Below are 57,671 nucleotides of genomic sequence, written 5' to 3' on the forward strand. Positions count from 1 at the left end.
GCGTCCGCACGTCCGATCGCCGACACAGCGATCTCGATCTCGCGACGAAGCTCGGCGATGTCAGCCGGGGTGCGCCGTTCGGCGGCGCGCGCGGCGCTTCCGGGCTCCAGCAGCAGCCGGAGCTCGAACAGGTCGATCAGCTCCTGCTCGTTGAGGAGATTCGTTGTGCGGTACCCCTTGAGCGGCAGCTTCTCCACGAGACCGTCGGACTCGAGGCGAGCGAGGGCCTCGCGCACCGGGGTCGGGGACACCTCGAACCTTCGGGCGAGCTCGCCGGCATTGAGTCGCTCGTCGGGTGGGATCGTGCCGTCCATGATCGCCAGCTGGAGGACCGCGTAGACCTCGTCGCCCAGCATGACTCGCACGCCGGTCCCCAGAGCGGGCAGCTGACCCATGCTCGTCATCGATTCCTCCGACTTGACACCAACCCCATGACGCCACATCATAGCAACCGAAGATCCAATACGATCTACGATATCCGATCTTGAGAGGCTCAATGATGAGAAGCATCACCCGACCTGGTGCGGGAATCGCGGCGGCCGCCGCTGCCGCGGCCCTCCTCCTCGTCCTGACCGGCTGCACCTCGGCGGCTCAGAACAGCGGCTCGACCGGCGGAGGCAAGGCGGAGTCCGCGTCTTCCGTGAAGCTCGCGCTCGTGCCCGGCGGTGCGCATCCCTACTTCCAGCCGTGGAAGGAGTGGGGCACCAAGGCGAAGACCGACTTCGGCTTCGGCGATTTCACCTTCAACGAGACTGCCGGCTGGGACCAGTCCAAGCAGAACGACGTGCTGAACTCGCTCGTCTCCAACGGGTACAACGCGATCGGCATCTTCGGCGTTTCGCCCACGGACATCAACTCGGAGTTCAAGAAGCTCAAGAGCGCGGGGATCTCGGTCGGTTCGCTGGCGTCCTGCCCCGCGGGCGACACCAACGATGCCGACTTCTGCCTCTCGACCGACACGCAGCAGGCTGCCTACCTCGCCGCCAAGGCGGCCATCGCGGCGATGGGTGGCAAGGGCAACCTCGTGCATCTGACCGGCAACGCGGTCGACTCGAACACGCAGCGCCGCGAGGCGGGCGTCAAGAAGGCCGTCGACGAGACGAACGGCGCTGTCACACTGCTGACGACCGTCACCGACATCGACAAGGACCTCGCCACCGCGCAGAAGGCGGTCTCGGACCTCCTCGCCGCGCATGGTTCGGAGATCAACGGCATCGTCACCACGGCGTACAACCCGGCGGTCGCGAGCGCTGCGGGGATCAAGGCCGCCGGCCTTCCGATCAAGCTCATCGCGATCGACGACGACCCCACCATCATCGCCGGCATCAAGGAGGGCTCCATCGCAGGCACCGTCGTACAGAACCCGGGCGCGCAGGCATACGTAGGCGGATGGGTCCTCGGCCAGCTCGCCACCAAAGCCTGCACGATGAAGCAGCCCGGCGTCGTCGTCGACTCGGGCTCGTTCGTGGTCACGAAGGACAACGCCGACACCTACGACCAGCAGCGCCAGGACTTCGGCAAGACGCTGAAGAGCAAGTTCCAGAACGAACTGCTCAGCTGCAAGTGATCCGGCGCTAAGGAGACGACCATGGCCGGTACGATCACCGACGCCCGTGCCTATCTGATAGATGTCGCCGTCGAGACGCAGCGCACGGATGCCGTGCAGAGCTTCGTCAAGCAGGAGACGATCTTCGTCGAGATCACCACGAGCGACGGTCTTCGTGGCCGCGGCTACTCGTACACGATCGGAACAGGGGGTCGCGCAGTCCTGTCGATGCTGCGCGACCACCTGCTCGACCTGCTGATCGGCCGCGAAGCCGATCGCATCGAGGCGATCTGGCACTGCCTGTTCGCCTCGACTCGCGCGACGACGACGGGCGCGATCACATCGCTCGCGCTCGCCGCGGTCGACACTGCGCTGTGGGACATCGCTGCACATCGCGCCGGTCTGCCACTGTGGCGGCTCGCCGGTGGCTTCCGCCGCGATGTCCCGCTCTACGACACGGAAGGGGGATGGCTCCACCTCTCGCAGGATGAGCTCGTCGAAGGTGCACTCGACTCGCGGCGCAAGGGCCTCAGCGGCGTCAAGGTGAAGATCGGCAAGCCGAGCGGCCACGAGGACCGTGAGCGCCTCGCTGCAGTCCGCGCGGCCGTCGGATCGGACTTCGACCTCATGGTCGACGCCAACCAGTCGATGACCTCGACGGAGGCCATCCGCCGTGCCCGCATGTTCGAAGACCTCGGTCTCGCATGGATCGAGGAACCTCTGCCGGCCGACGACATCGAGGGGCACGTGCGCCTCGCGCGCTCGACCTCGACACCGATCGCGGTCGGCGAGTCCCTGTACTCCGCGGGCCAGTTCCGCGAATACCTCGATCGAGGGGCGGCGGGGATCGTGCAGGTCGACGTCGCGCGCGTCGGCGGAATAACCCCATGGCTGAAAGTCGCTCACCTCGCGGAGACCTTCAACATCGACGTGTGCCCCCACTTCCTCATGGAGCTCCACGTGAGCCTCGTGGCCGCGGTGCCCAATGGTCGGTATGTCGAGCACATCCCTCAGCTGCGAGCGATCACCGACTCCGAGATGACGGTGCAGAACGGGCGGGCTCTGGCACCGGAGACCGTCGGGCTCGGCATCGACTGGAATCGCGACGCCATCGAGAACAGGATCGTCGCATGACCGAGTCGAGACTGGGTCGCTGGGGCCGCGCGGAACTCCGCTCGCCGCGCTCGCTGCTCGTCATCCTCATCGTCGTCCTCTTCGGGACCTTCGCGGCACTCAAGCCGATGTTCCTCAACGGCCCTTTCTCCATCGCGCCGCTGATGACCACGATCTCGATCTTCACGGTGGTCGGGCTGTCTCAGATGATGGTCCTCTCCGTCGGCCACATGAATCTCGCCGTCGGTCAGCTGGCGGGAGTCTCCTCACTCGTCATGGGCGCCTGCTTCCAGAACCTGAAGCTGCCGCTGCTGCCCGGCCTCGCCATCGGTCTCGTCGTGGGGGCGGCCCTCGGCGGTCTGGCGGGCTGGATCATCGCCCAGACCGGTGTCAACTCGTTCATCGTGACCCTCGCGATGAACTTCACCCTGCTCGGACTCATCCCCACGCTGTACTCGAGCTGGAGCACGGGTCAGGCCTTCACGGTCCAACCGCCGGGATTCGCCGAGCTCGGCACCGGCACGTTCGCCGACATCTGCTGGCGCGACACGTGCGGTTCGACCGCTGTGCCTCTGCTCGTCATCCCGGCGCTCGTCTGCATGGCGCTGGTCGGCTACTTCTATTCGAGTACCCGCATCGGTCGCGAGACCCTCATGACGGGCAGCAACATCCACGCTGCGGAGCTCTCCGGCGTCCCGACCAAGCGCCGCCTCATCCTGGTACATGCTGCGTCCGGGCTCCTCGCCGCGGTCGCCGGGTTCATGCTCGCCGCCAGCACGGGATCGTTCACCCCGGCGATCGGGAGCGAATTCATGCTGCCGTCCTTCCTCGGACCGATCCTCGGCGGAACGCTTCTCGCCGGCGGCGCCGTCTCGGTGATCGGCACCTTCCTCGGCATCACGCTGACCTCGGTGATCCGCAACGGGCTGCTGCTGTTCCAAGTCGGGATCGAGGCGCTCAACGTGCTGCTCGGCGCCATCCTGCTCGCCGCTCTCGCCACCGACCGTGTCCGGCTGCTGCTCGCGAAACGACGGCCTCCGAAGGCGGAGGAATCCATCGCCACACTCGCCGTCGAGCTCCAGGATGCGGAGGGCAACCGATGAAACGCCTCATCAGCGCGAACAACCTGCTGTTGGTCGGCGTCGTCGTCGTGGGTGCGGCGCTGCTCGGAGTCGCCACCTCGGGCAGGTTCTTCGGTCCGGTGTCGATGACAGCCTTCTTCACCTACCTCAGCGTCCCAATCCTGATCGGCCTCGCGCAGATGATCACGCTGTGCGTGGGTCAGCTGAATCTGGCGGTCGGTGCGATCGGCGGCGTCGCCGCGTGCGCGGCCGGGGTCATGATCACGTCATGGGGTGTGCCCCCGTGGATCGGCGCACTGTCCACAGTCCTGGTGGGAGCCCTGCTCGGCCTTGCGAACGGACTGCTCGTCGTGGGAACCCGCATCAACGGGTTCATCGTGACACTCGCCATGACGCAGATCCTCATCGGCGTCCAGTACGGACTCGTCGGGACGCGCACCTTCGGCAGCAGCGCATGGAGCCCCGTCACCGACTTCGGGGATGCGGAGGTCCTCGGCATCCCGAATGTCTTCGTCCTGACCCTGCTCGTCGCCGGTGTCGTGGCGCTGTTCTTCTCACAATCGGTATCGGGCAGGCGTCTGCTCGCCAGCGGCGGCAACGCCCACGCCGCGGAACTGGCCGGCATCTCGATCGACCGCACCCTCGTCGTGGCCCACACGCTCTCCGGTCTGCTCTGCGGCGCCGCGGCATTCGTGACCCTCGCGATCCTGCCGGGCGTCAACTCCTCCATCGGCGGTGACTGGCTCATGCCGAGCTTCGCGGCGCCCATCATCGGCGGGGTCGGCCTGGCGGGAGGCACGGTGGCCGTGCTGGGCACGGTCCTGGCGGCCATGGTCGTACGCCTTGTCGACGCCGCCAGCGCGATCTTCAAGTTCGATACCAGCGCCGTGAACTTCGTCGTCGGTGCCGTGGTCCTGGGAACGGTCGCCCTCGGCCGGCTGCGTGAAGTCCAGGCGGCGCGTCGCGCCAGCATTCTTCGATCCAGGCGCGCGGAAGCGGCGCTTGCGGAGGTGGCCGGATGACTGTCGCACTTCAGGTGAAGAATCTGCGCAAGACATTCCCGGGTGTCGTGGCGCTCGCCGATGCCAACATCACGGTCGAGGCGGGGTCGATCCACGCACTCATGGGCGAGAACGGCGCAGGCAAGTCGACGCTGATCAAGATCGTCACGGGTGTGCAGCCGGCAGACCAGGGCGCCATGCTCCTGCACGGCACGTCGGTCTCGTTCTCGAACCCGCTCGAGTCGATGGATGCCGGCATCGGCGTCGTGCATCAGGAGCGCAACGTCGTGCGCGATTTCACCGTCGGGGAGAACATCGCCCTGTCCGCGATGCCGCGCCGCGCGGGCCGCATCGACTGGCCTGCGGTGTGGCGCGAGGCCAGGAGGTGCTTGGAGATGCTCGATCTCGATCTCGACCCCCGCACGCCGATGCGCGATCTCTCGGCGGCGCAGACACAGCTCGTCGAGATCGCTCGCGGCCTCTACCGTCGCGCGACGGTGCTGCTGCTCGACGAGCCCACGGCGTCGCTGAGCAACGACGAAGCCGACCGTCTCTACACGGTGGTCCACCAACTGGCCGAGCAGGGCACTGCGATCGTGCTCGTGAGCCACAAGCTCGACGAGGTCTTCGCTCATTGCGATGCGATCACCGTGCTGCGCGATGGCAGCACCGTCATGGAGTCGAGGCCCATCGCAGACACGAGTCGCGAGGAGGTCGTGAGCACGATGGTCGGCCGCACACTGGGTGCGATGGAAGTGGAGGTGCGCACCGTCGATCGCACGGGTACACCCGCACTCGAATTGCGGGATGTCAGCACGTCGGCCGGCCACCGCGCGATATCCCTCTCGGTCCATCCGGGCGAGATCGTCGGCATGTACGGACTCGTCGGCGCCGGTCGCACCGAGCTCGCCCGTTCGATCCTCGGTCTCGAGCGCGTCACCGCCGGAGAGACGCTCGTCGACGGCACTGCCGTGCGCATCCGATCGGTCCGAGACGCACTTCAGCGCTTCCGCATGGGCTATGTGACCGAGAACCGCAAGGAGGAGGGCGTGTTCCTCCTGCAATCGATCACCCGCAACATCGCGGTGACCGTCTGGACGGAGCTCAGCCGCTTCCTCGGACGCGTGCCGTACAAGCGCGAGCGCGACACCGTGACCGAGTTCGTCGAGGCGCTGGAGATCAAGATCTCGACGCAGGATCAGCTCGCCGGGCAGCTCTCCGGCGGAAACCAGCAGAAGGTGTCGCTGGCGAAATGGCTGGCGGCGAAGACCCGGATCCTCATCATCGACGAGCCGACCGTCGGCATCGACGTCAAGACCAAGCGCGCGTTCTACGAACTCATCTGGAAGCTCGCGGACGAGGGGCTCGCGATCCTCCTCATCTCGAGCGACCTCGCCGAGATGGTCACGCTCGCCGATCGGATCATCGTGATGGACCGGTTCACCGTGCGCGGTGAGGTGGACAACACCCACGACTACGACACGATGAGCACAGCCGTCATCCACCGCATCCACCGTTCGGAGACAGCCGCGTGACCATCTCCATCCGTTCGCATCCGGGACGACTCACCACCCTGACCCCCGGCGAACTCAGGTGGGTCGCCGACGCCGGACACACCGATACGAGGCCATGCTCTTGAGCACCATCACCGCCGTGGAGATCCACGACCTTCGCTTTCCGACATCCCTGACCGCCGACGGCTCCGACGCGATGAATCAGGACGGCGACTATTCGGCCGCCTACGTCATCCTGCTGACCGATGAGAGCGTGAACGGCGAGCCCCTTCGCGGCCACGGCTTCACGTTCACGATCGGTCGCGGCAACGAACTCTGCGCAGCCGCAGCCGCCCAGTACGCCCGCCATCTGGTGGGCCGCGAGCTCGACGACCTGGTCGGCGACCTCGGGGGCGCCTACCGCATGCTCGCCTCGGACTCGCAGCTGCGCTGGCTCGGCCCCGAGAAGGGCGTCGTGCACCTTGCGATGGCAGCCGTGATGAATGCCCTGTGGGACCTTGCGGCCCGCCGAGCCGGGAAGCCGGTGTGGCGATATCTCGTCGAGCTGCCCACGGAGACGCTCGTCGACGCACTCGACCTCCGCTACCTCTCGGATGAGATCACGCGCGACGAGGCGATCGAGATGCTCCGGGCGACGGAGCCGCTGAGAGCCGGTCGTCTCGCAGACCTCCGGGTCGCCGGCGGCTACCCGTGCTACACGACGAGCGCCGGGTGGCTCGGTTACGACGACGAGAAGATGGTGCGGCTCCTGAACCGTGCGGTCGCGGACGGCTACAGGCACGTCAAGCTCAAGGTAGGTCGCGACCTCGACGAGGACAGGCGCCGTGTCGCCCTCGCGCGTGAGACGGTCGGTCCCGATGTCAAGCTCATGATCGACGCGAACCAGATGTGGGACGTGCCGCAGGCGATCGACTGGGTGAATGCCCTCGCCGAATTCGACCTGTACTGGGTGGAGGAGCCGACGAGTCCCGACGATGTGCTCGGGCATGCCGCCATCCGTGCCGAAGTAGCGCCGATCGGCATCGCCACGGGGGAGCACGGCATGAATCGTGTGCTCTTCAAGCAGCTCCTGCAGGCCGAGGCGATCGACTACTGCCAGATCGACTCCGCCAGGATGGCGAGCATCAACGAGATCCTCGCCGTCTACCTGATGGCTGCGAAGCGTGGGATCCCGGTGTGTCCGCACGCGGGCGGCGTGGGACTGTGCGAGCTCGTCCAGCACCTCTCGATCTTCGACTACATCGCCTTGACGGGGACGACCGAGAGCCGCGTCACCGAGTACGTCGACCACCTGCATGAGCACTTCGCAGACCCGTGCGTCGTCGAGGGTGCTCGATATGTCGTTCCGTCCCGTCCCGGGTACAGCGCCGAGATCCTCCCTGCGACGATCGAGGAGTTCCGATTCCCCGATGGGACGTACTGGCGGGCCGCGCTCTCCTGATCAGGCTCGCCCAGCGGAACACGCCGAAGAGAACGCGGCTCGGCCGCCGATACGGCATCCGGAGCGATCCGTCGAGAGTTCTCGGCGGCGGATTCCTCGCCGCGCTCCCCCTCGCCAATGTCTCGGAATGGAGCCGCTGATGCCGTCCGACCTCCGCCCCATCCGGCTGCCGATGAACAGACCTGTGCCGCGTCCGTACCGCGGCGGCGCGGCGATCGAACGATTCCGCCGGGTCAGCCCGTCGGGCGAGGATCGAGCGCCGGAGGACCGCCTCGCCTCGGTGGTCACGACCTTCGGCCACGCCGAAGAAGGACTGACACTGGTAGACAGTGTGTACCTGCGCGAGCTCATCGAGGCCGATCCTGTCGGATTCCTCGGACGGGAGCATGTCGCGCGATTCGGCGCGAACCCGCAGATCCTCTGCAAGCTGCTCCACACCGGTGAACTCCAGGAACCCGTCGATCTCTCGGTGATCCTGGAGTACGCGCCGTTCGAGCGGCTTGCCCGGGAGGACGGGCTGCTCGGTCTGGATGTCACGACCGCGCTCAGCTGCATCGATCGGAGCCGTTTCGGTTCGGATCGTCTCGCCGAGACGGTCGGCGCCGTCCCCGCCCAGAGCGGTTCGGTGTTGTTCCCCGCTGCCGCGCGGCGATTCTTCCGCGCGGAGTCGGTCGTCTTGCAGCGCGGACCAGGTCTGCGGCTGCCGGCACAGTTCACTGTGCTCGTCGTGACCGAGGGAGTGGGCACTCTTGGATGGGCGGATGATCACCTGCCGCTCCTGGCCGGGGACGTCGTGCTCGTGCCCCAGGGAGTCGGCGACGTGACCCTCGATGGAGACATGCGCGCCATTCGGTGCATGCCGCCGGAGGGCGCCGCCTGAGCCGCGATCAGCACCACGAGTGCCGGGATGATGGGTCCGTCCGTCGCGGTGGGTCCGAGCCGGGACGACGGGATGCCGCGCACGAGTCCGGGGGTCGGACGCTGTGTGCGTCAGCGGCGAACCCCGCGATGGCCTGCACGCACGCCGCGGGAACACCCGCATCCGGGTTGGCCGCCCGAAGGCCCCGGATGCGCGGCCCGGGAGCGCCGAACACCCAGATCCGTGCGGTGTGTGCGATCGCGAAGCCATCGGTGATGTGCTGGGACGCGATCGCGAGGTACTCGGCTGATCGCGCGTCTTCGGAGACGTGCATGAGGGTCACTGAGCATCTGCGTCCTCAGTCGTGACGCCGAGGGCGACAAGTCCTGGTTCGGCGCGCGATAGGAGGCCCTGGCCAGCACTCCGACCGGTCGCTCAGCGGGCAAGGGTCGGGCTGGTAAGGCGCGCCTGTGGATCCCGTCCCCGGCCTTTGGTCGGTGTCGGCGACAACTGGCGCGTCAACGTTCGTGGACCCCTCGTGTACGTTTCTCGAAATGTGGTTGATATTCTGAGCCGTCGCGTACAGAAGGAGACCGATGGCCAGCCCCTACCCGCGCGGACGGACCCTGCTCGTGGCTTGCTTGATCGTCCCGATGGCACTCGCGTTCGCCGGCTGTGCGGCCAATAGCGGGACGAGCGCGCGGGCAACCGCATTCACTCCCGCGACCACCAGGCCGACATCAACTCCGGCGATCACGATGCCCCCGCCCACACCGCTGGCGGGGCATACCTCCGCGGGCGACCCGTCCGTGGGCGCGACGATGCCGATCCCGGCGGGTGCGCGCTCGGTCGTCGTCGACTTCCAGTGCACCGGCGGCACGTTCTTCGAAGTCGGGTTCGGCGACCGGACGACTCGTGGCAACGCGATGATGCTCGACGATGCGCCCTACCACGGAAGGTGCGGCGGCACGAAGGAGTTCGCGTGGCCGGTTGTGGCCGGCATGGACGGAACCCTTCACGTGTTGATCCCCGCGAATGCTGACTGGACCGCAGTGCCGCACTTCTCGACAGACGAGTTCACGCGCGATGCGGCCGTCACGATGGACTGCAAGAAGTTCTCCTGGGTCGCCGGCGAGCTGTCGGACGCCGACAACGGGTACTTGACGAAGGCATTCGGTGCGGACGAGTGGAGGACGAGAGTCGATCAGGCAGCGACGGATCTCGCCGCACAGGCGGCGTCGTCGCAGTCGCCGCTGAAGGGATTGCTCACCCAGCTCGTACCGCGGCTCAGGGACCCTGCCCTGAAGCCGGGCTCATCGCAGTCCGTCACACAGCCGATCGGGACCCAGGTGGGCGACGCCTGCACGGCGAACCAGACAGAGTTCGTCATCCAAGCCCACTTCGGTGGCTGAGCGCCCGCCCAGCGCCATGCCGTTGCCATCTCGGTCAGGAACGCCGGGAAGCCAGCGGCGCGGATGGGCAGTTCGTTGATCATTCGCGAGATAGCCAAGCCTGCAGATCGGCGGCCGGCGCGTCCGCCCCACAACGGATCGCGTGAAGAGGGATAGAACCGGTTGCCGAGCGAGGTGATGTGGCCGGCTCGCTCAGCGAACCACGCTTCCGCGACTCGCAAGCCGGTCCGTCAGCGAGCGTGCGCGACGATGATGATCGTTGTCGACGTGTCGTTGAGGGGATGTCGTTCCCAATCACCGTAGACCTCGCTGACGTCGAACCCCACGTCAAGGCCGTGCAGCGGATGCTCGGCCACGCCTCCGCGGCGATGACCCTCGATGTCTATGCCGACCTCTTCGACGACGACCTCGACGCCGTCTCCACCTCGCTCAACGCCGCCAGGAACGCCGCCGTCACGTCGCGTTGACCATTATTCCGACGGCGGTGGGCTTGACTCGCCTGAGTTCGGCGCGCCTCGATGTCCGAAAAGTGTGGGCAAAATGTGGTCAAAGGGGTTCAGTGCGGAAGAAACACGGCCCGAAATCCCTTGAAAACCTGGGATCTGAGGGTCGCCGACGTGGACGCGACGGCGGGAGTCGAACCCGCAGCACAACCGGTTATGAGCCGGTGCCCGGGACCGCCCGGATCGCCGCGATGAACTCACGCTAGCCGGGGGGACCCGCATCCATCGTCAGGGAGACATGAGGTTTCGCTGTGTGTCTCTCGGTGTCCGCGACATCCGGCAGCGGGGCGCTACGGGCCACGAAAGCGACCCGAGCGGCCGTGGGTTGAGCGATCTGCTCAATCTGAAAATATCCTGTTGACTCCCCATGAACTGGCGCATAGCGTTCGATCTCGAGTGCACCCCCAGTGCACGAGGAAGAGGTGATCCCTTGCATCGACGCATACTGGCGATCGCGGGCGCCATCGCGCTCTCGATTCCGGCCACGGCAGCCATGGCCGCCCCACCATCCCCTGACAACGGACCAGCGGCACGGTTCGAGACGACCCCCCGGGGTGCGACCGGCGCGAACTTCGTGCCGGCATCCGTCGCCGCCGACGGCACCGTGGACGTCATCGTGCAGATGAGCGGCGACCCCACGTCGGTCGTCCAGGCCAAGCAGGGCCGGAAGCTGACGGCCGCGGAGCGCGACTCGGTGAAGGGCACGCTCAAGAAGCAGCAGGATGCGATCATCGGCGCCATCGCGAGCAAGGGCGGCAAGGTCGTCGCCCAGATGCAGTCCGCCTACAACGGCATCCAGGTGTCCGTCCCGCGCAAGGCGGTCGACGCGATCGCGGCGCTGCCGAACGTCGTCGCCGTCTACCCGGCGCGCACCTACACGCTCGACAACGCGGTCTCGGTGCCCTTCCTCGGCGTTCCGGACGTGTGGCAGAACACCGGCTTCACGGGCAGGAACGTCAAGGTCGGCATCATCGACACCGGTATCGACTACACCCACGCGAACTTCGGCGGCCCGGGCACCGTGGCGGCGTACACCGCTGCTCACGCGAACGAGACCCAGCCGGCGGACCCCGCGCTGTTCGGCCCGACTGCGCCGCGCGTCAAGGGGGGCACCGACCTCGTCGGCGACTCCTACAACGCCGACCCTGCGTCGGCCACGTACCAGCCGACCCCTCACCCCGACGCGAACCCGCTCGACTGCCAGGGCCACGGCAGCCACGTCGCGGGCACGGCCGCCGGTGACGGCGTGAACCCCGACGGCAGCACCTACACAGGACCGTACGACTCGTCGACACCCGCGAAGAGCTTCAAGATCGGCCCCGGCGTCGCGCCGCAGTCGGACCTGTACGCGATCCGCGTCTTCGGCTGCGAAGGCTCGACGGATGTCGTCGTGCCGGCGATCGACTGGGCCGTCGACCACGGCATGGACGTGATCAACATGTCTCTCGGCTCGTCGTTCGGCGGACCCGGTGACGCGGACGCGGTCGCCGCCTCCAACGCCGTGGGCGCGGGAGTCGTCGTCGTCGCCTCCGCGGGCAACTCGGGGCCGAACCCCTACATCGTCGGCTCGCCGTCGACGGGTGACGGCGTCATCTCGGTCGCCGCGGTCGACAGCACCGCGACCTTCCCCGGCGCGAACGTCGCCACGGGCGGCAAGAACGTGTCGGCGATCAACGCCAACGGCGCGAGCCTGGCGGGTCTGCCGCAGATGACCGTCGTGCGCCTGACGGACGACCCGAACACGGCGGAGAACGAGGCGCTCGGCTGCTCGACCGAGGCGTACACGAAGGCGGGCGTCGTCCCCGGGGGCAACCAGCTGGCCGTGTCGCTCCGCGGCACCTGCGCGCGTGTCGCGAAGGCGATCTTCGCTCAGAAGGCCGGGGCTGCGGCGGCGCTCATGATCAACACCTCGACGGACTACCCGCCGTTCGAGGGCGCGATCCTGAGCAACCCCGACACGGGTGAGGCGTACACGGTCACCATCCCGTTCCTCGGTGTCCGCTCGACGGATGCGAGCGCCTTCGTGAGCGGCAACCCCGCCACGGTGACGGCGGCAGACCTGGCCAACCCGGGCTTCCGCGGCTATGCATCGTTCAGCTCGGGCGGCCCCCGCAACGGCGACTCCGGACTCGGCGTCGACGTGGCAGCGCCCGGCGTCTCGATCCGCTCCACCGCAGTGGGGACCGGCAGCGACAGCGAAGTGCTCTCGGGCACATCGATGGCGGCTCCGCACGTGACCGGTGTCGCGGCTCTCGCCGTGCAGGCCCATCCCACGTGGTCGGGCAACGATGTCGCGCAGGCCGTCGTGTCGACGGCCGATCCGTCGAAGGTCGCTCACCAGAAGCTCACCCTCGGCGGTGTGGGACTGGTCAACGCCGCTGGCGTGGTGGCGACCCAGGTGACCGCATCCGGCGACACCTACACGACCACGGACGGCAAGCTGAGTCAGACCGCTCTGAACTTCGGGTTCCAGGAGTCCGCCCAGGGCTTCAAGGGCACGAAGACGGTGCAGCTGACCAACCACGGCGACAGCCCGGTGACGTACACGCCGACCGCCGAGGCATCCACGCAGTCGCGTGCCTCTACTGTGACGTTCAGCGTGCCGTCGATCACGGTTCCCGCGCACGGCACCGCGAAGTTCTCGGTCTCGCTGTCGGCGGCGCCGAGTGCGGTTCCGACGTCGACGGCCGGCACCTTCGGGTTCTACGAGATCTCGGGCGACGTGCTGCTGACCTCCGGCTCGTCGGCGCTGCGCGTGCCGTACCTGCTGGTGCCCCGTTCGCTCAGCCGCGTGTCGGCACAGGTGTCGGGGCAGTGGATGACGAACGCCGACAGCTCGAAGGCGATCACGCTGCGCAACCCGGGCGCGGCTCTCCCGGGTCAGACCGATGCCTACACGTGGGGTCTCAGCGACGCGCGGGACGTGTCCTCGTCGGACACCGGCTACGACGTCCGCGCCGTCGGCGTGCAGTCGTGGGACGTCGGTGGGGGAGACCAGCTGCTGGTCTTCGCCGTCAACACGTGGAAGAAGTGGAACAACGCCGCCGAGAACGAGTTCGACATCGATCTCGACACCAACGGCGACGGCGCCGCGGACCACATCGTGTTCTCGGCCGACTACGGTCAGGTCACGTCGGGCACACCCGACGGCCGGACGGGCGTGTTCGTCTACGACATCGCGACCCGGGCGCTCGGCTCCACCGGGTTCCTCGCTTCGGCGCCGACGGACAGCAGCACCGCGCTGCTTCCGGTCTTCGCGAGCGACCTCGGTCTCTCGTCGACGAACGGGACGTTCAGCTACGCCGCAGCGGGATTCTCCTCCGTCAACGGCGGCTCCGACGGGGTCGCGGGTGTGGCCACCTACAACCCGTGGACGCCGGCGCTGAGCTTCGGTGACGGCGGGCCGGCTGTCGCGCCGGGCGCGACGCAGCAGCTGAATGTCGCCCTGAGCGCCTCGGCGTTCGCGGCGCAGAAGCCGCTGGGTGTCATGACGGTGGTGCCGGACAACGCCGCGGGCGAGAGCGAAGCGCTCCTCACCCCGGTGAAGTGACGCACCGGTACTGAAACGCAGGGCGGGGCTCGTCATCGACGGGCCCCGCCTTCGCGTGCGGACTCCGTCGCGGCGGCGCCGGCGATCGCCCGACCGGTGTCGCTGTCGGCGCCGCCGCCTAGACTCGAAGGGCCATGATCGACGCATCCACCCCTGGGCCCACGCGCTCCGAGGCTCCACGCAGCGCACCGGCGATGCCCGCAGGGAGTGTGGGGATCATCGTCGGAGGCGACCACGGTCCGCACGCCGGCGAGACCCGACCCGACGACGACCTCCTCGTCGGCCTCAACTCGCAGCAGCGGGAGGCGGTCGTCTACCGCGGACAGGCGCTGCTCATCGTCGCGGGCGCGGGCTCGGGCAAGACCAGCGTGCTGACGCGCCGCATCGCGAGCCTCCTGCGCTCGCGCGAGGCGTGGCCGAGCGAGATCCTCGCGATCACGTTCACGAACAAGGCCGCGGGAGAGATGCGCGAGCGGGTCGAGCAGCTCGTCGGCAACAGTGCGAAGGGCATGTGGATCTCGACGTTCCACTCGGCGTGCGTGCGCATCCTCCGACGCGAGGCCGAGCAGTTCGGCTTCACGAAGTCGTTCACGATCTACGACTCCGGTGACTCGCGCGCGCTCATCAAGCGGCTGGTGAAGGAGCGTGAGGCGGATGCCTTCGGCCTGACTCCCGCGGCCGTTCAGGGCAGGATCTCCAAGCTCAAGAACGAACTGGCGGATGCCGAGTCCTACGCCCGCCAGGCCAACATGAACGACCCCGCCGAGCGGGTGTTCGTCGAGCTGTTCGGCGACTACCAGCGCGAGCTGCAGCGCGCGAACGCCTTCGACTTCGACGACCTCATCGGCCAGACGGTGTTCCTGTTCCGCGCGTTCCCGCGAGTCGCGGATGTCTACCGGCGTCGGTTCCGCCACGTCCTCGTCGACGAGTACCAGGACACGAACGCGGCCCAGTACGCGCTCATCCACGAGCTGACGCGCCCGATCTCCGACTCCGTCGCTGAGCCGTTCGAGTCGAACGGCATGATGATCTTCGAGCCGGACCGGCCGTCGGGTCGGGACGCCGGCGGGGAAGGCGCATCCCTCACCGTCGTGGGCGACTCGGATCAGTCGATCTACGCGTTCCGCGGCGCCGACATCCGCAACATCACGGAGTTCGAACGAGATTTCCCCGGTGCGAAGGTCGTCCTGCTGGAGCAGAACTACCGGTCGACGCAGAACATCCTGAGTGCGGCGAACGCGGTCATCAGCAACAACTTCGACCGCAAGGACAAGCGCCTGTGGAGCGCGGACGGGCCCGGTGAGAAGATCGTCGGCTACACGGGCTACTCGCAGCACGACGAGGCCCAGTTCGTCGCCGAGGAAGTGGATGCGCTCCGCCGCACGGGCGTCGACTACTCCCAGATGGCGGTGTTCTACCGGACGAATTCGCAGTCCCGTGCACTGGAGGAGATCTTCATCCGCGCGGCCGTGCCCTACAAGATCATGGGCGGCACGCGGTTCTACGAGCGCGCCGAGATCAAGGACGCCCTCGCCTACCTCGTCGCGGTCGCGAACCCAGCGGATGAGATGGCCCTCCGCCGCATCATCAACCGACCGCGTCGCGGCATCGGCGACGTGACGGTCGAGGCGATCGCGCGGTACGCCCAGAACGAGGGCATCACGTTCCGCGACGCCCTCGCGAACGCGTCGGCGCTCGGGGTCGGTCCGAAGATGCAGGCCGCGATCGCGCAGCTCGATCAGGTGCTGGCGGATGCGACGGACCTGATGCTGCCGGCCTCCGGCGAGCTCGCTCCACCCACCGCGGTCGCCGACGGGCTCACGCTGCTCATGGACCGCAGCGGGTACCGCGATGCGCTGCGGATGAGCCGCGACGCCCAGGACGAGGCGCGACTGGAGAACGTCGACGAGCTCATCGCGGTGGCGCGCGAGTTCGCCCGCAACAACCCCGAGGGCACCGTCATCGACTTCCTCGCCGAGGTCGCGCTCGTCTCCGACACGGATGACCTCGAGGATGCGTCGGGCTCGGTGTCGCTCATGACGCTGCACACCGCGAAGGGCCTCGAGTACGACGCCGTGTTCATCACGGGTGTCGAGGAGGACCTCATCCCGCACCGCATCTCGGCGAACGAGCCCGGTGGCCCCGCGGAGGAGCGTCGCCTCTTCTACGTCGGCGTCACCCGTGCGCGCAAGCGGCTCTACCTCACGCTCGCGATGACGCGCGCGCAGTTCGGCGAGATCTCGGTGGCGATGCCGAGTCGCTTCCTGCAGGAGATCCCCGGCGAGCTCGTCGACTGGCGCCAGTCGCCTGGCGACGTGAACTCCCGCGGCGGCACCCAGTCGCGCGCGCTCAACGCGCGGCCGGGCAGCGGCGGATCGGGGTGGGGCCGCCGGCAGATCCGTCACGACGATCCGCCGGCGCTCGCGCCGAAGTCGACGTCGCTCGACCGGTTCCCGAATCGCATCCCGGCGAAGCTGCGCGACAACGGCGACATGGTGCTCGAGGCGGGGGACCGCATCCGTCACGACGACTTCGGCGAGGGGCGTGTGGATGCCGTCACCGGCGAGGGTGCGAAGCGTGTCGCGCACGTCCGCTTCGACTCCGGCGGCCTGAAGAAGCTGCTGATCAAGGTCGCCCCGATCACCAAGATCTGAGCGGAGGCGGAATCACAGGCGGGCCGCGCTCGCCTCGCGAGTGAGCCGCCTCGAAGCGGCGGTTAGGCTCGACGCATGGCCTTGTTCTCGCGTCGTCCGAAGTCGTCTTCCGAGCAGGATGCGGGAACCCCCGACGCCGCGTCCACAGCCGAATCGGAGGAGACGCAGGAGACGCAGGAGTCCGCCTCCGCCTCCGCCGAGGAGACTCCCCAGGTCGGCATCTCGGTCTCCTCTTTCGGCGGTCTCGGCGCCGCTCCGACGCCGGCGTCCGCCAGCGCCGCCGCCGCCCCGCAGGCAGAAGCCGACGGCATCCCGGGTCTCACCGACAACATCCTGCTGCGCGATGCGATCGCCGCCCTCCCCGAGGAGGCCAACGGCACACAGGTCGTGGGCGTCGCCCGGCAGCTGCTGCAGGGTCAGTTGTTCCTGCGCGTGCGCGGCGATGCCCGTTCGCTCGCGGCCGAGGGCAAGGAGCTGCCGCTGGCTGTGGCATCCATCGAGGACACCCCCTTCGTGCTGGTCTTCAGCGGCGGCTCGGCACTCCAGGCCGCGGTGCGCGCCGACGGTCAGCTCGACTCGTCGGCGATGAGCCAGGACGCCGGCATCGTGCTGCGCTCGGTGCTCGCCGGCCCCTACGGCGGGATCATCCTCGACCACGCATCGCGCCAGAGCCCGATCGTCATTCCGCGCCAGCTCATCGAACGGGCGCTGGAGGAGAGCGATGACGAGTTCACCGTCAAGACGCTGCTCGCGGGTGAGCGCACGTCCGAGACCCCGGCGCTCGTTGCGGCGGCGCTGCCCCATGTCCCGCTGTGGCTCGCGGCGAACCGCGCGCGTGAAGAGGACGAGTGGGGCCTCGCCGAGTCCCGCAACGCGTCGGGCGAGCGCTTCCTCGAGGTGTTCTCGCACCCGCTCGAGGTGCTCGCGATGGGACGCGGCGACCAGCCGATGCCGATCCGCATCGACCAGCTCGCCTCGGGTTTCGAGGGCGACGACGGACTCACGGGCATCGTCGTGGATCCCGCGGGTCCCTGGATCCAGCTCTCGCGAGCCGATCTGGCTTCCGCCTTCGCCGCTGCCGAGGAGTGACGACCCAGACAGGTCGACTGCATAGTTAACCTGTATGAAGGTTCTCCGAAAGGGCGTCATGACCGTCACCACCCTCGACCCGCAGTCCGCGCTCGTCGTCATCGACCTGCAGCAGGGCATCGCGGGCACTCCCGCCGCCGAACCCGTCGTCGCGCAGGCGGTACGGCTCGCGGATGCCTTCCGCGCGGCGGGTCTGCCGGTCGTGCTCGTCAACGTGACGGGCGGAGCGCCGGGTCGCGTCGAGCGTGCCCGACCGAACGCCCCGCGCCCGGAGAACTGGGCAGAGCTGCTGCCCGAGCTGCGCCCGGACGCGCCCGGCACGATCCGCGTGACGAAGCAGACGTGGGGCGCCTTCCACGGCACGGACCTCGACGAGCGGCTGCGGGATGCCGGTGCGACCCAGGTCGTTCTGGCAGGCATCGCCACGAGCGCGGGCGTCGAGTCCACGGCGCGGGCGGCGCACGAGCACGGCTACAACGTCACGATCGCGACGGATGCAGTGGCCGACATGGATCCGGTGAACCACGAGCACGCGGTGACCCGCATCCTTCCCCGCATCAGCGAGACCGGCACGACCGACGAGATCCTCGAGCTTCTGGCGGCGAACGGGCGGTGACCTCCCGGAGTACGGAGGCGCGCGAGCGGCGTGAGGGCAGCCCTCACCCGTTCGGCGCGCGCTTCGTGACTCCGCTGCTGTGGGGCACGTCGCTCAACCCGATCAACTCCTCGATCCTCGCGACCTCGCTCGTCGCCATCGGGACGGCGTTCGGCGTGGGCGCCGGGCAGACCGCCGTGCTCGTGGCCGCTGTCTACGTCGCCAGCGCCGTCGCGCAGCCGGCCATGGGCCGTCTCGGGGAGCAGTTCGGCGCGCGCCGGGTCTTCGTCGGCGGACTCGTCGTCCTCACGATCGCCGGCATCGTCGGCACCTTCGCCCCGACTTTCGCCTGGCTCATCGTGTCGCGGGCGCTCATCGGCATCGGCACGGCGGCCGGATATCCCACGGCGATGGCGATGATCCGTCACCGCGCCGACACGGCGAGGATCGGCATCCCCGGCGGAGTCCTCGGCGGCATCTCGATCGCCGCGCAGTCGTCCGCGGCGCTGGGACTCCCGCTCGGCGGTGTGCTCGTCGGCGTGTGGGGATGGCCGGCGGCGTTCGCGGTGAACATCCCGCTGGGGCTGATCGGCCTCGCGATGGCCCTCATCTGGCTGCCGAAGGATGCCGCGCGCCCGCGCCGCGGCGGTCGTGAGCTCGCGCGGGCCCTGGACCCGCTCGGCATGCTGCTGTTCGCCGCATCCGTCGTCGCGCTCATCGCCGTCCTCTCGGACGTGCGCCATCTCGCCTGGTGGCTCGTCGCGGTCTTCGTCGTCGCGCTCGCAGCGCTGATCCTGTGGGAGCTGCGTGCGTCACAGCCCTTCATCGACGTCAGGATGCTGCGTCGCAACGGCCCGCTCACGCGCACCTATCTGCGCCAGACCATCGCGCTCGCAGCGGCGTACACCGTGCTGTACGGATACGTGCAGTGGCTCGAGGACAGCCATGGCTACCCGGCGAGCGTCAGCGGACTCATCATGCTTCCGATGTCGGTCGTCGCCGCCGCGGGTGCTGCCGTGATCTCGCGGCGTGCGCTCATCCGCGGCCCGCTGACGATCAGCGCGGTCGCCCTCATCGCCGGCGGCGCGGCCATGATGGTCGTCACGAGCACGACGAACATCGTGCTTCTGGTCGCGCTCAGCCTGCTGTTCGGCGTCGCACTGGGCTTCACCGGCACGAGCAACCAGGCCGCGCTCTACACGCAGACGACGGCCGACCAGATCGGTGTGGCATCCGGCCTCGCGCGCACCGCGTCGTACCTCGGCGCGATCTTCGCGTCGGCGCTCATCGCGCTCGCGTACCCGGGCAGGGCGACGGATGCGGGTCTCCACGTGTCGGCAGTCGTTGTGCTCATCGCCGGGGTCGCGGTTCTCGCCCTCGTGCTGCTCGATCGCCGGCTGCCCTCGCGAGGGCACTGACCGGCCTCCGCCGTTGCGCATGCCCGCGCCCGCCCCCGCGCCCGCCCAACGGCGGAGATCTGCATAACCGCGGACGCCTTCCCGACTTACGGTCCGCAGAAGTGCGGAAGTCTGCTCGTGTGCAGAATCCGGCGCCGTGGGCGAGACGCCCCGAAGGCTCTTCGGGAGAAGTCCAGGGCGGCGGGACCGTCGGACACTGTGAGGGAGGCCGTGATCGAGGTCAGGCCCGACGGTACGTCGGGCATCCGGCGTTGTCAGCCTGGCCCTGGCGTCGTGTCCGATCCGATCGATACCGTGAACGGGTGGCAACCGAGCGCATCACCCTGACCGTCCCCGGCCCGCACGGCGACCGAGAGGTGGGCGTGTCGAATCCGAACCGCGTGATCTGGCCCAAGCAGGGGATCACCAAGCAGGAGCTGGCGGAGTACGTGGTCGCCGTGTCCGGCCCGTTCCTCGCGGCCAACGGCGACCGGCCGGTGTCGCTCGAGCGGTTCCCCGAGGGCGTGGGCGGCGAGAGCTTCTTCTCGAAGAACCCGCCGAAGGGCGCGCCGGCATTCGTCGAAGCCGTCACCGTGACCTACAACAGCGGGCGCCGGCATCCGCAGCTCGTCCTCACCGAGGCGGCGGCCGCGGTCTGGGCCGTGCAGATGAACACGATCGTCTTCCATCCGTGGGCATCGCTGACCTCGAACACCGACAACCCCGTCGAGCTGCGCATCGACCTCGATCCGCAGCCCGGCACGGGCTTCGCAGAGGCGGCGGCCGTGGCACCCGCCCTGCGCGACGTGCTGGCCGAGGCGGGTCTCGAGGCCTGGATCAAGACGAGCGGGAGCCGCGGCATCCATGTCTTCTGTCCGATCGAGCCGACGCACGAGTTCCTCGACGTCCGCCATGCTGTCATCGCCGCCGGGCGCGAACTCGAGCGACGCCTGCCCGACAAGGTCACGATGAACTGGTGGAAGGAGGAACGCGGCGAGCGGATGTTCATCGACTTCAACCAGGCGAATCGCGACCGCACGATGGCCGGCGCCTACAGCCCTCGCGCGCTGCCCGGAGCCACCGTGTCGACTCCGCTGTCGTGGGACGAGCTGGATGCGGTCGACCCGGCGTCGTTCACGGTGCGATCGGTTCCGCAGCGCCTCGCCGACACGGGCGATCCGTGGGCGGAGTTCGGCGCCGCACCCGGTCGCATCGACGCGCTGCTCGACTGGTGGCGGCGCGACCTCGAGAACGGACTCGGCGAGCTGCCGTTCCCGCCCGAGTTCCCGAAGATGCCGGGGGAACCGCCGCGGGTGCAGCCGAGCCGCATCAACCCGGAGAACTGGCCGAAGCCCGAGTGAGTCAGTCCTCGAGGACGTCCGCGAGATCGTACGCGGCGACGACCTCGAGCTGGTCGTACGTGCACGACCGCGCGTCGCGGTCGGGACGCCACCGCTCGAACTGGACGGTGTGGCGGAACCGCCATCCCTCGAGCTGGTCGTAGCGCACCTCGAGCACCCTCTCGGGCCGCAGCCGCACGAACGACGAGTCTGCGCGGCCCGCCTGGAACCGCGACTTCTCGCCCTCGCCGCGGATCGCCTCACCGGACTCGTCGCGTTCGACGAGCGGTGCGAGCTCGTCGATGAGCTCGAGGCGCCGCTTGTCGCTCCACGCGGCGACGCCGCCGACCGGGTAGAGCGTGCCGTCCTCGCTGTAGAGGCCGACGAGCAGCGAGCCGACGCCCTGACCCGACTTGTGGATGCGGTACCCCAACGCGACCACGTCGGCGGTGCGCGCGTGCTTGATCTTGAACATCGTCCGCCTGCCCGGCGCGTACGGCTGGTCGAGCGGTTTCGCCACGACACCGTCGAGCCCCGCCCCTTCGAACTCGGCGAGCCACCGCCGGGCGAGGTCGGCATCGGGGGTCGCTCGCGTGACATGCACCGGATCGGGGACGTCCCGGAGGAGGTCGACGAGCGCCGCGCGGCGCGCGGCGAACGGCTCGGCCTGGAAGTCACGGTCTCCGATCGCGAGGAGGTCGAACGCGACGAACATCGCGGGTGTCTCCTGCGCGAGCTTGTTGACGCGCGAGGCCGCGGGGTGGATGCGCTGCGACAGCGCCTCCCAGTCCAGCCGGCGCCGCCCGTCGCGGTCCACGGGGACGACGATCTCGCCGTCGAGCAGGCACGGCTCGGGCAGCAGCCGCGCGAAGGCCTCGACGAGCTCCGGGAAGTACCGCGTGAGCGGCTTCGCGCCCCGCGACCCGATCTCGACATCGGTGCCGTCCCACGAGATGAGGGCGCGGAACCCGTCCCATTTCGGCTCGAAGCTCAGGCCTTCGCTGCGCGGGATGTCGGCGACGGCCTTCGCGAGCATCGGAGCGGGGATCTCATAGGGCATGCGTCCATCCTGCCGGGCACCGCCGACAAAGTCAGGAGCGGTCGAGAAGGCCTCGCGGGCATCGGCGCCCCGGCGGCCAGAGTTCACGAGATGTCCACCTCCCGCGCCTGGCCGGTGTCACGCGAGCGGTCGAGACTGGTGCGCACCACCCTCCGTGACGAAAGGGACACACCGATGACGGACATCCGGAACGACAGCGAAGAGGTCGTCGACACCGACGCGGCGCAGATCGCCGAGGAGCTCGCCGAGACCGAGGAGGACGCGGACCTGGTCGCCGCGCTGACCGCTCTCGAAGAGGCCGCCGCCGACGACGAACTGGGGCCCATTGAGTATCTCGTCGTCGAGTTCCCCGCGGGTGAGAGCACCTTCACGGGCGAGGCGATCGCGCAGCTCGCCGCGCTCGCCGACGCGGGCACGGTGCGCCTGCTCGACGTCGTCGTCGTGTACAAGGACGAGGACGGCGAGATCGACGTGCTCGAGGCCGATAACCTCGGCGACCTCGGCTCGGTCGGAGTGCTCGAGGCCACGATCGCGCAGATGCTCGCCGACGAGGACCTCGTGGACATCGCCGACGAGATGGAGCCGGGCAGCGTCGCAGGCGTGGTCGTGTGGGAGAACACCTGGGCGGCGCCTTTCGCCGTGGCCGTGCGCCGCAACGGCGGAGAGCTCATCAGCTCGGGTCGCATCCCGACGCAGTCGCTGATCGCCGCGATCGCCTCCGGCGACGACCCCGGCGACGAGTGAGCTGACGACTCGGACGGATGGCCCGGCGTGCCTGCGCCGGGCCATCCGCCGTCGAAGACCCGCGGATCAGGCGAACGCGCTCATCCCCGTGATGTCCCGGCCGATCAGCAGCGCCTGGATGCTCTCGGTGCCCTCGTACGTGTGGATCGCCTCGATGTCGGCCATGTGCTGCATGACGCCGTTCTCAAGCAGGATGCCGTTGCCCCCGAGCATGTCGCGCGCGACGTTCGCGATGCGCCGTGCGGCGCGCGTGTTGTGGTGCTTCGCGAGCGACGCCTGGGTGGGCCGCAGCTCGCAGCGGGCCTCGAGATCGGCCATCCATCTGCAGTAGAGCTGCATCGCGGTGAGCTCCTCGAGCATCTGCGCGAGCCGCTCCTGCACCATCTGGAACTTGGCGAGCGGCTTGCCGAACTGCATCCGCTGCTGCGAATACGAGAGCGCTGCCTCGTAGCAGGCCGTGGCATGCCCGAGCGCGGACCACGCCACACCGGAGCGCGTCGCGTACAGCACGGTCGAGGCATCCTTGAACGAATGCGTACCCGGGAGCACCGCCGTCAGCGGCACGCGCACCTGGTCGAGCACGATGTGGGCCTGGTGGATGCCGCGCAGCGACGCCTTCCCGCGGATCACGGTGCCGGCATAGCCCGGAGTCGACTGCTCGACGAGGAAGCAGCGCACGGCGCCGTCATCCGGATCGCCCTCCGCCTGCACGCGCGCCCAGACGAGGGTGATCCCGCCGGACGCGCCGTTGCCGATCCACTTCTTCGTGCCGTCGATGACCCACGCGTCGCCTTCCCTGCGTGCCACCGTCTCGAGCGACACCGAGTCGGACCCGTGGTCGGGTTCGGTGAGGGCGAAGGATGCGGGGACCTCCCCACGCGCGACCGGCACGATCCACCGCGACTGCTGCTCCTCGCTGCCGAAGAGGGCGAGCGTGCGCAGGGCGAGACCCCCCTGGACGGCGAGGACCGTGCCGAGCGACCCGTCGCCGCGCGAGATCTCCATGTTCACCAGTCCCGCCGCGAGCGGAGAGAAGCGCGTGAGCGACGGGTGGTCGATGCCGTCGTTGAAGAGGTCGAGCTCGCCGGCGCGCATCGCGATGTCGAGCGGGTAGTCGCCGGTGTCCCAGGCATCCAGCATGCGCGTGCCGACCTCGTCGATGTAGGCCTGCGCCCGCTCCCATGCCGCGCGATCGTCCTCGGGGATGTCGGCGAACACGCCGTAGTAATCGGTGCCGCGCCGAGCGGTCACGGCGTACCCCTCGACGCTCTGGCCGGGGCGGGGAGTGAAGTCGGTCATGCGGACTCCTGATGCGAGGCGGAGATGGTGCGGCATCCGATCACCGTCGCGCGGCGTGGAACTGGATGCCACGTTTCATAGTACTCAGTCTCAACAGGGCGCCCGCACCACGAGAAGCGCGCGCCATCCGTGGGATGACGCGCGCTTCGCGAACGTGGTCGGGTCAGCTCCCGACGATGCCCGAACGTCGGCGGATGCGAATGCGGCGGATCCACTTCTCGAGTTCGACCACAACCGGGACGATGAACCCGAGTCCCAGGGCGATGAGCCACTCGTGGCCCGACAGGCCCGTGGTGCCGATCAGGCGCTGCAGGAATCCGACCTCGACGGCGGCGACGGTCAGCAGCAGCGGGATCGACAGCCACTTCAGCGCCACGAGGATCGGCGGAGCGAGCCCCGAGTCAGGGTCGCGCCGCATCACGAGGCCGCCGAAGATCGCGCCGAACGCGGCGACGACGAACGTCATCGTCACCGGCACATTGGGTTTCGTCGAGCTCAGCTGATCGGGGTAGATGAGCAGGGGGACGAGCGAGGTGATGAAGATGAGCGCACCGTAGAGGAACCACTGACCGACCGCCGCACGGTTGGCGATGGTCTTCTTCGGATCGCGCGGGGGCTTCTGCATGATCCCCTCGGGAATGGGGTCGAGCATGATCACGATCACGGGGAAGATCGACACGAAGAAGTTCAGGAAGAGCACCATGATCGGCGTGAGCGGCACACCGTGATTGATGTCGAAGATGCTCGCGACCAGGAACAGCAGTACGAGGGAGAAGAGCTGCGCCATCTGATATCGGACGTAGCTGACGATCTTCTCGTAGATCGAGCGACCCAGCCGCACTGCGGTCACCAGCGTGCCGAAGTTGTCGTCGACGAGGATCATCTTCCCCGCCTGCTTCGTCACGTCGCTGCCGGAGCCCATGGCCACGCCGATGTCGGCCTGCTTGAGGGCCGCGGCGTCGTTCACGGCGTCGCCCGTCATCGCGACGACGGCGCCCTGCTCCTGCATGAGGCGGGCGAGGCGCAGCTTGTCCTCGGGCGTGACCCGCCCGAACATGTGCAGTCGCGGCAGCGCGGCCTTCAGCTCGTCATCGCTCATGGCCTGGATCTCGGCGCCGCTCGCGGCGCCCTCGCCGAGGCCCAGCTTCGCGCCGATGGCGGCCGCGGTGATCGCGTGATCTCCGGTGATCATGCGCACCTCGATGCCGGCGTCTTGTGCGATGCGCACCGCCTCCTTCGACGACGGGCGCAACGGGTCGATGATGCCGACGAGGCCCACGAATGTCAGGTCGGTGACCTCTGCCATCGGGTCGTCGGGCACCGGCGTTCCCGGCTCGAAGCGACGGAAAGCGAAGGCGAGCACGCGCAGTCCTTGCTCCGACAGAGACCTGTTCGCATCGAGCACGGCGTCGCGGGCTTCGGCGATCGGCACCGTGCCGTCGGGGGTCATCACCGAGCCGCAGCGGTCCAGGACGACGTCGGGACCGCCCTTGACGAGCATCACGAGCTGCGTCCCGCCATCGCGCGGCACCTGGTGGTAGGTCGCCATGAACTTGTAGGCCGAGTCGAACGGCACCTCCGCCGCGCGGGGGTACGCACCCCGGGTGAGCTCCGCGTCGGCGCCCATCTTGGCCGCGAGCACGACGAGCGCAGCCTCGGTCGGGTCGCCGATCACGACGCCGTCATCCGAGACGGTCGCGTCCCCGCACAGGGAGAGCGCGAGCGCGAGCTGCGTGAAATCGGGAACCGGACCGCCGGCCGCTCCGAGGATCTCGCCGGTCTTCTCGTAGCCGTTCCCGCCGACCGAGTACCAGGCTCCGGCGAAGTACAGCGACTCGACCGTCATCTCGTTCATCGTGAGCGTGCCGGTCTTGTCGGAGTTGATGGCGCTCGTCGCCCCGAGCGTCTCGACATCGGTGAGGTTCTTGACCACGGCCTTGTGCTCGGCCAGCTGACGCGAGCCGTACGACAGCATCGCCTGCACGAACGATGGCATGCCGGTCGGGATCGCCGAGATGGCCATGGAGATGCCGAGGAGGATGACGGATGCCGCCGGCTGCCCGCGCAGCAGGCCGGTGACGACGATGACCGCGACCGCGCCCCATGCGATCCATCCGAGCACGCCGGTGAGCGAGTCGAGTTCCCGCTGCAGCGGCGACTTCGCGGGCTTCACCGAGGAGAGCATCGACGCGATGCGGCCCATCTGGGTCTGCATCCCGGTGTCCGTGATGACCACCACGGCTGTGCCACGGGTCACCTGGGTGTTCTGGAACACCATATCGGTCCGGTCGCCGAGGGTCGTCTCGGGATCGGCGAGCGCCGCCGCATCCTTCGGTATCGGCGCGCTTTCGCCGGTCAGCGCGGCCTCCTGCGTCTCGAGCGTTGCCGAGCGGAGGATTCGCCCGTCCGCCGGAACGATGTCGCCGGCCTCGAGCGAGACGATGTCGCCGGGCACGAGGTTCGTGGCATCCAGCTGGAGCAGGCTCCCGTCGCGCACGACCTTCGCCTGCGGAATCTGCATCTTGGCGAGAGCGTCGACCGAGGCCTTGGCCTTGAGCTCCTGCCTCGAGCCCAGGATGACGTTCAGGATGACCAGGGCGCCGACGAGGATGCCGACGCTGAGTTGTCCGATCAGGATGCTGATGACGGCGACCGCCACGAGCATCACGTTCATCGGATCGGCGAGCTGCCGCAGGGCGACCTGCCACACCGACGGCGGCTTCTCGGCGGCGATGGAGTTGGGGCCGTGGTCCGCGAGACGCTTCGCGGCGTCGGCGGCGCTCAGCCCGCGGTCGCGATCACTGCCCAGCGCGGCGACGACCGCATCGGGATCCTGCGTGTACCAAGGGACGTCCGCGGGCTTGTTCGCGGGTGTACCGGCGGAGGTGTCCACAGCGCTCATGGGGCCCAACATACAGCCGCACAGCGCCGCAGGAGCGGAAGGATCCGACGTCAGTCGTCGAGGTGCTCGCGCAGACGTCGTGCGAGCTCTGCGGTCGGCATCGTCCGCGGGAAGACGGCGACGACGATCTCGTCGTCGGCCGGCGCGTTCTCACCCTCGGGAAGCACGCCGAAGCGGCGCCTCGCCTCGTCCAGCGCCGTGCGCAGGACCGACACCGGCACCTTCTTCGACCCGCGCAGCAGCGAGCGCAGCACGTGGTTGTGGATCGCGGTGACGAGTGCGGCGAAGCCCACCGCATCGAGCGGGTCGAGGCCGGGAAGTGCGGCCCGCAGGTACTCGTCGAACAGCCGCTCGTAGCGGAACACCGTGATGATCTCGCGATCGCGCAGCGCGGGGACCCCGCGCACGACCGCATAGCGGCGGCGGGCGAGGTCGGGGTCGGCGGCGAAGTGCGCGTAGACGAAGAGGGATGCTTCGCACACCGCGGCCCACGGATCCTGATGCGGCTCGGCCAGGAACTCGCGCAGGCGGTCGATCAGCACCTCGTGATCGGTGAAGACGACGTCGTCCTTGCCGCCGAACTGACGGAAGAACGTGGAGCGCGAGACGCCCGCAGCCTGGGCGATCTGCTCCACCGACGTCTGGTCGAACCCCTGCTCGGCGAACAGCTCGAGCGCGGCGGCGACCACGGCCGCGCGGGAGGCGGCGAGGCTCGGGGAGGCGGCGGCGGTGTCGGTCATCTCGGAGAGAGCCTAATGCGCACATTTCGGGGATGCCGCATCCCGCGCGCGCCTGCACGGAGCGCGCGGCCGTGGCGGTCCCACGGCGCGTCGCTCCCGTCAGGGCACCCTGGCGAGCGGTAGTAGGCTGGGGGACTGGTCGATCTCTCGACATCAAGACGCTTTCGGCGTCATTCCGCCCAGTCGCCCCCCTGCAAAGGAATCACTGTGGATCTGTACGAGTACCAGGCACGAGACCTTTTCGAGAAGTACGAGGTGCCGGTACTCCCGGGCATCATCGCCGACACTCCTGAGGAGGCGAAGGCGGCGGCGGAGAAGATCGGCGGTGTCGTCGTCGTCAAGGCCCAGGTGAAGGTCGGCGGCCGCGGCAAGGCCGGCGGCGTCAAGGTCGCGAAGACCGCCGATGAGGCGTACGAGGCGGCGCAGGCGATCCTCGGCCTCGACATCAAGGGCCACGTCGTCAAGCGCGTGATGGTCGCCGCGGGCGCCCGCATCGCGAAGGAGTTCTACTTCTCGGTGCTGCTGGACCGCGCCAACCGCTCCTACCTCTCGCTGACGAGCGTCGAGGGCGGCATGGAGATCGAGCAGCTCGCCGTCGAGAAGCCCGAGGCCCTCGCCCGCATCGAGGTCGACCCGGCCGTCGGGATCGACTTCGCCAAGGCGACCGAGATCGCCGAGGCCGCGAACTTCCCCGCCGAGCTCGTCGGCAAGGTCGCGCCGGTGTTCGTCAAGCTCTACGACGTCTACAAGGGCGAGGACGCCACGCTCGTCGAGGTCAACCCGCTCGTTCTCACCGAGGAGGGCGACGTCATCGCCCTCGACGGGAAGGTCTCGCTCGACGACAACGCCGAGTTCCGTCACGCGGGGCACGCCAGGCTCGAGGACAAGGCCGCGGCCGACCCGCTCGAGGCCAAGGCCAAGGAGCTCGACCTCAACTACGTCAAGCTCGACGGCGAGGTCGGCATCATCGGCAACGGCGCGGGCCTGGTCATGTCCACCCTCGACGTCGTCGCCTACGCCGGGGAGAACCACGGCGGCGTGAAGCCCGCGAACTTCCTCGACATCGGCGGCGGCGCCTCCGCGGAGGTCATGGCCAACGGCCTCGGCATCATCCTCGGCGACCCGCAGGTGAAGGCCGTGTTCGTCAACGTCTTCGGCGGCATCACCGCCTGCGACCAGGTCGCCAAGGGCATCGTCGGCGCGCTCGCCGAGCTCGGCTCGACGGCCGACAAGCCGATCGTCGTGCGCCTGGACGGCAACAACGTGGCGGAGGGCCGCCGCATCCTCGAGGAGGCGGCGCATCCGCTCGTCACCCTCGCCGAGAACATGGACCAGGGCGCCGACAAGGCCGCCGAGCTCGCGAACGCGTAAGGAACAGTCATGACGATCTTCCTCAACAAGGACTCCAAGGTCATCGTCCAGGGCATCACCGGCGGCGAGGGATCGAAGCACACGGCCCGCATGCTCGCGGCCGGCACCCAGGTCGTGGGCGGCGTGAACGCCCGCAAGGCCGGCACCACGGTGCTGCACACGGCGAAGGACGGCTCCGATGTGGAGCTGCCCGTCTTCGCGTCCGTCGCCGAGGCCATCGCGGCGACCGGCGCCGACGTCTCGATCGCGTTCGTGCCTCCGGCGTTCACGAAGGACGCCGTCGTCGAGGCCATCGAGGCCGAGATCCCCCTGCTCGTCATCATCACCGAGGGCGTGCCCGTGCAGGACTCCGCCGAGTTCTGGGCGCTCGCGAAGGCCAAGGGCGGCAAGACCCGCATCATCGGCCCGAACTGCCCCGGCATCATCAGCCCCGAGGAGTCGCTCGTCGGCATCACCCCGGCGAACATCACCGGCAAGGGCCCCATCGGCCTGGTCTCGAAGTCGGGCACCCTGACGTACCAGATGATGTACGAGCTGCGTGACTTCGGCTTCTCGACGGCCATCGGCATCGGCGGCGACCCGGTCATCGGCACCACGCACATCGACGCGCTCGCTGCGTTCGAGGCCGACCCCGAGACCAAGGCGATCGTCATGATCGGCGAGATCGGCGGCGACGCCGAGGAGCGCGCGGCCGAGTTCATCAAGGCCAATGTCACGAAGCCGGTCGTCGGCTACGTCGCGGGCTTCACCGCCCCCGAGGGCAAGACGATGGGCCACGCCGGCGCCATCGTGTCCGGTTCGGCCGGCACCGCGCAGGCGAAGAAGGAGGCCCTCGAGGCCGCGGGCGTCCAGGTCGGCAAGACGCCGTCCGAGACCGCCGACCTGATGCGCGAGATCATCAGGGGTCTCTGACCCCACGTCACGAGGGACGGATGCTGCGGCTCAGGGCCGCGGCATCCGTCCCTCGTCGTTTCCGGCGCCCGGGGGTCGCAGCCGCAGGTAGCGTGGACGACATGCCATTGAACGGGGAGTACCTCCCGAGCACCGCCGAATGGGCACGCACGCAGGCCGAGTCCTTCGAGGCGTCGCAGGGAGCCGAGGCGAACACGCTGCGCGGCAAGCCGATCATCGTCCTGACGACCGTCGGGGCGAAGACCGGCGCGCTCCGCAAGACGGCGCTCATGCGCGTCGAGCACGAGGGCGAGTATGCCGTCGTCGCATCCAAGGGCGGCGCGCCCGACGAGCCCAAGTGGGCCGAGAACATGCGCCGGCATCCGCATGTCGAGCTGCAGGACGGCGATGTGAAGCGCGACTACACCGCGCGCGAGCTGTCCGGCGACGAGCGCGCCGAGTGGTGGGCGCGGGCGGCGCAGGCATGGCCGGACTACGACACCTACCAGACCCGCACCGATCGGCAGATCGCGATCTTCGTGCTCGAGCCGAACGACGCGTGATCCCGCGCGAGTGAGGGACATCGAGCTCGAGCGCATCAGCGGAGGCGTCGTCACGCTGCACGACGCGCGCCGCAAGGTCCGCTGGAGCGTCGAGCTGGAGCCGTTCGAGATCGGCGTGTTCGCCGTGACCGAGGCGCAGCTGGGCGAGCTGCTCGGGATCACGGCGGCGCACCCTCGCCGCCCGGCGGTCGGCGTCAGCTGGCAGCGGGCCATCCGGTTCTGCAACGCGGCATCGGAGTGGGAGGGCCTCGACCCGGCGTACTCGTTCGACGGCGAGGATGTCACGTGGCACGTCGACGCCGACGGATATCGCCTTCCCACCGAGGCCGAGTGGGAGCTCGCCTGCCGTGCCGGCTCGACGGGGCCGCACTACGGCCCGCTGAGCGAGATCGCGTGGACGAGCGCCGACGGCCTCTCTGCGCCGGCTGACGTCGGCGGGAGGCTCCCGAACCTCAACGGCCTCTTCGACACGCTGGGCAACGTGTGGGAGTGGTGCTGGGACCTCCTCGATCCCGCCCGCTACCGCGACTACCGGGTGTTCCGCGGCGGCGGCTTCGCCGACGACGCGTTCAGCGTCCGGGCGTCCACGCGGCGCGGCGGCGGGCCGCGCATGCGTCACGAGGACGTCGGCTTCCGCGTGGCCCGCGGCGGGTTCGACACGGTCGATGAAGCGCAGGGCTGGTCGGCGCGGGCGGATGCCGAGCGGGCCGACCTCGACGGGCCGCTCCCTCCGGGCTGGACGCCGCTGCGCTGACGCCTACTCGGGAGGCAGCTCCGCGAGGGCCAGCAGCTCCGCCTGGAACTGCGGGGCCCGGTAGTAGACGCGGTGGCCGTCGACGGCGACCATATAGCCCGTCAGGTCCAGCTCGTCGGCGAGCACGTCGACGGAATTGGGATGCGGCCCGTCGACGACGAAGCCGAGGATGTCGGTCGGACGCCACAGGCTCCGCCACGGTACGCCGTAGCCGGCGAGCAGGGTGCCCGACAGGCGGCCGCCCGCGCGATCGACGAGCCCGGTCTGCGCGAAGTCGACCGACCACGGGTCGGAGTCCGCGGCGAACGCCCGGGGTGCGCGAGACGGCTCGGTGCCGAGCACCTCCGGGCCATGCAGCTCGGGGAACATGCGCCCGAAGAACGCGCGCAGCTGCACTCCGATGGTCAGAAGCGAGATCCGTTGCAGCACCGGTCGCGTCTGCGGACTCGAGGCGAGCAGGGCGAGCGCCGACACCGAGAGCACGGCGCCCATGCTGTGTCCGACGAGGACGGCGCGCCTGTGCTCGATGAGATGGATGCGGTCCGGGTCGGTCTCGCCGCCGGCATCCAGCCATTCGAAGAGCCGGCCCGCGATCTCGGGCACGGCGCGCTCGGCATACGCCGGCGGCCCGAACGGGTGGCCGGTGCGCGGCAGGTAGCACACGACGTCCCACACCACGGCGATGGGGCGGACGGCGCCGCTGGAGGCGCCGGCGACGAGCAGCGCCAGCAGGGCGAGCCCGATCCAGGCGAGGGCGAGCATCCCGACGTCCAGCAGCGGGTGGAGAATCGACGGCCACCCCCCGCCGATGCGCGCTGGATCCCACAGCGGCGCGCCGGGGTGCGCGTAGGTCACCCACGACCACACGACGCCGCCCGCGACGCCGAGACCGAGCGTCAGCGCCGCGGTCGCGCCGAGAGGCTCGGCCAGCTGCACGCGCGCCGCCAGCGAGCGCCGGCTCTCGATGGCCGACAGGAGCGCCCCCGGCGAGGGCGGCAGCACACTGCGCGCGGGGGTCGGGAAGTCGGCGACGGTCGTCGGCGCTCCCCACGCCTTCGCGCGGGCGTCCACCGTGCGCGGACGCACGAGCATGGCCGCGGCGATCACGGCGAGGATCGCCGTCCCGACCAGGACCCCGAAGCCCAGCGCGATGTAGCTGCCCGAGATGTACACGGTGGGCGGTGCGACGCCGGCAAGGACCTGTCCACGCGCGAGGGCGGATGCGGGCAGCACTCCGTTGAGCCAGTCGCCGACCGTCGTCGTGACGATGGCGCTCATCGCGGCGGCGACGGCCAGCGCGAACGACATGAAGCCCGCGGGACCGCAGCCGAGCCACAGCGTGGCGCGTCGGCCCGCCCGCGGTCGCCAGAAGACCCCGGACACCGCGATCAGCGCAGCCGCGCTGACGATCGCGAGCGGTGCGGTTCCGGCGCCGTACAGCCGCCCGGGAGACTGCGGCCCTGTGGCGAACAGGAGCACGATCTCGAGCGCCGCGAAGACGGCCGCCGAGCCGATGAGCAGACCGTCGGCCCATCGCACGGCCGCCCGGGGGAGTCGCTCCTCGGTGGCCGGGACGGTGGTCGGCAGGACGAAGGCGACCACGAGCACGGCGGCGAGGCCGACGCATCCGAGGGCCGCGAACCCGATGGCGGTGTCGAAGTCCGCGCGGCCCCACGCTGCGCCGATGCAGTGCTCGAACCCGCCCAGTCCGCGGCAGGTCGTGTGCCAGCCGAACGAGGCCTGCCCCGCGGTCAGGGCGATCGTGAAGAAGATCGCGCCGGCGAAGTGCGCGTGCGCGAGGTGCCGGGTCACACGGTTCGACCAGAAGCCGGGGCTCGTGAGCAGGGCGGAGGGCTGGGCCGGAGCGACGCCACCGGCGAGGTCGCGCGCGAGACCCGCGCGCGCGGCGCGGTGGGCGCCCATTCCGGGCAGCACGTCGTAGCGCAGGCGCGACAGGGCGGACAGCGCCCAGATGCCTGCGACCGCGATCACCGGCACGAGGGCGAACAGCGCGAGCCGCTGGCCGGCGGTCCACGTCGCGAACATCGAGAAGAAATCCTTCGCCGGCCCGCACAGCGCGGCGGCCGCCGCGCACTGCGCCGCGCCGAGGTCGAGCGCGAGCGTCACCGCCGTGCTGGTGAGCAGCAGCGTGAGGAGCAGTCCGAACAGGCGGGTCAAGCCGGCCGTGGTGCGGCCGCCGCGCTCGGTGACGGGCGCGTCATCCGCGGGCTCGGGCGGTGCCGGCGGCAGGCGGCGCATCCACTGCACGACGTTCGCCAGCGCGAACGGCAGCAGCAGCGCGTAGCCGATGCGGGCGAAGACGCTCGCGATGATCCCACCCGTGCTGGTTCCGCCGAGATCCGGCATCGTGCGCACCATCCCGCCCCACGAGTAGGCCTCGCGGCGGATGCCCGGCGGGACATAGCCCTGCTCGCCGGATTCGAGCTTCGCGACCGCCTTGCGCTTCGGTCGCCAGAAGCTGCCCAGCTTGTCACCCATCACGAGCCGGATGTCCTCCGACTCCAGGTCGAGCAGGGCGGCGGGCGTGGTGTTGTTCATCCCGTGCACGCGCAGCTCGAGGACGGGATGTTCGGGCGCATCGCCCATGGCGCACCTCCTGCCGGGCCGCGGATCCGACGGTGTGACCACAGTCCGCGCCGCGGGCGCTTCCACCCTAGGGCCGCTCCGATGCCGGGCGGGATGCGCGCGCCGACAGGGAGCGTCCACGGTCGCTGGGTAGGGTCGATGAGGCATGCATCGCCTCGTCGTCGCCCTCCTCGCAGCTCTGGACGCCGCTCTCGCGGCGGTGGTCGGCGTTGCCGCGGCACTCGCCCCGCTCGCGCTGCTGTGGCTCATCGGCGGCACGCTGCCGTGGGGCGCCCTCTGGCCCACGGCGGTGTCGGTGTGGCAGCTCGGACACCTCGTGCCGCTGCACATCCACCTGCCCGCCGAGTACCTCGCAGTGACGGGCATCGACCAGTCCGCGGCATCCTTCGTCATCTCGCTCGCCCCGCTCGCCTTCGCCTCGTTCACGGCGATCTTCGCGGCGCGCTCGGGAGTGCGCGCGGCGCAGGCGGATGCGGCGGCCACGGGTCCGATCGCCGGGACCGTCGTCTTCGCCGTCCTCGCCACCCTCGCCGGGCTGACGGCGCGCAACCCGATCGCAGCGATCCACCTGTGGCAGGGCGTGATCTTCCCCGTCGCGATCTATGCGGTCGGCGCCGCGGGCGGCGCCCTGGTCGCGGGATGGATCCACGCCGATCCGTCGGGCCACCGCACGCTCGACGGCATGCGCGCCCGCGTCGCGCACGGGCGGCACGGCTGGGATCGGGTCGTCGAGCTGACGGCCCGCGGAGCAGGGATCGCGCTCGCGGGTCTCATCGGCCTCGGCGCGCTCGCGTTCGCAGCGGCCATGATCGTCCGCGGCGGGAACGTCATCGCGCTCTTCGAGGCGGGACATGTCGATCTGATCGGCGCGGTCGTGGTCGCGCTCGGGCAGCTGGCGTACCTGCCCACGCTCGTCGTCTGGGGGCTCTCCTTCGTCGCCGGTCCGGGGTTCTCGGTCGGCGTCGGCACGACGGTCTCGCCCGCGGGCACGCAGCTCGGGGTCGTGCCCGGCATCCCGGCGCTCGGCGCGCTTCCCGAGACGACATCGCCGTTCCTGCTCGTCGTGGTGCTGCTGCCCGTCGCCGTGGGGGCGCTCGCAGGCTGGGCGGTGCGCTCGCGGTTCGCGGACCCGGATGCGTCGACCCACGAGGTCGTGCACGCCGGCTCGGGCCTGCGCGCGACCGTCGCCGCCGGCATCGCCGTGCTGTCCGCAGGCGGCACCGCGGCGCTGTGCGCCGCCGCATCCGGGTCGCTGGGGCCCGCCCGGCTCGCGCAGACCGGTCCCGAGCCGGGTCCTGTGGCGCTCGCGGTGGGGATCGAGGTGCTGATCGGCGCGGCGATCATGCTGCTGTCGCCGGCATCGGACCGCGGCCGCGAACGCACGGTGGAGCGCCCGGCCGCCCCGCAGGCGCCGGCGGACGACGTGACAGCGCCCCTCGAGCCGCTGCCCGTCGCCCCGCTGCCCGTCGCCCCGCTGCCCGTCGAGCCGCTGCCCGTCGAGCCGCCGACGGGCGCTGACACTTGGGCGCCCGCCGGAGAGATGGATGCCGACGCCCGGACCGGGCCGATCGTCCTCCCGCCCGTGCCCGCGGCGCAAGCCGAACCCGAGCCGGAACCCGAGCCTGTCGAACCCGAGCCGGTCGAGCCCGAGGCGCCCAAGCCGCCGCCGCCCGCGGCATCCCGCCCGGATCTCGGTCCGAACCGGCCGAATCCGCTGCCGCCGGCAGCGGCGCCCGGCGGGAGGGACGGTTCTTAGTAAACTCGGTCCCGTGCTCTCGGTCGCCGTCCTCATCTCCGGCACCGGCTCGAATCTGCGAGCCCTCCTGGAAGCCGCCGAGGATCCCGATTACCCGGCGCGCGTCGTCGTCGTCGGAGCCGACCGCGAAGCCGACGGTCTCGCGCACGCGGAGGACTTCGGCATCCCGAGCTTCACCGTGCCCTATGCGCACTACGCGACCCGCGAGGAGTGGGGCGCGGAGCTGTCGGCGCAGCTCGCGGTCTGGCAGCCCGATCTCGTCGTCCTGAGCGGTCTCATGCGGCTGCTTCCCCGCGAGGTCGTGGACGAATGGGCGCCGAACCTCGTGAACACCCATCCGGCGTATCTGCCCGAGTTCCCCGGCGCGCACGCGGTGCGCGACGCGATCGAAGCCGGAGTCCCCCAGACCGGCGCGAGCGTCATCGTCGTCGACGCCGGCGTCGACAGCGGTCCCATCGTCGCCCAGGAGCGCGTCCCCGTGCTCGACGGCGACGACGAGCACTCGCTGCACGAGCGCATCAAGCCCGTCGAACGCCGTCTGCTGATCGACGTCGTTCGCCGTGTCGCCACAGGCGATCTCGACCTCACGTCTCCCTGAGCCCCCGAACCCCACCCCCGAACCGGAGGAATCCATGGCCGGCCCCCGCCACGACCCGTCCCTGTACCGTGACCGCGATGTCGTGCCGGTTCGCCGCGCCCTGGTGTCGGTGAGCGACAAGACCGACCTGCTCCGCCTCGCCGAGGCGCTCTCGGGCGCGGGCGTCGAGATCGTGTCGACGGGTTCCACGGCGGCGACGATCCGCGAGGCCGGGCACGCGGTCACGGACGTCTCGGCGGTCACCGGCTTCCCCGAGTCGCTCGACGGCCGGGTCAAGACGTTGCATCCCGCGGTGCACGCCGGCCTTCTCGCCGACCTTCGCCTGGAGGACCACGAGGGGCAGCTCCAGCACCTCGGCATCGAGCCGTTCGAGCTCGTCGTCGTGAACCTCTACCCGTTCGTGGAGACCGTGGCAGCCGGCGCGCAGGGCGACGACGTGGTCGAGCAGATCGACATCGGCGGCCCCGCGATGGTGCGCGCCTCCGCGAAGAACTACGCCAACGTGGCGATCGTCGTCTCGCCGCAGTCGTACCCCGCGATCATCGAGGCCCTCGGCCAGGGCGGCACGAGCCTCGCCCAGCGCAGGGAGCTCGCGGCCCGCGCCTTCGCGCACACGGCCGAGTACGACCGTGCTGTCGCAACCTGGTTCGCCGAGGGCACCCTCGTCGAGGGCACCGACCTGCCGCAGCATCTGACGGTCCGCGCGGAGCGTCTCGCCATCCTGCGCTACGGCGAGAACTCGCATCAGCGCGCGGCCCTCTACTCGCGCACCGGCGGCCACGGCATCGCCCAGGCGACGCAGCTGCAGGGCAAGGAGATGTCGTACAACAACTACGTCGACGCCGATGCCGCTCTGCGCGCCGCCTTCGACATGGTGCTGCCCGCCGTCGCGATCATCAAGCACGCCAACCCGTGCGGCATCGCGGTGACGGCGCCGAACGCCCTCGACCCCATCGCCTCCGCGCACCTGCGCGCCCACGAATGCGACCCGGTGTCCGCCTTCGGCGGAGTGATCGCGGCCAACCGCACGGTGACCCTCAAGATGGCGGAGAACCTCCGCGACATCTTCACCGAGGTCGTCGTCGCGCCCGATTTCGAGCCGGCGGCGCTCGAGGTCTTCGCGCTGAAGAAGAACCTCCGTGTGCTGCAGCTGCCCGCCGACTGGCGCCAGGAGCGCATCGACGTCCGGCTGGTCTCGGGCGGCCTCCTGCTGCAGGATGCCGATCGCTTCCCCGACGACATCGAGTCGGTCGCGGAGAACTGGGACCTCGTGACGGGGGAGCGCCCGACCGAGGACGAGATGCAGAACCTCATCTTCGCGTGGAAGGCCTGCCGCGCGGTCAAGTCGAACGCCATCGTCCTGGCCAAGGACTCGGCGACGGTCGGCATCGGCATGGGCCAGGTCAACCGGGTCGACTCGTGCCGCCTCGCGGTCGAGCGCGCGGGGTCGCGGGCGGCAGGGTCGGTCGCGGCATCCGACGCGTTCTTCCCGTTCTCCGACGGACCGCAGGTGCTGATGGATGCCGGGATCTCGGCGATCGTGCAGCCGGGAGGGTCCGTGCGCGACGACGAGACGATCGCGCTCGCGCGCGAGCGCGGCGTGACGATGTTCTTCACCGGGGAGCGGCACTTCTTCCACTGACGCCGGCGCGGGCGACCGTCGTGGTCCGGGTCAGGGACGCAATGCGGTGACGACGAACGCCCGCATGGGCGCCCGAATCGGACCCGTGCCGAACTCGTGCTCGATGAGCTGCGTGGCGATCATCTCGATCTCTTCGCGCGCGCTGGACGGATAGCCGTCCAGCTGGGCCGCGAGGGCGGAGCCGTAGGCGAGGGCCGCGGCGGCGATCTGAGCGGAGTCCGCGACGGCGACGAGGTCCACGGTGTCGATGGTTCCCAGGACGAGACCGCCCGCCTCGACGTCGGCGCGGATCCGGTCGTGGTCGTGGTAGCCGTGGGCGACGCTCGTGATCACGTTGGGCCGGGCGTCCGGAAGGACGCGCCGGTAGGCCTCGTCGACGAGGGACGGGATGGGGTTGGTCGCGATCGAGTCCCATGCCGAGAAGATGTAGTTCCCGCCCGTGCGCAGCACCCGCATCACCTCGGCGTTGGATCCGGGGCGGTCGCGGAAGAACATCACGCCGAACTGGCAGACGACGAGGTCGAACGAGCCGTCGTCGAACGGCAGCCGCTGGGCGTCGGCGACGCGCCAGGTCACGTCACCGGTCCCCTCCGTCGGCTCGCCCTCGAGTGCCGCGGCGACGGCGAGCATGTCGCTGTTGAGGTCGGTCGCGACGATCGTCGAATCGCCCGGCAGCGACCCGACCAGACCCCGGGTGACGACGCCGGTGCCGGCCGCGATCTCCAGCACGTCCACGGGCTCGAGCGCGGCGGCGCGGGCGACGAGGTCCTCGGCGAACGGCTGGAAGAAGAGCGGCACCATGAGGTCCTCGTAGGCGTCCGGGAGGGAACCCTGGAACAGCATCCCCGCATCACGATCAGACATCTCGGTCTCCCTGATATGGATCCCCACCGTTGTACCCGCATCCCGCTGCACTGTCCAGGGGTTGGCGGGGCCACCTCGAGCAGGCCAGACTTCCGGCATGACCTATGACTACGATGCGATCGTCCTGGGCGGCGGGTCGCCCGGAGAGCATTGCGCAGGAGCGATCGCCGCGGGAGGCAAGCGCGTCGCCGTCGTCGAGCGGGAGCTCCTCGGCGGCGAATGCTCGTACTGGGCGTGCATCCCGTCGAAGACCCTGCTGCGGCCCGGTGAGGCGCTCGCCGCCGCGCGAACCGTGCCCGGCGCACGCGAGGCCGTGACGGGCGGCATCGACGTGGCCCAGGCGCTCGCGTGGCGCGACTTCCAGGTCTCCGGCTACGACGACAGCGGCCAGGAGACGTGGGCGGCCGGCGCGGGCATCGACGTGGTCCGCGGCCACGGACGGCTCGCCGGACCGCACACGATGGCCGTCGGCGATCGCACGCTCACCGCCGAGCACATCGTCATCGCCACCGGGTCCACCGCCGCCATCCCCCCGGTGGAGGGGCTGCGCGAGCTTCCGGGCCTGTGGACCAACCGCGAGGTCACGGGCATGAAGGAGGTGCCGGCGCGTGTCATCGTCCTGGGCGCGGGTCCCGTCGGCGTCGAGATGAGCCAGGCCCTCGCCCGCTTCGGCTCGTCCGTAACCCTCGTCGGTCACGGCGAACGCGTGCTGCCGCGCGAGGCGCCGTCGGTGGGCGATCGGGTCCTCGCGGCGCTGAAGGCGGACGGCATCGACGTGCGATTCGGGGATGCCGTGCACGCTGCGCTGGAGGGCGACGAATACGTCCTGACGCTCGCGGACGGCGCCGAGCTGCGCGCCGACCGGCTGCTGGCCGCGACCGGCCGTGCACCCCGCATCCACGACATCGGTCTCGAGACGGTCGGCATCGAGCCGACGAAGAAGGGCATTCCCGTCGACGATCGGCTCTCGGCGGGCGACGGGCTCTGGGCGATCGGAGACGTGACCGGGCTGTGGGACCTCACGCACGTGGGCAAGTATCAGGGCCGTGTCGTCGCCGACAACATCCTCGGCCGCGCGCGCGTCGCGGACTACACCGCGGTTCCCCGCGTGGTCTTCAGCGACCCCGAGGCCGCGGCCGTCGGCGAGACCGAGGGCGCGTACGTCAGCACCACGGACCTCGGCGCGGTCGCGCGCACGTCCACCTACACGCGGGACTACGAGGATGCGGGGTTTCTCACCCTCGTCTCGGACGGACACGTGCTGACCGGCGCCTTCGCCGTGGGCCCGGAGGCAGGGGAGTGGCTGCAGCAGGCGACGCTCGCCGTCCGTGCGAAGACGCCGCTCGACGTGCTGCTGGACGTCATCCAGCCGTTCCCGACGTTCTCGGAGGCCTACCTCGACGGACTCCGCGACCTCGACGCGCAGATCCGGGGGTAGGCCCCGGGCGCGGACGAATCGGGCATCGCCGCGATGTCCGATTTCCGCGAGAGCGTGTCGGCGGGGCGTGCGATTCTGGATGCATGGACACCCTCACGACGATGACGTTCGACGAGCGCTATCGAGCGATCGAGTCGCGCGATGTCCGTTTCGACGGCCAGTTCGTGACCGCGGTGCGCTCCACGGGCATCTACTGCCGCCCCAGCTGCCCGGCACGCACGCCGAAGCCGTCGAACGTCACATTCTTCCCCACGTCGGCGGCGGCGCACGAGGCCGGTTACCGTGCCTGCAAGCGGTGCCTGCCCGAGGCGGCGCCCGGCTCACCCGCGTGGAATCTCCGCGGCGACGTCGCCGGACGCGCGATGCGGCTGATCGCCGACGGCGTGATCGAGCGCGAGGGCGTCCCCGGACTGGCATCCCGACTCGGCTATTCGCCCCGGCATCTCACGCGCGTCCTCACCGCCGAGCTCGGCGCGGGTCCGCTCGCCCTGGCCCGCGCGCAGCGCGCGCACACGGCCCGCATGCTGCTCGTCGGCACCGACATGTCCGCGGCGGACGTCGCGTTCTCCGCGGGCTTCGCGAGCGTGCGGCAGTTCAACGACACCGTCCGCGAGGTGTTCGCCATGACCCCGCTCGACCTGCGGGCGCGACGGCACACCACACCGGACGCGACGCCTCTCGGCGAGATCGACCTCCTGCTGCCGGTCCGCGGACCCTTCGACGGCGCGGGGCTCTTCGCGTGGATGGCGGCGCGCGCCGTCACGGACGTGGAGCAGGCGGGCGACGCCTCCTTCTCGCGCACTCTGCGGCTCCCCGGCGGCCCGGCGTGGTTCGAGCTCCGGCAGGACGAGGAGCGCATCCGTCTCCGCGCACGCCTCGCGCACCTCGGTGACCTCACCGTGCTCGTCGCACGCGCTCGGCGCCTGTTCGACCTCGATGCCGATCCATTGGTGGTGGATGCGGCGCTCGCCGCGCACCCCGAGCTGTCGGCGTCGGTCGCCGCCATCCCGGGCATCCGCGTGCCGGGAGCCGCCGACCCGCACGAGATGCTCATCCGCGCGATGATCGGCCAGCAGATCACGGTCGTGGCCGCCCGCACGGCACTGAGCTCGCTGGCGGCGGCGCTCGGCGAGCGCACCCCCGACGGCGCCCTGCTCTTCCCGACCATGCAGGCCATCGCCGAGCGCGGCGCGGAAGTCCTGCGCGGGCCTGCCGCCCGCATCCGTGCCGTCACGGGTGCCGCAGGCGCCGTCGCGTGCGGCGACCTGCGGCTCTCGAGCGGCGATGACGCCCTCGAGCAGCGCGCAGCGCTCCTCGCGCTCCCCGGCGTCGGCCCGTGGACGGCGGACTACGTCCGCATGCGCGTGACCGGCGACCCGGACGTGCTGCTGCCCGGAGACGTCGCCGCCCGCGCCGGCGCCGCGGCTCTCGGCATCCCCTCCGATGCGTCCGGCCTGGTCGCCTGGGCCGCGCGGACGGCGCCCTGGCGCAGCTACCTCACCGCGCACCTCTGGCGCGCCGTGCCCCCACGGCTGCGCACACCGTCCACGAAGACCCCGACCAAGGAGCTGTCATGACCGCTGTCATCCAAACCATCGACACCCCGGACGGCCCGTTCACGATCGTCGCCGACGACGCGGGCCGCGTCCTCGCCTCGGGGTGGACCGCCGATCCCGACGCCGCGCTCGCGCGCATCCATCCCTCGCTCCGGCCGGACACGGTCGTAGAGGGTGAGACGGATGCCGCGACCGCCGTCGCCGCCTACTACGCCGGCGACCTCGACGCCGTCGGCGCGGTCGAGGTGCGTCAGCATGGAACGGCGATGCAGCAGACCGGATGGCGAGCCCTGCGCGACATCACGCCCGGCCGGCCGCTGACCTACACGGAGTTCGCCGTGCAGCTCGGGCAGCCCTCGGCGGTGCGGGCCGCCGCATCCGTCTGCGCCCGCAATGCCCCCGCCCTGTTCGTGCCGTGCCACCGCGTGCTGCGCACGGACGGGTCTCTGGGCGGCTTCGCGTGGGGCCTCGAGGTCAAGGAGAGCCTGCTCGCGCGGGAGGCGGCGATCGCCTGAGGCGTGCGGCCGCGAGAGAATCGGGGCATGGACGGATCGATGCGCGCTGTGGTGTACGACGAGTACGGATCCTCGCCGCGCATCGATCGCCTCCCCGCGCCGGACTGCCCGCCGGACGGTGCCGTCGTCCGGGTCGAGGCGACTGGCGTCTGCCGCTCGGACTGGCACGCCTGGCGCGGGCACGACCCGGTGCCGCTGCCGATGATCCCCGGGCACGAGTTCGCCGGCATCGTCGCCGAGGTCGGCCGCGAGGTGCGCGGCTTCGCCGTCGGCGACCGCGTCACCGCGCCGTTCGTCAACGGATGCGGCGCCTGCGAGTGGTGCCGGAGCGGCCAGGCGCAGGTATGCCCCGACCAGACGCAGCCGGGCTTCACCGGCGACGGGTCGTTCGCCGAGTACGTGATCGTCCGCGTCGCCGACCTCAACCTCGTGCGACTGCGGGACGAGGTCGATCCCGTGACCGCGGCATCCCTCGGCTGTCGGTTCGCGACCGCATTCCGCGCGATCGTCGGGCAGGCGGGCGTGCGTGCGGGCGAGGAGGTCGCCGTGTTCGGATGCGGCGGCGTCGGCCTCTCCGCCATCATGATCGCCCGGGCGCTCGGCGCGCGGGTGACCGCGGTCGACCTCTCGGAGCGCGCGCTCGCGCGTGCGCAGGACCTGGGTGCCGCCGCCACGGTGCTCTCCCGCACGCCGGTGGACGAGGTGATCGCAGCCACCAGAGGGGGAGCGCACGTCACGATCGACGCCCTCGGCTCGGCCGCGACGGCGGATGCCGCGGTCCGCAGCCTGCGCCGGCACGGCCGTCACGTGCAGGTCGGGCTCATGCTGGGGGCCGCAGCATCCGCCCCGCTCCCGTGGGATCGGGTGATCGCGTGGGAGCTCGAGGTGTCCGGCTCGCACGGCATGTCGGCCGCCGACTATCCCGCGATGCTGCAGCTGATCGTGGACGGCGCGCTGGATCCGGGTCGGCTCGTCGGACGGGTCACGGACCTCGCGGGCGCCGCCGAGGCGCTCGTGGCGATGGATGCCGCCCCCGCAGACGCGGGCATGGTCGTCGCGCGGCTCTGAATTCATCCAGATCTTGCATTCAGCGTTCGTCCAGGTTTAGGCTGGTGGGCTGTCGCGTCCTACGACGATGCGACAGCCACATTTCCGTGACACAAGGAGGAAGACATGTATCAGGCCGTCATCGCAGCCAAGCCGGTCGTCTTCCTCCCCGCTGTCCGCGGCCGGCACGTCTTCGAGGGCTAACCGGACTTCTCCGTCCCCGCGGCATTCGATCGCCGCACATCGCGTTACACCCCGCAGACCACTGCATATCAGGCGCCTCGGGCGTCAGCATGCCCTGCCATGCCCTGCCGAAACACACGTCACCGACCCTGGCCCAAGGAACATGACACTCTCCGCACCTCCGAAACTCAGCACTCTCCAGGCGCTCGGGCGCCTCTCACTCTTCGTGAAACCGGTCCTGCCGCGTCTCATCGGGGGCTTCGTCGTCGCGCTCGGCGCGGCCGTGGTCTCGCTGATCATCCCGCTCGTCCTGCAGGTCGCCGTCGACGGTCCCATCGCATCGGGCAACACGCAGCTGATCATCCTGTCGGTGGCCGGCGTGCTCGTACTCGGCATCCTCGAGGCCGTCTTCGTCTACCTGCGCCGCGCGTTCGTCCTGACGCCGGCCACGGGCGTCGAGTACGCGATCCGCCAGTCGTTCTACCAGCGGCTGCAGCGCCTGCCCGTCTCCTTCCACGACAAGTGGCAGTCGGGCCAGCTGCTCTCGCGCATGATGCAGGACATCAACCTGATCCGTCGCTGGCTCGCGTTCGGCTCCATCCTGCTCGTCGTCAACGTCCTCACGGTGATCATCGGCACGTTCCTGCTGTTCCGCTGGCACTGGTCGCTCGGGGTGACGTTCCTCGTCGTGTCGATCCCGCTGTGGTTCTTCGGCTACCGCTTCGAGGAGCGCTACGGCGGGCTCACACGGCAGAGCCAGGACCAGGCCGGCGACCTGGCCACCGCGGTCGAGGAGAGCGTGCACGGCATCCGCGTGCTGAAGGCCTTCGGCCGCGGCAAGCACGCCCTGCAGAAGTTCACCCGCCAGGTCGAGACGCTCCGCGGCACCGAGATGAACAAAGCCAAAGAGGTCGGCATCCTCTGGTTCTGGCTGGAGGCCGTCCCGGTCGTCGCCTTCGGACTGTGCCTGCTGCTCGGCATCTGGCTCGTGAGCTCCGACCAGTTGACGGTCGGCGAGCTGTTCGCCTTCTTCGCGATGGCGACGGCGCTGCGCTGGCCGCTGGAGTCGCTCGGCTTCCTGTTCTCGTTCCTCGTCGACACGCGCACGGCCACCGACCGCGTCTTCGAGGTGCTCGACGAGGAGAACGACATCGTCGACCCCGCCGAGCCGAAGACGATCCCGCAGCCGCGCGGCGAGCTCGCGTTCCGCGACGTGCACTTCCGCTACCCGGATGCCGCAGCAGCCGAGCGCGATCTGCTCGACGGCGTGGACCTCGTGCTCGAGCCCGGGGAGACCATGGCGCTCGTAGGCCTGACCGGCTCGGGCAAGACGACGCTCACGACGCTCCCGACGCGCCTGTACGACGTGACGCAGGGCAGCGTCGAGCTCGACGGCGTCGACGTGCGCGACCTGCGCCTGGACGAACTGCGCACGCACATCGCGATGGCCTTCGAGGATGCGACGCTGTTCTCCACCACCGTGCGCGAGAACGTGCTGATCGGGCGTGACGGGCTCGATCCGCGCAGTCCGGAGGCCGAGGCTGTGCTGAGTGAGGCGCTCGACATCGCGCAGGCGGGGTTCGCCTACGACCTGCCGGACGGCGTCGACACGATGGTCGGCGAGGAGGGTCTCAGCCTCTCCGGCGGCCAGCGCCAGCGCCTCGCGCTCGCGCGCGCGGTGGCGGCGGCTCCGAAGGTGCTCGTGCTCGACGATCCGCTGTCGGCCCTCGACGTCGACACCGAGGCACTGGTGGAGGCGGCCCTGCGCCGGGTGCTGGCGACGACGACGGCGCTCATCGTCGCCCACCGCCCCTCGACCGTGGCGCTCGCCGACCGCGTGGCCGTGCTCGAGGACGGCCGCATCACGGCCGTCGGCACGCACTCGGCGCTGCTGCGCGACAGCGCGCACTACCGGCACGTGATCTCGAGCCTCGAGGCCGCCGCCGCCGACGAGCGGCGGCCGAGACCCGAACCCGTTCGACAGGAGATGGAGGTGAACCTGTGACCACCGTTCTGGGAACCCGTGGCGAGGACCGCCACGACTACACCAAGGACGAGAGCCGCGCCATCCGTCGCCGCTCCCTGAAGCTCCTCGGTTCGCTCATCCAGCCCATGCGGGGCCTGCTCGTGCTGACCGCGCTGGTCATCGTCGCTTCGACGGGACTGCGCGTGCTCGGTCCGTCGCTCATCGCATGGGGCATCGACCAGGCCCTTCCGCAGGCTGTGCAGTACGCGAACTGGATGCCGGCCTTCATGGTCTCGGCGCTGTACGTCGCGACGGGCGGCCTCGGCGCGGGACTGCTGGCGTGGTACGTCCTGCTGTCGGCGCGCCTCACGCAGGCGATCCTCATGGACCTGCGCACGCGCATCTTCCGGCACACGCAACGGCTGAGCCTCGAGTTCCACGAGAGCTACACCTCGGGGCGCATCATCTCGCGGCAGACCAGCGACCTGGAGTCGATCAGGGAGCTGCTCGACGGCGGCCTGAACCAGCTCGTGCAGGGCTCGCTCTACGGCCTGTTCACGCTCGTGGCGCTGTTCTTCCTGGACTGGCAGAGCGGTCTCGTGCTGGTGCTGATGGGCATCCCGCTGTCGGTGCTGATGCGCTGGTTCTACATCGAGTCGCAGAAGGGCTTCCGCGCCTCGCGCGTGGTCAGCGCGAAGCTCATCGTGCAGTTCGTCGAGACGATGACGGGCGTGCGCGCCGTCAAGGCGTTCCGCAAGGAGAGGCGCAACGACACCGAGTTCGGCCAGATCTCGGCGGACTACCGGTCCGTCAACCTGAAGCTCGTGAAGCTGTACGGCGTGCTCGACCCGGGCATGATCCTGCTCTCGAACATCACGCTGTCGGTCGTGCTGCTGTGGGGCGCCTTCCGCGTCGCCGATGGGCGGCTCGCGGTCGGCGTGCTGCTCGGCGCGCTGCTGTACGTGCGCAACTTCTTCTCGCCGCTGGAGGAGGTGGCGATGTTCCTGAACTCGTACCAGTCCGCCACGGCCGCGCTCGAGAAGGTGTCGGGCGTGCTGGAGGAGGAGCCGTCTGTGCCGGATCCGATCAAGCCCGTCGACCTGTGGACCTCGACCGGGCACGTGCGGTTCGACGACGTCGAGTTCGGCTATGCGTCCGGGCGCACCATCCTGCCGGACTTCACGCTGGACATCCCCGCGGGGCAGACGATCGCGCTGGTCGGGACGACGGGCGCGGGCAAGTCGACGCTCGCGAAGCTCGTGTCGCGGTTCTATGATCCGACCCGCGGCCGGGTGACGCTCGACGGCGTCGACCTGCGCGACCTGCACCCGAACGACCTGCGACGCGCGATCGTGATGGTCACGCAGGAGGCATACCTGTTCAGCGGGACGGTGGCGGACAACATCGCGCTCGGCAAGCCGGATGCGACGCTCGACGAGATCCGCGCCGCGGCCCGCGCGGTCGGCGCCGACGGCTTCATCCAGGCGCTGCCCGACGGCTACGACACCGACGTGAACAAGCGCGGCGGACGCGTGTCGGCGGGCCAGCGCCAGCTGATCTCGTTCGCCCGCGCGTTCCTCGCCGACCCCGCGGTGCTGATCCTCGATGAGGCGACGGCGTCGCTCGACATCCCGTCGGAGCGCCTCATCCAGGAGGCGCTGCAGACGCTGCTCGCCGACCGCACGGCGATCATCATCGCGCACCGGCTCTCGACGGTGGCGATCGCCGACCGGGTCCTCGTGATGGAGCACGGGCGCATCATCGAGGACGACGACCCCGAGACACTGATCGCGGGCACGGGCAAGTTCGCCCAGCTGCACTCCGCGTGGCGGGCGTCGCTCGTCTGACACGCAGGGGCGGCCTGCCCCTCTTCCGCCGAGCCCACACCGGTTTGCCGAACCCCCACCGGATCTACGCATATTCGTTGAGGGTTCGACTAACCAGTGAGGGCTCGGCGCCCGTCCCGTCATGCAGGGTGGAGGTGCGACCGAGATTCCGCGGCGCGGATGGTCGATGTCGTGCCATCCACCGACTGCGCGTGGGCGCGATCCGGGGGCGACGGGAGTGCGACCGTGGCGCAATGGAGATCGATGATGCCCGCAATTCGCTGCTCAGCCGGGAAGACCTCGAGCGCCGGGGCACGACAGTGCAGATGCTCCGCGCATCCCTTGCGAGGGGCGACCTGCACCGGGTGGATCACGGTCGATATGTCGAAATGACCCTGTGGCGCTCGAGATATGTCGAAGGTCGTCACCTTCTACGGGTCGTCGCCGCCGCCGAGCGACAACGGGGGACGAGCCTGGTCTTCTCACACGCGTCGGCCGCCGTCATGCACGGGCTTCCGCTCTTCCGGATGGAGCCGGCCCGGGTCCATCTGAGCGGGTCGGCGGCGAACGGACAGGTGCTCGCATGCAAGCCGACGGTCGCGCGCCACGAGGTTCCCGTCCCGGACGAGGACATCGTCGAGATCGGCGGCATCAGCTGCACCTCCCTTCCGCGCGCCGTCGCGGAGGTCGTACGGAGCGCTCCGCGAGAGACCGGGATCGCGGTCCTGGATGCGGCCCTCCGCAGAGGCGCATGGTGCGACCGAAGCCGCACCTACGACGTCGATCGTGCGGAGACCCTGCGCGCGCAGATCGGTCGATACCTGCCGAAGGGTGGACGAGGAGTGCGCCGTGGGCGGGAGATCTTGATGCTGGGAGACGGTCGGATCGAGTCGCCGGGCGAGTCCGTCAGCCATCTCTACCTGCGGGACATCGGGTTCCCGCCGCCTCTCCTGCAGGCACAGGTGCCAGGACCGGGCGGCACGACGTATTACGTCGACTTCGAGCTGGATGGTGCATTCGGCGAGTTCGATGGGATGGGAAAGTACATCGATCCGGTGTTGCGCGGCGGTCGTGGCATCGAGGAGGTGGTCGTCGCGGAGAAGAGGCGCGAGGACTGGATCAGGGGGATGACCGGTAAGCGCGTGGTCCGCTGGGGTACGGCGGACATCGCGGATGCCGCGACCTTCGAACAGCGCCTCGCCCGATTCGGCCTCACGCCGCGCGGCCGCGCGGGGGGAACCGGGTCAGCCCGACGCGCGACACACCCCTTTTCGCCGATCCCTCACTCGTTCATCGATCCCTCAGCCGATAGTGCGCAATCGGGTGAGGGATCGTGAGGCGATTGCGGGTTCGGCGAGCACGGCGCTCGGGCCCAGTCGGGCATCCGTGCGATCGACTGGTGCTAGAGGCCGACCTCGGCGATGATCTCGCCGTACTCGGTCTCGCCGACGGGCGTGAAGCCGACGCGCTCGAAGAACGCCGCCGGCCCGCCCTCGCCGGCCTCGTAGATCACGTTCACGTGGTCCATGCCGCGCTCGCGCGCCTCGGCCAGGAGCGACTCGACCGCGAAGCGGCCGATGCCCTTGCCCTGGTCCTCGGCGTCGACGTTGATGCGCCACAGCACGGAGCGGAAGTGCTCCTGCGGGAAGTCCGGATCGAAGTTCGCGCTGATGAAACCCACGATGTCGTCGCCGTCCAGGACGACCCGCTGCCAGGACGTCTGCGGATTCACGACGGTTGCAGCGATGCCGTAGCTCACCGGCGAGAGGAACTCCTCCTGCCCGGGCTTCAGCGACATGTTGTTGACCGCCACGATCGTCGAGGCGGACAGTTCTTCCAGCCGAAGTTCTGCCATACGCACAGGCTAATGCCCACATTGGTCCCAGAGGCAGGCTTGATTCCGCATCCATAGGGAGATATCTCGATGTCGAGATACTTTCGCGTGTGCGATAGTCTGGCGGATGCGTCGCTGCGCGCGGAGAACCGGCGTGCGGCGGCCGCATCCGACGCCCCTCACAGCCTCGCCCGCAAGGGCTCCTCCCTTCAAGAGAGAGACGATTCGTGCCCGACTCGACCATCATCTACACCCACACCGACGAGGCACCGGCGCTCGCGACGGCATCCTTCCTCCCCATCGTGCAGGCCGTGACCCGGCAGGCCGGGGTCGACATCGAGACGCGCGACATCTCGCTGGCCGGCCGCATCCTGGCAGCCTTCCCGCAGAAGCTCACGCCCGAGCAGCAGGTGGGCGACGCGCTCGCCGAGCTCGGCGGCCTCGCGACGCTGCCCGAGGCCAACATCATCAAGCTGCCCAACATCTCGGCGTCGATCCCCCAGTTGAAGGCCGCCATCGCCGAGCTGCAGGGCCAGGGCTACGACATCCCCGACTACCCGGACGAGCCGCAGTCCCTCGACGAGAAGGACGTGCGCGCCCGGTACGACCGCATCAAGGGGTCCGCCGTGAACCCCGTCCTGCGCGAGGGCAACAGCGACCGCCGTGCCCCGCTGTCGGTGAAGAACTACGCACGCAAGCACCCGCACCGCAACAAGGCGTTCGCCGCCGGCTCCCGGACGCGCGTCGCGACGATGGGCCATGACGACTTCCGCTCGAACGAGAAGTCCGTGGTCATCCCGAGCGACGACGTGCTCACGATCCAGCACGTCGCTCAGGACGGCGCGGTCACGACGCTCAAGAGCGGGCTCAAGGTGCTGCCCGGCGAGATCGTCGACGCCACGTTCCTCTCGGCTCAGGCGCTCGACGCCTTCCTCGCCGAGACCCTGGAGACGGCGAAGGCGGAGAACCTCCTCTACTCGGTGCACCTGAAGGCCACGATGATGAAGGTCAGCGACCCGATCATCTTCGGCCATGTCGTGAAGGCCTACTTCGCCGACGTCTTCGACCGCAACGGCGACGTCATCGCGCGCGAGGGTCTCAGCCCCAACAACGGGCTCGGTGCGATTCTGGACGGCCTCGCGAGCGTCGAGGGCGGCGCGGAGATCGCCGAGGAGATCGCGGCCGACCTCGACCGCGGCCCGCGCCTCTCGTACGTCAACTCCGACAAGGGCATCACCAACCTGCACGTTCCGTCGGACGTCATCGTGGATGCATCCATGCCCGCGCTCATCCGCAACGGCGGCAAGCTGTGGGGCGCCGACGGAGGAGAGGACGACACGCTCGCCGTCATCCCGGACTCGTCGTACGCGGGGGTCTACCAGGCCACGATCGACGACGTCATCGCCAACGGTCCGCTCGACCCCGCGACGATCGGCACGGTCTCCAACGTCGGCCTCATGGCGCAGGCGGCGGAGGAGTACGGCAGCCACGACAAGACCTTCGAGATCGAGACCGCCGGCCGCGTGCAGATCGTCGACTCCGAGGGCGAGGTGCTCATCGAGCACGAGGTCGAGGCGGGCGACATCTGGCGCGCGACGCAGACGAAGGACATCCCGGTTCGCGACTGGGTGAAGCTCGCCGTGGGCCGCGCCCGCGCGACCGGCGTGCCGGCGGTGTTCTGGCTCGACGCGAACCGCGCGCACGACGCGCAGCTCATCGCCAAGGTCCAGACCTCCCTCGGCAAGCTCGACACCAAGGGCATCACGACGATCATCCTGCCGCCCGCCGAGGCGACGCGGTACTCGCTGGCGCGCATGCGCCAGGGCCTCGACACGATCTCGGTCACCGGCAACGTCCTGCGCGACTACCTCACCGATCTCTTCCCGATCCTCGAGGTCGGCACCTCGGCCAAGATGCTGAGCATCGTGCCGCTGCTCGCGGGCGGCGGACTCTTCGAGACAGGCGCCGGCGGCTCGGCTCCGAAGCACGTGCAGCAGCTCCTCGCCGAGGACTACCTGCGGTGGGACTCCCTGGGCGAGTTCTTCGCGCTCGCCGCGTCGTTCGAGCACTACGCCGGCTTCACGGGCAACGCGAAAGCGCAGGTCCTCGCCGACACGCTGGATGCCGCGACCGGCACGTTCCTCGAGAACGACAAGTCGCCCGGCCGTGCGTTGGGCACGATCGACAACCGCGGCAGCCACTTCTATCTCGCGCTGTACTGGGTGCAGGAGCTCGCGAAGCAGACCGAGGATGCCGAGCTCGCCGCCGCGTTCGCGCCGGTCGCCGCGGCGCTCGCGGCCAACGAGCACTCGATCGTCGAGGAGCTGCTCGCTGTGCAGGGCTCGCCGGTCGACATCGGCGGCTACTACCACCCGGACGAGAACCTGGTGGCGCAGGTCATGCGTCCGTCCGCGACGCTGAACGGCATCGTCGACGGCATCTGACTCGACACGATCCGGGACGATCAGTGCGGACGGGCCGGCGGGGGAGACCTCGCCGGCCCGCGCCGCGTGAAGGAGGCGACGGGTGACCGACGGAGCGATGCTCGCGATCGACGCGGGCCAGACCGGGATCAAGATCCGGATGACGGCCCCCGGCGCCGCACCTCGGGAGACGACTCTCGCGGGCGTGCGCACCCACGAGGAGCTCATCCCGCAGCTGGCAGCCGCAGCGCGTGCCGCGGCCGCCGGGAATCGGATCGCCGAGGTGTCGGCCGGTGTCTCGGGCCTCACGCGTCGCGAGTCGGACGCGACCGCTCTGCTGGATGCGACGCGGGACCTCGGCACGAGGCTCGCCCGTCTCACGCACGACTCGGTGACCTCGTTCCTCGGCACCCTCGGCGGCGATCGCGGGGCGGTCGTCGCGGCGGGCACGGGAGTCGTGACCCTCGCCGTCGGCCGTTCTCGCGTCGCGCGCGTCGACGGCTGGGGCAACATCATGGGCGACGCGGGCAGCGCGTACTGGATCGGCCGAGAGGCGCTGGATGCCGGCATGCGCGCCTATGACGGGCGCGGTCCGCGCACGCCGCTGACCGATGTCATGCGCGAGCGGTGGCCCGACCTCGACGAGGCGTACATCGACCTGCAGGGCGATCCCGACCGCATCAGGATCGTCGCATCCTTCGCCCCCGCGGTCGCCGACCTCGCGGATGCGGACCCGGTCGCCGAGGGCATCTGCCGTCGTGCGGCCGGGGAGCTCGCGCGATCGGTCACGGCGGCGCTCGAGCGGGTCGCGGAGGAGGCTGACGCGGACGCATCCTGGGCCGTCGGCGCCGTCGGCGGCGTGTTCGCATCGGGGCTCATCCGCTCGCGCTTCGCGCAGCTCCTGGCCGACGGCTCGGTGGCGGTGCACCTCGTCAGCGCACGGGGCACCGGCCTCGACGGCGCCGCCGCACTGCCGGGCGTCGGGCCGGAGCATCCGCTCAGCGCGTTCGTCTCCGTCGCGTCGCGCTGACCCGGCTGACGTCGCGCACGCTCACGCGTGGGTCAGTTGTGCACCCACACGTCGGTGCCGGTGGGGGTCCAGTCGTAGAGCTGCTTGGCGCGGGGGATCGGCATCCCGACGCAGCCGTGGCTCATCGTGTGGCCCCAGTTGTGGTGCCAGTACACGCCGTGGAAGCCCTGGTCGCCGTTGAAGTACATGACCCACGGGACGTCCGGCTGCGCGTACGTCGTGCCGTCGGGGTTGTTGCCCCGCATCGTCATCGACGTGATGTGCGAGTTGATCCGGAAGTGACCGGTCTTCGTGGGGTACGTGCGTCCGCTCGAGATGAGCCACGAGTCCACGACCTGCCCGTTCTCCTTGAGGTACAGCGTCTGCGTTGTCAGGTTGACCTCGAGCAGGCGCTGCGCCGTCGCCATCTTCGCGGGGACCTCGGAGACGGTGAGCTTGTACACCCCGTCGAGGTTGGCCAGCTGCTTCGCGAAGGCCTCGGCGACGCCCGTGGTCTCGCCGAGAGTGCGTCCGCTGTGCCCGGCGGCGATGGTGCGCAGCACCGTGCCGGACGAGTTCGTGATGACGGAGCCGTCGGCGGGCGCACGGTTCACGGACGCCGCAAGCGTATCGACGACCCTCTGGATCTTGGATGCGTCGGCCCTCACGCCGATGGTGCCGTCCGGCTTGTCCGCCACGGTGATCCACGATGCGGCGGTCGCGCGGTCGACGGGTACCGTCCGCTCGTCGCCCACGTAGAACCCGACGGTGTCGAGCATCTTGTTGAGCTTGCCGGCGACCTCCTGCGCGTGCGCGGTCGTCGTGGCCGCGGCCACCGGGGTCGTCGACACCGTCACGGCCGCACTCGCCGAGCCGGCGGCGAAGGCGTTCTGGATGGCGGTCTGCACGGCATCCACGTTCACGCTGGTGCCGTCGACCGCCGGCGTGACGGTGTACGAGCCCGTGGCGCCGTCGAAGGAGACGGTCGCGTCGACGGGGGCGACGTAGAGCGAGGGGAAGACCGTGTGGAGCTTCGATGCGACCGTGGCGTGGTCGACCTTCACGTCGGCCTTGCGCGACGAGGGGAACCACGCGGCCACGTTCCACAGGGGGTGGTCGGCGTACGTGTCCTGCGCGAGCGTGGCCGCATCGACGCTCGCCCCGAGGTCCGCGCCGGTCATGGTGACCGTTCGGCCGTCGGGCCCGGACAGGGTCACCGGCGTCGAGGCGAGCCTCGCGGTGATGGCGTCGGCGGCGGCGCCCGCGGTCATCCCTCCGACGGGCACGCTCGCGACGGAGGCGCCGGGGGCGATGAGGACGAGGGAGATCGCGACGACGGCCGCTGCGACGATGCCTGTGGGTACGCCGATCCACGCGCCGAGGTGACGCTTGCGGTGGGCCGGTTCCGCCGGTGCCCACGCGTATGTCGCGCCGGTGCCGGTGCTGTGATCAGCCCCGGTCTTCCCGGCATCCCCCTGCTCGCCCGTGTCTGCCACAGTCAACCCCCGAATTGCCCGAGCATTATTGTACCGGGGACGGCCTGAGCGCCGGATCGGAGACGGTGACGGTTGGGTCTCGATGGCCGACGCCGCGCGCCGGCAGCGAATATAACGAATTCGTAAAGAGGCCGCGCAAACCTGGTCGAGGGCTTGCGGAATGTTTGTTCGTAAGGTCTACTAACAAACATGACTGCACCGGAAGCGCAGCGCGGCTCTTCCACGATCGAGCCCGCGCCCACGACCCACGGCGACGAGAATCCCTATGGTCCCCGCCGTGCACTGCGTCAGGGAGCCAAGGTGCTTCCCGAGCACGCCCGCGGGCACAACCGGGCGCTCCTCCTGCAGACGCTCTTCCACGAGGGGGCGATGAGCCGCGCCGACCTGTCGCGCGAGACCGGCCTCACGCGCGTGACGATCTCCGACCTCGTCGCCGAGCTCATCGCCGACGGCTTCATCGTCGAGGTGGGCGTGCGCGAGGCCTCCGGCCCGGGCAAGCCCGCGATCCTCATCGACCTCGACCGCACGGGGCACCGCATCCTCGCCCTCGACCTCTCCGCGAGCGACCGCTTCGTCGGCGCGGTGCTCACCCTCGACGGGCGGATCGTCAGCCGTCGCGTGGTCGACCACGTCGAGCATCTCGACGACGCGGCCGGCATCATCATCGGGCTCGCCCGTGAGCTCGCCGCAGAATCCGACATGCCGATCCTCGGCATGGGCGTCGGCACCCCCGGTGTGGTCGACGACGCGGGCGTGGTCCTCACCGCGCCCAACTTCGGCTGGCGCGACTACGACCTCAAGTCGGCGCTGCGCGCGGCCGTCGACGTCCCCGTGATCGTCGCCAACGACGCGAACGCGGCCGTGCTCGCGGAGTACACGTTCGGCGGTGCCGACGACGTCCTGCTCGTGAAGATCGGCCGCGGCGTCGGCTCGGGGCTCGTCATCGACGGGCGGCCGGTGCGCGGCAGCCACTCGGCGGCGGGCGAGATCGGCCACGTCACGGTCGGCACCGACGGTGGCCCGCTGTGCGCATGCGGCCGCTCCGGCTGCCTCGAGGCGTGGCTCTCGGCTCCGGCGCTCACGGCTCGCACCGCGGATGCCGACCCCGCCGACCGCGACGGCATCCTGTACGACGCCGGGGAGCGTCTCGGCATCGCGCTCGCACCCGTCGTGGGTGCGCTCGACCTGTCGGAGGTCGTCCTCTCCGGCCCCCCTGAACTTCTCGACGGACCGCTCGCCCGGGCGACCCTCGAGACCCTCCGCTCCCGGATCCTCACCGTCCTGCACGACGGCATCCGGGTGCGGATGACGGAGCAAGGCCAGGACATCGTCCTGCGCGGCGCGGCCGTCATGGTCCTGTCCGGACAGCTGGGCGTGTCCTAGGACCTGACATCCCCCAGACGGAGCCGCAAGGCCCGTCGCACACCAAGAGAAATCACCAAACACGAGGAGACAAATTGCGCACTTCACGCATCGTCGCCGTCGGCGCTGTCGGCGTCGCTGCCGCCCTGGCGCTGAGCGCCTGCGGCAGCAGCTCCGGATCTGGGTCAACCAGCGGCGCGGTCGACGGCAAGGGCAAGACGCTCACCGTCTGGGCCATGACCGGCGACCTCTCGGACACGACGCTCAAGGCGATCAACGACGAGTTCACCAAGCAGACCGGTGCCAAGGTCAAGATCGAGACCCAGCAGTGGACCGACATCGCGACCAAGATCACCACGGCGCTCGCCACGAGCACCCCGCCGGACGTGCTCGACCTCGGCAACACCCAGGTCGCCACCTTCGCCTCGAGCGGCGGCCTCGCCGACCTGTCGAAGTACAAGAGCGAGTTCCAGCAGGGCCAGACGTGGCTCGGCGGTCTGCAGGATCCGGCCACCGTCGACGGCAAGCTGTACGCCGTCCCGTCGTTCGCCGGCGCCCGTGCGGTCCTCTACAACAAGACCATCTGGGCGGATGCGGGCATCACCGCCGCCCCCACCACGTACGACGAGCTCAAGGCCGACCTCGACAAGCTCAAGGCCAAGAACGCCGGCACCGACTTCTCCGCCTTCTACCTCCCGGGTCAGTACTGGTACGCCGGCATGCAGTGGGTGTGGGACCAGGGCGGCGACATCGCCACGCAGAAGAGCGGCAAGTGGACGGCCGGCTTCTCGACGCCTGAGGCGCAGAAGGGCCTCGGCGACTGGAAGGCCTTCCAGAACGCGTACTCGTCGGCCGCCAGCCAGACGCTCAACACCGACAAGCCCGACCAGGACCAGGTGTTCGCCGACGGCAAGGCCGGCGCGATCATCGCCAACGGCTGGGAGATCGGCGTGGTCCAGAAGGACAACCCGAAGATGACGAACGACGTCCTCGGCTCGTTCCCGATGCCGGGCGTCTCGGGCAAGAACCAGCCGGTGAACCTCGGAGGCTCGGACTGGGGCATCGCGACCAAGAGCAAGAACCAGGAGCTGGCCCGTGCATGGGTCAAGATCGCTGCCAGCCCCGACATCCAGAACACCTACGTCTTCGGCAAGGACGGCTGGATCCCGAACAGCGTCGAGGGCTCGAAGGCCGCGGTCGACGGCGGCACCCTGTCGGACCTGCAGAAGGCGTTCTTCACGTCGGCACAGAACTCGAAGGCCACGCCGGCCTCGGGCAGCTGGGCGTCGCTGGAGGACCCCGGCATGAAGCAGTTCTTCCAGTCGGTGACCTCGGGCAGCCAGTCGACGTCCGACGCGGCGAAGACGTGGGACGCCACGGTCAACTCGACCCTCAACCAGTGATCGACCGATAGCAGGACACGGAGAAGATGACCATCGCCTCGACCGCGACAAGCGTCGCAGGCGAGGGTGTGGCCGCCGCCCGACCCGGGCGGCGGCCACGGCACCCTCGCCGCTACACCGCGCAGGCGCGCTACGCGCCGCTCTGGCTGCTCTCGCCGGCCGGAATCGTGATCGCCGCGCTGATCCTGGCGCCGATCGTCTTTCTCGTCTTCACGTCCTTCACGGACTTCAACCAGCGGACCCTCTTCACGGGGGAGTTCAGCTTCGTCGGGCTCGACCAGTACACGAAGACCCTTGCGAGCCCGCAGTTCTGGTGGTCGACGCTGCTGACGATCGGCTTCACGGCCGCACTCGTCGTCGGCAGCCTCATCATCGGAGTCGGCGTCGCCGAGCTCATGATGCGACTGGGCACCGTGATGCGTTATGTCGTCACGATCGTGCTGATCTTCGCCTGGGGCATGCCGAACGTGGCGTCGTCGCAAGTGTGGAACTGGCTGTTCCAGCCGGGCTACGGCGTCATCAACTGGATGCTGACCCAGCTGCGCATCTTCGGCGACGTGACCAACCTGTCGTGGGCCAACAACACCTTCCTCGCTCTGCTGTGCATCTGGATGCTCGTCGTGTGGCAAGCGGTGCCGTTCATCGCGCTGACCACCTACGCGGCGCAGACGCAGATCGACACGTCGATGCTCGAGGCCGCCCGCATCGACGGCGCTAGCGAGCCCC

At 69.8% G+C, this 57,671-nt stretch carries 43 protein-coding genes, 1 tRNA gene and 1 pseudogene (2 of these 45 cut by a window edge); 35 read left to right on the top strand and 10 right to left on the bottom strand.

What is annotated here, in order from left to right:
- Positions 1-404, bottom strand: the 5' portion of a protein-coding gene (locus SM116_RS04805) for a GntR family transcriptional regulator (protein WP_320943320.1). 271 nt of this gene lie to the left of the window's left edge; 404 of the gene's 675 nt are visible here — the first part of the coding sequence; the start codon lies at positions 402-404; its stop codon lies off the left edge, out of view.
- Positions 405-499: 95 nt separating this feature from the next.
- Here SM116_RS04805 and SM116_RS04810 point away from each other — a divergent pair, with 95 nt between their 5' ends.
- The 9 genes and pseudogenes from SM116_RS04810 to SM116_RS04850 form a co-directional block, all read left to right on the top strand.
- Positions 500-1,567, top strand: a complete 1,068-nt coding sequence (locus tag SM116_RS04810) for a sugar ABC transporter substrate-binding protein (RefSeq protein ID WP_320943321.1) — start codon at positions 500-502, stop codon at positions 1,565-1,567.
- Positions 1,568-1,588: 21 nt separating this feature from the next.
- Positions 1,589-2,680, top strand: coding sequence for a mandelate racemase/muconate lactonizing enzyme family protein (locus SM116_RS04815; protein WP_320943322.1), 1,092 nt, complete (start codon positions 1,589-1,591; stop codon positions 2,678-2,680).
- Positions 2,677-3,762 carry an ABC transporter permease gene (locus tag SM116_RS04820; RefSeq protein ID WP_320943323.1) on the top strand — a complete coding sequence of 362 codons (1,086 nt, stop codon included), beginning with the start codon at positions 2,677-2,679 and terminating at the stop codon, positions 3,760-3,762. Before SM116_RS04815 ends, SM116_RS04820 begins: the two co-directional genes overlap by 4 nt.
- Complete coding sequence (locus tag SM116_RS04825) at positions 3,759-4,763, top strand: ABC transporter permease (RefSeq protein ID WP_320943324.1); 1,005 nt, start codon at positions 3,759-3,761, stop codon at positions 4,761-4,763. Before SM116_RS04820 ends, SM116_RS04825 begins: the two co-directional genes overlap by 4 nt.
- Positions 4,760-6,277, top strand: a complete 1,518-nt coding sequence (locus tag SM116_RS04830) for a sugar ABC transporter ATP-binding protein (RefSeq protein ID WP_320943325.1) — start codon at positions 4,760-4,762, stop codon at positions 6,275-6,277. Before SM116_RS04825 ends, SM116_RS04830 begins: the two co-directional genes overlap by 4 nt.
- Before the next feature lie 100 nt (positions 6,278-6,377).
- Entirely contained in the window at positions 6,378-7,697 is a 1,320-nt protein-coding gene (locus SM116_RS04835) for an enolase C-terminal domain-like protein (RefSeq protein WP_320943326.1), read from the top strand.
- A gap of 139 nt (positions 7,698-7,836) precedes the next feature.
- Positions 7,837-8,577, top strand: a complete 741-nt coding sequence (locus SM116_RS04840; RefSeq protein ID WP_320943327.1) for a hypothetical protein — start codon at positions 7,837-7,839, stop codon at positions 8,575-8,577.
- 737 nt (positions 8,578-9,314) lie between these two features.
- On the top strand, positions 9,315-9,968 hold the full coding sequence (locus SM116_RS04845) for a hypothetical protein (RefSeq protein ID WP_320943328.1): 654 nt from the start codon (positions 9,315-9,317) through the stop codon (positions 9,966-9,968).
- A 323-nt stretch (positions 9,969-10,291) separates the two neighbouring features.
- Positions 10,292-10,435 (top strand): annotated as a pseudogene (locus SM116_RS04850) (site-specific integrase); the annotation flags it as partial.
- A gap of 151 nt (positions 10,436-10,586) precedes the next feature.
- Here the strand turns inward: SM116_RS04850 and SM116_RS04855 are convergent.
- Positions 10,587-10,662 (bottom strand) — tRNA-Met (locus SM116_RS04855).
- 239 nt (positions 10,663-10,901) lie between these two features.
- On the opposite strand from SM116_RS04855, the gene SM116_RS04860 reads away from it, so the two are divergent.
- From SM116_RS04860 to ligD, 6 genes are all read left to right on the top strand, one after another.
- Positions 10,902-14,021: a S8 family peptidase gene (locus tag SM116_RS04860; protein ID WP_320943329.1), complete on the top strand. Its 3,120-nt coding sequence runs from the start codon at positions 10,902-10,904 to the stop codon at positions 14,019-14,021.
- 194 nt (positions 14,022-14,215) lie between these two features.
- Entirely contained in the window at positions 14,216-16,675 is a 2,460-nt protein-coding gene (locus SM116_RS04865) for an ATP-dependent helicase (protein ID WP_320944100.1), read from the top strand.
- Between the two features lie 75 nt (positions 16,676-16,750).
- Positions 16,751-17,764 (top strand): SseB family protein, encoded by a 1,014-nt coding sequence (locus SM116_RS04870; protein WP_320943330.1) that lies wholly within the window; start codon positions 16,751-16,753, stop codon positions 17,762-17,764.
- A 58-nt stretch (positions 17,765-17,822) separates the two neighbouring features.
- The gene (locus tag SM116_RS04875; RefSeq protein WP_320943331.1) at positions 17,823-18,380 is read left to right on the top strand and encodes an isochorismatase family protein; all 558 of its coding nucleotides are present in this window, start codon (positions 17,823-17,825) and stop codon (positions 18,378-18,380) included.
- Positions 18,377-19,777, top strand: coding sequence for an MFS transporter (locus tag SM116_RS04880; RefSeq protein ID WP_320943332.1), 1,401 nt, complete (start codon positions 18,377-18,379; stop codon positions 19,775-19,777). Before SM116_RS04875 ends, SM116_RS04880 begins: the two co-directional genes overlap by 4 nt.
- Positions 19,778-20,079: 302 nt before the next feature.
- Positions 20,080-21,117: a non-homologous end-joining DNA ligase gene (ligD, locus tag SM116_RS04885; protein WP_320943333.1), complete on the top strand. Its 1,038-nt coding sequence runs from the start codon at positions 20,080-20,082 to the stop codon at positions 21,115-21,117.
- 1 nt (position 21,118) lies between these two features.
- Here the strand turns inward: ligD and SM116_RS04890 are convergent, their stop codons facing one another.
- The gene (locus tag SM116_RS04890) at positions 21,119-22,156 is read right to left on the bottom strand and encodes an ATP-dependent DNA ligase (RefSeq protein ID WP_320943334.1); all 1,038 of its coding nucleotides are present in this window, start codon (positions 22,154-22,156) and stop codon (positions 21,119-21,121) included.
- A 174-nt stretch (positions 22,157-22,330) separates the two neighbouring features.
- Here SM116_RS04890 and SM116_RS04895 point away from each other — a divergent pair, with 174 nt between their 5' ends.
- A complete protein-coding gene (locus SM116_RS04895) occupies positions 22,331-22,900 on the top strand; it encodes a DUF6325 family protein (protein ID WP_320943335.1) in 570 nt (189 codons plus the stop codon).
- A 66-nt stretch (positions 22,901-22,966) separates the two neighbouring features.
- Here SM116_RS04895 and SM116_RS04900 read toward each other — a convergent pair whose 3' ends face one another.
- The 3 genes from SM116_RS04900 to SM116_RS04910 all read right to left on the bottom strand — a co-directional run bounded on the left by SM116_RS04900 (position 22,967) and on the right by SM116_RS04910 (position 27,841).
- On the bottom strand, positions 22,967-24,199 hold the full coding sequence (locus SM116_RS04900; RefSeq protein WP_320943336.1) for an acyl-CoA dehydrogenase family protein: 1,233 nt from the start codon (positions 24,197-24,199) through the stop codon (positions 22,967-22,969).
- 163 nt (positions 24,200-24,362) lie between these two features.
- Positions 24,363-27,101, bottom strand: a complete 2,739-nt coding sequence (locus SM116_RS04905) for a cation-translocating P-type ATPase (RefSeq protein ID WP_320943337.1) — start codon at positions 27,099-27,101, stop codon at positions 24,363-24,365.
- 50 nt (positions 27,102-27,151) lie between these two features.
- Positions 27,152-27,841, bottom strand: a complete 690-nt coding sequence (locus SM116_RS04910) for a TetR family transcriptional regulator (protein WP_320943338.1) — start codon at positions 27,839-27,841, stop codon at positions 27,152-27,154.
- A gap of 207 nt (positions 27,842-28,048) precedes the next feature.
- Here SM116_RS04910 and sucC point away from each other — a divergent pair, with 207 nt between their 5' ends.
- From sucC to SM116_RS04930, 4 genes are all read left to right on the top strand, one after another.
- The gene (sucC, locus tag SM116_RS04915) at positions 28,049-29,212 is read left to right on the top strand and encodes an ADP-forming succinate--CoA ligase subunit beta (RefSeq protein ID WP_320943339.1); all 1,164 of its coding nucleotides are present in this window, start codon (positions 28,049-28,051) and stop codon (positions 29,210-29,212) included.
- 9 nt (positions 29,213-29,221) lie between these two features.
- Positions 29,222-30,124 carry a succinate--CoA ligase subunit alpha gene (sucD, locus tag SM116_RS04920; RefSeq protein ID WP_320943340.1) on the top strand — a complete coding sequence of 301 codons (903 nt, stop codon included), beginning with the start codon at positions 29,222-29,224 and terminating at the stop codon, positions 30,122-30,124.
- A gap of 101 nt (positions 30,125-30,225) precedes the next feature.
- Positions 30,226-30,666, top strand: a complete 441-nt coding sequence (locus tag SM116_RS04925; RefSeq protein ID WP_320943341.1) for a nitroreductase family deazaflavin-dependent oxidoreductase — start codon at positions 30,226-30,228, stop codon at positions 30,664-30,666.
- A 10-nt stretch (positions 30,667-30,676) separates the two neighbouring features.
- The gene (locus tag SM116_RS04930; RefSeq protein WP_320943342.1) at positions 30,677-31,420 is read left to right on the top strand and encodes a formylglycine-generating enzyme family protein; all 744 of its coding nucleotides are present in this window, start codon (positions 30,677-30,679) and stop codon (positions 31,418-31,420) included.
- 3 nt (positions 31,421-31,423) lie between these two features.
- Here SM116_RS04930 and SM116_RS04935 read toward each other — a convergent pair whose 3' ends face one another.
- Positions 31,424-34,027: a hypothetical protein gene (locus SM116_RS04935; protein ID WP_320943343.1), complete on the bottom strand. Its 2,604-nt coding sequence runs from the start codon at positions 34,025-34,027 to the stop codon at positions 31,424-31,426.
- 145 nt (positions 34,028-34,172) lie between these two features.
- On the opposite strand from SM116_RS04935, the gene SM116_RS04940 reads away from it, so the two are divergent.
- The 3 genes from SM116_RS04940 to purH are packed head-to-tail and all read left to right on the top strand — an operon-like array spanning position 34,173 to position 38,023.
- Positions 34,173-35,783, top strand: a complete 1,611-nt coding sequence (locus tag SM116_RS04940) for a cell division protein PerM (RefSeq protein WP_320943344.1) — start codon at positions 34,173-34,175, stop codon at positions 35,781-35,783.
- A gap of 13 nt (positions 35,784-35,796) precedes the next feature.
- A complete protein-coding gene (purN, locus tag SM116_RS04945; protein ID WP_320943345.1) occupies positions 35,797-36,381 on the top strand; it encodes a phosphoribosylglycinamide formyltransferase in 585 nt (194 codons plus the stop codon).
- Positions 36,382-36,415: 34 nt separating this feature from the next.
- On the top strand, positions 36,416-38,023 hold the full coding sequence (purH, locus tag SM116_RS04950) for a bifunctional phosphoribosylaminoimidazolecarboxamide formyltransferase/IMP cyclohydrolase (RefSeq protein ID WP_320943346.1): 1,608 nt from the start codon (positions 36,416-36,418) through the stop codon (positions 38,021-38,023).
- Between the two features lie 30 nt (positions 38,024-38,053).
- Here the strand turns inward: purH and SM116_RS04955 are convergent, their stop codons facing one another.
- Positions 38,054-38,887 (bottom strand): class I SAM-dependent methyltransferase, encoded by an 834-nt coding sequence (locus SM116_RS04955; RefSeq protein ID WP_320943347.1) that lies wholly within the window; start codon positions 38,885-38,887, stop codon positions 38,054-38,056.
- 97 nt (positions 38,888-38,984) lie between these two features.
- Here SM116_RS04955 and SM116_RS04960 point away from each other — a divergent pair, with 97 nt between their 5' ends.
- From SM116_RS04960 to SM116_RS04990, 7 genes are all read left to right on the top strand, one after another.
- On the top strand, positions 38,985-40,325 hold the full coding sequence (locus SM116_RS04960; protein ID WP_320943348.1) for a dihydrolipoyl dehydrogenase family protein: 1,341 nt from the start codon (positions 38,985-38,987) through the stop codon (positions 40,323-40,325).
- A gap of 83 nt (positions 40,326-40,408) precedes the next feature.
- Positions 40,409-41,902 carry an Ada metal-binding domain-containing protein gene (locus SM116_RS04965; RefSeq protein ID WP_320943349.1) on the top strand — a complete coding sequence of 498 codons (1,494 nt, stop codon included), beginning with the start codon at positions 40,409-40,411 and terminating at the stop codon, positions 41,900-41,902.
- Positions 41,899-42,396, top strand: coding sequence for a methylated-DNA--[protein]-cysteine S-methyltransferase (locus SM116_RS04970; protein ID WP_320943350.1), 498 nt, complete (start codon positions 41,899-41,901; stop codon positions 42,394-42,396). Before SM116_RS04965 ends, SM116_RS04970 begins: the two co-directional genes overlap by 4 nt.
- A 39-nt stretch (positions 42,397-42,435) precedes the next feature.
- Positions 42,436-43,464 (top strand): zinc-dependent alcohol dehydrogenase family protein, encoded by a 1,029-nt coding sequence (locus SM116_RS04975; protein ID WP_320944101.1) that lies wholly within the window; start codon positions 42,436-42,438, stop codon positions 43,462-43,464.
- 325 nt (positions 43,465-43,789) lie between these two features.
- Complete coding sequence (locus SM116_RS04980; protein WP_320943351.1) at positions 43,790-45,631, top strand: ABC transporter ATP-binding protein; 1,842 nt, start codon at positions 43,790-43,792, stop codon at positions 45,629-45,631.
- Complete coding sequence (locus SM116_RS04985) at positions 45,628-47,439, top strand: ABC transporter ATP-binding protein (RefSeq protein WP_320943352.1); 1,812 nt, start codon at positions 45,628-45,630, stop codon at positions 47,437-47,439. The genes SM116_RS04980 and SM116_RS04985 overlap by 4 nt, the downstream gene beginning before the upstream one ends.
- A gap of 233 nt (positions 47,440-47,672) precedes the next feature.
- Positions 47,673-48,755, top strand: a complete 1,083-nt coding sequence (locus SM116_RS04990; protein ID WP_320943353.1) for a hypothetical protein — start codon at positions 47,673-47,675, stop codon at positions 48,753-48,755.
- A gap of 65 nt (positions 48,756-48,820) precedes the next feature.
- On the opposite strand, the gene SM116_RS04995 is transcribed toward SM116_RS04990, so the two are convergent.
- Positions 48,821-49,273 carry a GNAT family N-acetyltransferase gene (locus SM116_RS04995; protein WP_320943354.1) on the bottom strand — a complete coding sequence of 151 codons (453 nt, stop codon included), beginning with the start codon at positions 49,271-49,273 and terminating at the stop codon, positions 48,821-48,823.
- 206 nt (positions 49,274-49,479) lie between these two features.
- Here SM116_RS04995 and SM116_RS05000 point away from each other — a divergent pair, with 206 nt between their 5' ends.
- Together SM116_RS05000 and SM116_RS05005 are read left to right on the top strand one after the other, a co-directional pair.
- Positions 49,480-51,696: an NADP-dependent isocitrate dehydrogenase gene (locus SM116_RS05000; protein WP_320943355.1), complete on the top strand. Its 2,217-nt coding sequence runs from the start codon at positions 49,480-49,482 to the stop codon at positions 51,694-51,696.
- An 82-nt stretch (positions 51,697-51,778) separates the two neighbouring features.
- Positions 51,779-52,705 carry an N-acetylglucosamine kinase gene (locus SM116_RS05005; RefSeq protein ID WP_320943356.1) on the top strand — a complete coding sequence of 309 codons (927 nt, stop codon included), beginning with the start codon at positions 51,779-51,781 and terminating at the stop codon, positions 52,703-52,705.
- Between the two features lie 32 nt (positions 52,706-52,737).
- On the opposite strand, the gene SM116_RS05010 is transcribed toward SM116_RS05005, so the two are convergent.
- Positions 52,738-54,180 carry a L,D-transpeptidase family protein gene (locus SM116_RS05010; RefSeq protein WP_320943357.1) on the bottom strand — a complete coding sequence of 481 codons (1,443 nt, stop codon included), beginning with the start codon at positions 54,178-54,180 and terminating at the stop codon, positions 52,738-52,740.
- Positions 54,181-54,369: 189 nt separating this feature from the next.
- On the opposite strand from SM116_RS05010, the gene SM116_RS05015 reads away from it, so the two are divergent.
- The 3 genes from SM116_RS05015 to SM116_RS05025 form a co-directional block, all read left to right on the top strand.
- Entirely contained in the window at positions 54,370-55,563 is a 1,194-nt protein-coding gene (locus SM116_RS05015) for an ROK family transcriptional regulator (RefSeq protein WP_320943358.1), read from the top strand.
- Between the two features lie 74 nt (positions 55,564-55,637).
- Positions 55,638-56,945, top strand: a complete 1,308-nt coding sequence (locus tag SM116_RS05020; RefSeq protein WP_320943359.1) for a sugar ABC transporter substrate-binding protein — start codon at positions 55,638-55,640, stop codon at positions 56,943-56,945.
- A gap of 26 nt (positions 56,946-56,971) precedes the next feature.
- Positions 56,972-57,671 carry the 5' portion of a carbohydrate ABC transporter permease gene (locus SM116_RS05025; protein WP_320943360.1) on the top strand. It continues 284 nt past the right edge of the window, so only the first 700 of its 984 coding nucleotides appear in the window; it begins with the start codon at positions 56,972-56,974; the stop codon falls past the right edge of the window.

The sequence above is a fragment of the Microbacterium rhizosphaerae genome (assembly GCF_034120055.1).
Lineage (GTDB): Bacteria > Actinomycetota > Actinomycetes > Actinomycetales > Microbacteriaceae > Microbacterium > Microbacterium rhizosphaerae.

What these genes read in the sequence shown, in the direction of transcription:
- SM116_RS04825 (WP_320943324.1), top strand. Translation starts at nt 3,759, where the DNA reads ATGAAACGCCTCATCAGCGCGAACAACCTGCTGTTGGTCGGCGTCGTC.
- SM116_RS04905 (WP_320943337.1), bottom strand. Translation starts at nt 27,101, where the DNA reads ATGAGCGCTGTGGACACCTCCGCCGGTACACCCGCGAACAAGCCCGCG.
- SM116_RS04990 (WP_320943353.1), top strand. Translation starts at nt 47,673, where the DNA reads ATGGAGATCGATGATGCCCGCAATTCGCTGCTCAGCCGGGAAGACCTC.
- SM116_RS04980 (WP_320943351.1), top strand. Translation starts at nt 43,790, where the DNA reads ATGACACTCTCCGCACCTCCGAAACTCAGCACTCTCCAGGCGCTCGGG.
- SM116_RS04815 (WP_320943322.1), top strand. Translation starts at nt 1,589, where the DNA reads ATGGCCGGTACGATCACCGACGCCCGTGCCTATCTGATAGATGTCGCC.
- SM116_RS04975 (WP_320944101.1), top strand. Translation starts at nt 42,436, where the DNA reads ATGCGCGCTGTGGTGTACGACGAGTACGGATCCTCGCCGCGCATCGAT.
- SM116_RS04970 (WP_320943350.1), top strand. Translation starts at nt 41,899, where the DNA reads ATGACCGCTGTCATCCAAACCATCGACACCCCGGACGGCCCGTTCACG.
- SM116_RS04940 (WP_320943344.1), top strand. Translation starts at nt 34,173, where the DNA reads ATGCATCGCCTCGTCGTCGCCCTCCTCGCAGCTCTGGACGCCGCTCTC.
- SM116_RS04965 (WP_320943349.1), top strand. Translation starts at nt 40,409, where the DNA reads ATGGACACCCTCACGACGATGACGTTCGACGAGCGCTATCGAGCGATC.
- purH (WP_320943346.1), top strand. Translation starts at nt 36,416, where the DNA reads ATGGCCGGCCCCCGCCACGACCCGTCCCTGTACCGTGACCGCGATGTC.
- SM116_RS04925 (WP_320943341.1), top strand. Translation starts at nt 30,226, where the DNA reads ATGCCATTGAACGGGGAGTACCTCCCGAGCACCGCCGAATGGGCACGC.
- SM116_RS04865 (WP_320944100.1), top strand. Translation starts at nt 14,216, where the DNA reads ATGCCCGCAGGGAGTGTGGGGATCATCGTCGGAGGCGACCACGGTCCG.
- SM116_RS04840 (WP_320943327.1), top strand. Translation starts at nt 7,837, where the DNA reads ATGCCGTCCGACCTCCGCCCCATCCGGCTGCCGATGAACAGACCTGTG.
- SM116_RS04870 (WP_320943330.1), top strand. Translation starts at nt 16,751, where the DNA reads ATGGCCTTGTTCTCGCGTCGTCCGAAGTCGTCTTCCGAGCAGGATGCG.
- sucD (WP_320943340.1), top strand. Translation starts at nt 29,222, where the DNA reads ATGACGATCTTCCTCAACAAGGACTCCAAGGTCATCGTCCAGGGCATC.
- SM116_RS04910 (WP_320943338.1), bottom strand. Translation starts at nt 27,841, where the DNA reads ATGACCGACACCGCCGCCGCCTCCCCGAGCCTCGCCGCCTCCCGCGCG.
- SM116_RS04995 (WP_320943354.1), bottom strand. Translation starts at nt 49,273, where the DNA reads ATGGCAGAACTTCGGCTGGAAGAACTGTCCGCCTCGACGATCGTGGCG.
- SM116_RS04810 (WP_320943321.1), top strand. Translation starts at nt 500, where the DNA reads ATGAGAAGCATCACCCGACCTGGTGCGGGAATCGCGGCGGCCGCCGCT.
- SM116_RS04845 (WP_320943328.1), top strand. Translation starts at nt 9,315, where the DNA reads ATGCCCCCGCCCACACCGCTGGCGGGGCATACCTCCGCGGGCGACCCG.
- SM116_RS04960 (WP_320943348.1), top strand. Translation starts at nt 38,985, where the DNA reads ATGACCTATGACTACGATGCGATCGTCCTGGGCGGCGGGTCGCCCGGA.
- SM116_RS04955 (WP_320943347.1), bottom strand. Translation starts at nt 38,887, where the DNA reads ATGTCTGATCGTGATGCGGGGATGCTGTTCCAGGGTTCCCTCCCGGAC.
- SM116_RS04830 (WP_320943325.1), top strand. Translation starts at nt 4,760, where the DNA reads ATGACTGTCGCACTTCAGGTGAAGAATCTGCGCAAGACATTCCCGGGT.
- SM116_RS04935 (WP_320943343.1), bottom strand. Translation starts at nt 34,027, where the DNA reads ATGGGCGATGCGCCCGAACATCCCGTCCTCGAGCTGCGCGTGCACGGG.
- SM116_RS04900 (WP_320943336.1), bottom strand. Translation starts at nt 24,199, where the DNA reads ATGACCGACTTCACTCCCCGCCCCGGCCAGAGCGTCGAGGGGTACGCC.
- SM116_RS04875 (WP_320943331.1), top strand. Translation starts at nt 17,823, where the DNA reads ATGACCGTCACCACCCTCGACCCGCAGTCCGCGCTCGTCGTCATCGAC.
- SM116_RS04895 (WP_320943335.1), top strand. Translation starts at nt 22,331, where the DNA reads ATGACGGACATCCGGAACGACAGCGAAGAGGTCGTCGACACCGACGCG.
- SM116_RS05015 (WP_320943358.1), top strand. Translation starts at nt 54,370, where the DNA reads ATGACTGCACCGGAAGCGCAGCGCGGCTCTTCCACGATCGAGCCCGCG.
- SM116_RS04820 (WP_320943323.1), top strand. Translation starts at nt 2,677, where the DNA reads ATGACCGAGTCGAGACTGGGTCGCTGGGGCCGCGCGGAACTCCGCTCG.
- SM116_RS04890 (WP_320943334.1), bottom strand. Translation starts at nt 22,156, where the DNA reads ATGCCCTATGAGATCCCCGCTCCGATGCTCGCGAAGGCCGTCGCCGAC.